This window comes from Pseudomonas sp. G.S.17 (assembly GCF_038096165.1).
Lineage (GTDB): Bacteria > Pseudomonadota > Gammaproteobacteria > Pseudomonadales > Pseudomonadaceae > Aquipseudomonas.
This window is the reverse complement of sequence record NZ_CP151076.1, coordinates 4160699-4215890: the sequence shown is the minus strand read 5'-3', so window position 1 is coordinate 4215890 and position 55192 is coordinate 4160699. Positions and strand designations below refer to the sequence as shown.

Sequence of the window (55192 nt, the reverse complement as noted above, 5' to 3'; positions counted from 1 at the left end):
AACAACAGCTCATCTCGCCGCGCCAGTGGTCAGGGATGACGAACAGGAAGTCCCTATGCTCGCCACCCTCGGTGTCATCACCATTCTCTGTTTACTCGCCGCTGTCATGAGTAAACGCCTTTCGCCCCTTGTCGCACTCATCGCCTTGCCGATCATCGCCGCCTTGCTCGGTGGATTCGGCCTGCAAACCAGCGCCTTTATCATTACCGGCATCAAGAACGTTGCGCCGGTGGTGGGCATGTTCGTCTTTGCGATCCTGTTTTTCGGAGTCATGACCGACGCCGGCATGCTTGACCCGATCATCGACCGCATCCTGCGCACCGTAGGCACGCGGCCGACACGCATCGTGATGGGCACCGCGCTGTTGGCGCTGCTGGTCCACCTCGATGGCTCGGGCGCCGTGACCTTTCTGGTGACCATCCCGGCGATGCTGCCCTTATATACGCGGCTGGGCATGGACAAGCGGATTCTCGCCTGCGTCACGGCGATGGCCGCCGGGGTGAATTTCCTGCCCTGGACCGGCCCGGTGCTGCGCTCTTCGGCGGCCTTGCACGTGCCAGTGGCGGACCTGTTCCAGCCGCTGATCCCGGTGCAGATCGTTGGCCTGATATTTGTCTTCACCTGCGCCTGGTTCCTGGGTCGTCGCGAAGAAAAACGGCTCGGCCTCGGTGCTGGCGCCAACGTGGATGTGGTGCCGCAACGGGTACTCAGCGAGCATGAAGAAATTCTGCGTCGCCCCCGTTTGTTCTGGCTGAACCTGATGCTGACCATCGCCGTGATGGGCGTGATGATTTCCGGGATTGTCGATCCGGTGGTGATGTTCATGCTTGGCACCGTGCTGGCGCTGTGCATCAACTACCCCAATGTCGACGCCCAACGTGCGCGCATCGATGCTCACGCCAAAACCGCACTGACCATGGCCAGTATTCTGCTGGCGGCCGGGGTCTTCACCGGCATCATGCAAGGCACCGGCATGCTCAAGGCCATGGCTGAAGTGGCGGTGGCGCAGATTCCCGCCGGGCACGGCAAGCTGATCCCGATGGTGGTGGGCTTCCTGTCCATGCCGTTGAGCATGCTCTTCGACCCGGATTCGTTTTATTTTGGCGTGATGCCGGTGATTGCCGAAGTCGGCAAGGCCTTGGGTGTCGATCCGCTGCAGGTCGCCCAGGCGTCGCTGCTGGGCGTACACACCACCGGCTTCCCGGTCAGCCCGCTGACCCCGGCGACGTTCCTGCTGGTCGGCCTGTGCAAAATCGAACTGGCCGATCACCAGCGTTTCACCATCCCTTTCCTGTTCGCGGCTTCGGTGTTGATGACCCTGACCGCGCTGCTCTTGGGAGTCTTTTGATATGAAAACCCTGCGTATTGGCTCCGGCGCCGGTTATTCCGGCGACCGCATCGAACCCGCAGTCGAGCTGGCCGAACACGGCGAGCTGGATTATCTGATCTTTGAATGCCTGGCCGAACGCACCATCGCCCTGGCCCAGCAGGCCCGCCTGAGTAATCCGGAATCCGGCTATGACCCGCTGCTCAGCGAGCGCATGCGTCGGGTGTTGCCCTTTGTCGGGCGTGGTGCTGACGGTCAGCGCCGTCGTTTGCGGATTATCACCAACATGGGCGCGGCCAACCCGTTGGCAGCGGCTCGGGAAGTGCGACGTATCGCTGCCGAACTGGGCTTGCCCGGCTTGAAGGTTGCGGCCTTGACCGGCGACGATGTGCTGGCGGCCTTGCAGGTCAATCCCGAGCAATTGCTGGATAACGGCGCAACCCTTGGCTCCCTGGGCGAACGGCTGATTTCCGCCAACGCCTACCTGGGCGCCGAAGGTATCGTCGAGGCGTTGCAGGCCGATGCGGATGTGGTGATTACCGGACGGGTCGCCGATCCTTCATTGTTTCTCGCGCCGCAGCTGTTCGAATTTGGCTGGGCCGAGGACGATTGGACCTTGTTGGGACGCGGCACGGCGGTTGGGCATCTGCTGGAATGCGCGGGGCAGATCAGCGGCGGCTATTTTGCCGATCCTGGCTACAAGGACGTGCCCGATCTGGCGCGCCTGGGCTTTCCGTTGGCAGAAGTGGACACCTCGGGCGCCGCAGTGATCAGCAAAGTGGCAGGCTCGGGCGGGCGCATCGATACGGCGACCTGCACCGAGCAGCTGATTTATGAAGTTCACGATCCGGCGGCGTATTTGACGCCGGACGTCAGCGCGGATTTCTCCGGGGTGTCGTTCTCGGCGTTGGGCGAGAATCAGGTGCGGGTCAGCGGCGCTGATGGCCGCGCTCGACCGCAAACCTTGAAAGTCTCTGTAGGCTATCTCGATGGCTGGATCGGCGAAGGACAGATTTCCTACGGCGGCCCCGGCGCGTTGGCTCGAGCCCGGTTGGCGCGGGACGTAGTGCTTGAGCGCCTGAAACTCATGGGCGTGGTTTACGACGACCTACGCGCCGAACTGATCGGCGTGGATGCCTTGCATGGCGGCGAACTGGGTTCGCGGGTGACCAGCGAGCCCTGGGAAGTCCGCCTGCGGATCGCGGCTCGTTGCGCCGACCAGGCCGAAGCCGTGCGCGTCGGCAATGAAGTGGAAACCCTTTATACCAACGGCCCGTATGGCGGCGGCGGGGCGACCAAGGGCTTGCGGCAGGTGGTGGCGGTGGCGTCGTTGTTCGTGCCGCGCACTGCCGTTACGCCGACTGTGCATCTGGAGCAAACACCATGAGCGAACCGATCAAGCTGCGCGAACTGGCCCATTCCCGAACCGGCGACAAGGGCGATACCTCGAACATTTCAGTGATCGCCTATCGCCCCGAAGACTTTCCCCGGCTACGTGACGCCTTGACCATCGAACGGGTAACCGCTCACTTCGCCGAACTCCTCGATCCGACGGCTGGCCCGGTGCGGCGTTATGAACTGCCCAACGTCCACGCCCTGAATTTCGTCCTGCCCGGCATCCTGCGCGGCGGTGTCACCCGCTCCCTGGCCCTGGACGCCCATGGCAAAGCACTGGGCGCGGCGTTGCTGGATATTGAGGTTTGACCGCGTATTGCGACGATCCAACCATGACCAGCGCAATTGTTCACTCGCTCAGCCGTGTTGCACCCCGGCACGCTTGAGCAATTGCTTGCAACGATCAGACAAGTGCACCACGCGCAGGTGCTTGCCAGCCTTGCTGTAGCGCTCGCGCAAGGTCTTGAGCGCGGCGATGGCCGAGTAATCGACGAAACTCAGATGACGGCAGTCCAGCGTCACCTGTTGCGGATCGTCCCCAGGATTGAACTGGTTCAGAAAAGGCGTGGTGGAAGCGAAGAACAGCGTGCCGTGCAGCTTATAGAGCTTGCTGCCGTCCGGCTCCAGATGCGTATCGGCGTACAGCTCGCGGGCTTGCTGCCAGGCAAAGTTGATCGCAGCGATGACAATGCCGAACAACACTGCGGTGGCGAGGTCGGTGAACACCGTGACGATGGTCACGGCAATGATCGCCAGCACATCGTTGACCGGGACTTTGTGCAGGACGCGCAGCGAGGCCCAGGCGAAGGTTTGCTGGGACACCACGAACATCACGCCGACCAGCGCCGCCAGCGGAATTTCTTCAATCAGCGGCGAGAGAAACAGCACGAACATCAGGATCATCACACCGGCCACGACACCGGACAAACGGCCTCGTCCACCGGAATTGAGGTTGATGACGGTCTGCCCGATCATCGCGCAGCCGCCCATGCCGGCACACGCGCCGGATGCGATATTCGCCACACCCAGCGCAATGCATTCGCGATCCGGTTGGCCGGCGCTCTCGGTGATTTCATCGGTGAGGTTCAGGGTCAGCAGGGTTTCTAGCAGTCCGACCAGCGCCATCAACACCGCGTAAGGCGCGATGATGTGCAGTGTTTCCAGGTTCCACGGCACTTGCGGCAAGGTCAGGCTCGGCAGACCACCGGCGATGTGCGCCATATCGCCCAACGTGCGGGTTGGCAGGTCGAGCAGGTAAACCAGCAAGCCGACCCCAAGAATTGCCACCAGCGCGGGCGGCGCGGCGCGGGTCAGGCGCGGCAGCAAATAAACGATGGCCATGGTCAGCGCAACCAGGCCGACCATCAGGTACAGCGGCGTCCCGCTGAGCCAGGTTTCGCCGGTCTTGAAATGCTCCAGTTGCGCCAGCGCGATGACAATGGCCAGGCCGTTGACGAAACCGAGCATCACCGGATACGGCACCAGACGGATCAGTTTGCCCAGGCGCAGCAGGCCGAAAAGCACCATCAGCAGGCCGCCCAGCAACACCGTGGCCAGCAAATACTGCACGCCGTGCTGGACCACCAGTGCGATGATCACCACTGCCATCGACCCGGCCGCACCGGAAATCATCCCCGGCCGACCACCGAACAGCGCGGTCAGGGTGCAGATGATGAATGCGCCATACAGGCCCATCAACGGGTTGAGATGGGCGACGAGGGCGAAAGCGATGCACTCCGGCACCAAGGCAAAGGAAGAAGTGAGTCCGGCCAGGACATCGGCACGCATACGAGCTGGTTTCATGGTTTACCTGAAGTGCATGGCGGTTCGGGTAACCGCCAACGATGTAAAAGGGGGGGATGTTACGGAATGTGATGCGGGTCGGCCAGCGGGTTGGAGGGTAGTTCATCATGTGGGAGAGCTCGCTCGCGAAAGGTCCGGTACGTCCAGTAGATTTCCTGAGTGCGAAACATCGCCTTCGCGAGCAAGCTCGCTCCCACCAAGCTCGCTCCTGCTTTATGATTGCCGGCTTTACCTTGGCGAGCGGTGTTCGGATGACTGGCGTGTCCCCTTTGCAAGCGTGGCAGCAGGCAGTCGAGCTGCGTGGTTTCCAGCCGGACGAGGCGCAGCTGCAAGCCGCCCGCGAATTGGAGGCTTGTTATCTGGCCTTGGGCAACAATCCGCGAAGTGCCAAAGGGGTTTATCTGTGGGGACCGGTCGGGCGTGGCAAGACCTGGCTGATGGATCGTTTTTTCGAGAGCCTGACGGTTCCAGCCCGGCGCCAGCATTTTCATCACTTCATGCGCTGGGTGCACAAACGCATGTTTGAGTTGATGGGCACTGCCAAACCGCTGCACGTGTTAGCCAGGGAACTGGCGCGGGACGTGCGCGTGCTGTGCTTCGACGAGCTGTTCGTCAATGACATCGGCGACGCGGTGATTCTCGGCGGCCTGTTGCAGGTGATGTTCGAAGAGGGCGTGGTGCTGGTCTGCACCTCCAACCAACCGCCCGAGCAGCTGTACATCAACGGGCATAACCGTGAGCGTTTCCTGCCGGCGATTGCCGCGATCAATCGCTATATGAATGTGCTCACCGTGGATGGCGGCGAAGACCATCGGCTGCATCCGGGACAATTGCATCAGCGGTACTGGATCACCGAGCCGGGTCGGCCGAGCGCGTTGGGCGGGATTTTCGACACGCTCAGCGTCGGTCAGACGGTCTCCACCGATCTCGTGCCCGTGGGCCATCGCACCATCAACTGCGTGCGCAACAGCGAAACAGTGCTGTGGTGTCGCTATGCCGAGCTGTGCGAGCAACCGCTGGCGGCCATGGATTTCATCGAGCTGTGCGATCGCTTTGCAGCAATTCTGGTCAGCGAAGTCCCGGCCCTCAGCGCGCCCCAGCGCGAAGGCCGAATCGCGCGCGGCACTGAGGATGCGGTGGAGCAGGTCGTGGCGGGCGATCGTGAGTTGCCGCAGTTGTCACCCCATGACGATGGCGTGCGGCGCTTCATCGCACTGGTCGACGAATGTTACGACCGCCGCGTGCCGCTGTATGTCGAGGCTCAGGTGTCGATGGCCGAGTTGTACACCGAAGGTTATTTGTCCTTCGCGTTCCGCCGCACCTTGAGTCGCCTGCAGGAAATGCAACTGGAACGCTTCGTCGCAGCCTGATCGTGTTCAGGTGCGCCGCTGGACCAGCACGTGCTTGCTGCCTTCGAACACCAATACCAGTACCGCCAGCCAGATCGGCAGGTAAGTCATCCATTCCTCACGGCTGATGCTTTCCCCGAGCAGCAGCGCGACGCCCACCAGCAAAACCGGTTCGACGTAACTGAGCAGGCCGAACAGGCTGAACGGCAGCAAACGGCTGGCGACGATGTAGCTCACCAGTGCCGAAGCGCTGATCACACCCAGTAACGGAATCAACAGATACAGCATCGGCGCTTGCTGGATCGCGGCCGGATTGCCGCTGACGATGAACCACACGCCAACCGGCAGCATCAAGGTCATGTCAAACCACAAGCCGCCGAGGTTATCGATGGCCAGTTTGCGACGCAGCACGAAATAGATCGGGTAGCCCAGGGCAACCAGCAGGGTTTCCCAGGAAAAGCTGCCCAGACGCAGCAGTTCGTTGCCGACGCCGATCATCGCGCAAAACGCGGCGATCTTTTGCAGGCGTGACAGCCTTTCGCCATACACGATGCGCCCGGTGATGATCATGGTCAGCGGCAGCAGAAAGTAACCCAGGGACACTTCAAGGCTGCGGCCATGCAACGGCGCCCACATGAAAATCAGCAATTGCGCGCCCAGCAATAGCGAGGAAACAGCCATGCCCAGCAGCAGCGTCGGTCGATGCCGCAGACGGCTGGCGATCTTGCGCACCAGCGGCCAGTCGCCACTGGACAACAGGAACAGGGTGACGCAAGGGACGGTCAGCAACATGCGCCAACCGAAAATCTCCTCGCCGCTCAATGGCGTCATCAGCGAGGTATAAAAATACATGACCCCGAACAATACCGAGGCTGATACCGACAGCACTACACCTTTGTACACAGCAACCTCTTTGTTTTTGTTGTATCGCAGCGGCGCAGTCTAACGGAAGGGCGGGGACGGATGTGGGAGCCGAGCTTGCTCGCGAAGAACGATGACGCGGTGAATCTGGCCCACCGAGGCGTCTGATTCGCTGGCAAGCCTTGTTCCAACGAATAGGTCCAGAACGGTAATACCTATCCACGAAACATTTGGATAACCGCCGACCTTTGCTAGGCTGCTGCGATTGCCCGGTCGACCTGACGGGTGTTCACAAGGAGCTTGCATGACTTCCATCAGCACCCCGGCACCGGCTGTAACCGGAAGGCGGGAACAATTTTCCACCCGCGTGGCGTTTTTCATTGCCGGTTTCAGCCTCGCCGCCTGGGCACCGCTGGTGCCTTACGCCAAGGCTCGGGTCGGGCTGGATGACGGTACGCTGGGTTTGCTGCTGCTCTGCCTCGGCGTCGGCTCGATCATCGCCATGCCATTGGCTGGTGCGCTGTCGGCGCGGTTCGGCTGTCGGCGGGTGTTGGTCGGTTCCACCGCGATCATCTGCCTGTGTCTGCCGCTATTGGCAACGCTTTCCAATTTGCCACTGTTGATTGCCACGTTGTTTGTGTTCGGCGCCAGCATGGGCGCGCTGGATTGCACGGTGAACATCCAGGCAATCATCGTCGAGCGGGCCAGCGGCAAGACCATGATGTCCGGCTTTCACGGGCTGTTCAGCCTGGGCGGGATCGCCGGTGCGGCGGGCGTGGCCGGGCTGTTGAGCCTGGGCGCGTCACCGCTGGTGTCGATGCTTGTCGTTGTCGCGTTTGTCGCGCTTTGCCTGTTCAAGGCTGCGCCGCATCTGCTGAATTACGGCAGCGAAACCGATGGCCCGCCGTTTGCCATTCCCCGTGGCGTGGTGCTGTTCATCGGCCTGCTGTGCTTCACGGTTTTTCTCACCGAAGGCGCGATGCTCGACTGGAGCGCCGTGTTCCTCAGTTCCCTGCGCGGCGTTGAAACCTCCTATGCCGGGCTGGGTTATGCGGTGTTCGCGCTGACCATGACCCTCGGGCGCTTTTTTGGCGACGCCATCGTGCGGCGGGTCGGGCCGAATCGGGTGATCATCCTCGGTGGCTTGTGCGCGTCGGCAGGCCTGGCGATCGCCACGCTGGTGCCGTCATGGGAAGCCGCGCTGCTCGGTTACGCACTGGTGGGCGCGGGCTGTTCGAATATCGTCCCGGTCTGCTACAGCGCAGTCGGCCGACAGAAAAGCATGCCGGAAAACGTCGCGGTCCCGGCGATCACCACCCTGGGTTATGCCGGGATTCTGATCGGCCCGGCGGGCATCGGTTTCATCGCTCACGTCAGCAGCCTGGAACTGGCCTTCATGATCGTCGCCGTGATGTTGCTCGGCGTGGCGGTGGGCGGCAGTCGCCTCAGGGCCTGACGCTGTTCTGCGCGGTCTGCACTCGACGCCGGACGATTCGCTCTCGCGTCTGGTCGTACAGCCAGTTGAACGCCAGGGTATACGGCAGAAACAGCAACAGCAGGCCCGCGTCCAGCAGGAACGCTTCCAGCCAGCCGATGGACAGCCACCACGCGGCGAGCGGGACCACCACCAGAATCAGCCCGCCCTCGAAACCCAGCGCATGGGCGATGCGCGCTTTCAGCGACAGGGCGAAACCGAACCTGTGCCGCAGCCGGTCGAACAGGGCGTTGAACAGCATGTTCCAGAGCATCGCCACGGTGGAAATCATCACCGTCATGGCGCCCATCTTGCCCAGCGAGTGGCCGAGCAGCCACGCCAGCAAGGGTGCAAACAGCAGCACGCCGATGATCTCGAAGAGCAGCGCATGCAGCGCGCGTTCCTTGATGGTTTTGGCAGGTTGTTGCATGTGAAGAAGACCTCTTTTGCTTACAGCGGGATGTACCTTGCTTGACGTGCATTCTCATCGGTCATTGCGCTAAAGTGAAAATCGTTTCCATCGGAAAAACCGATACAAGGTGGCCATGAGTTATTCACCCGAAGCCCTTGAGGCGTTTGCCCAGACCGTCGCGTTGGGTTCGTTCAGCGCTGCGGCGCGGCGCCTGGGCAAGAGTCAGTCGACCATCAGCGAAGCGATTTCCCGGCTGGAAATAGACTTGGGCCTGGAATTGTTCGACCGTTCGTCCAAACACCCCGTCCTCACCGAAGCCGGCAAGGCCATGCTCGGGCGCATTGAAGACGTGCTCGCCGCCTCGGACAAGTTGCGCCGGGCTGCGGGGCGTCTGGCTGACGGGATGGAGCCGCGCCTGACGCTGGTATTGTCAGACGCTAATCAATTCGCCGACTTCGAGATGCGGATGGCCGAGCTGGACCAGCGCTTTCCCGAGCTGGAACTGGAATGCGTCTTTGCCGAGCACGGCGATGCGATCAACCTGATCCAGTCCGGCCGCGCGTCTCTCGGTCTGTTATCGGCGCAACCGAGCTATCCGCCGGAAGTCGGTTACGCGACCATTGCCGAACGTGCCGATTTCGGGCTGTTCGTCGGCCACAAGCATCCGTTGGCCGCCGAGCAGCAGGTCGATTACCAGAAACTCGCGGCCCATCGCGCACTGCGCCTTAACACCCTGGTCGATCAGAGTGTGCCCACCGACGACTTGCCCATCAGCGGCCATCGGCCTTGGTCGGCGCCCAATTATTTGTTGCTGATGGACATGGCCGCGTTCGGTTTCGGCTGGTCGGCGCTGCCGCGCTGGCTGGTCAAAGGCTACGCGGGCGGCAAGTTGAAGGAACTGGACGTTCCCGGCTGGCCGCGCAGCTCCGCCGTCGACGTGATCTGGTCACGACAGCGCAGCCTCGGGCCAGCGGGCGCCTGGCTGCTGGAAACGTTTACCCGGCATCGCGGCGAGCATTAAGGCTCAGGTCAGGTCGCGCGTCGCGGGAACTGGCGGTTTGCGGATAGTCGTTGCACAGCGCAAACAACAGAAACACCGCGACCACGACGACGCACGCGTCGAGAAGAATCTTGTGGGCATTATGGGGGCGGGATTGGGGGCGCGGTATACGCAATGCACTGTTTAAAGGCGCGCTCTTGAGGGCATTGGGACCGAAAATGTAGGCGCGGCCCTTCGCGAACAAATTTGCTCCTGCAACGCCCGGAAACAGAGTTTTACAAGGCGTTCTCCATAAAACCCTGCGGCAATTCCGCATCAAACTCCGCCACCACTTCCCGGGTCAGGCTGACGATGTCTTCCACCAGTTCCATGCCGGCACCGGTGCGCCAGCTGGCGACTATATCCATCACCGAGGGCAGCGGAATGCCGTCGAGCAGGGTCAGCACGCCCTGAGCCAGTTCGCCGCGCACCAGTGCGGCGGGCATGGCGCCGATGCCGAAACCGTCACGCACCAGCCGGGTAATGGCCGACGCCGAGTTCACGCAGTTGATGCGCGGCGTGATGATGTTGGCGCTGTGCAGCATGTTGAGAATGTCCTGATGCGGCCGGGAATTGCGGGAAAACGTGACGATGCGTTCCAGGGACAAATCTTCCAGCGACGCATACTCGCGGTCGTAGCTGGAGCCGGTGGGCACCACCCAATGCATCGGATAACGGGTCAGCACGGCGTTGCGCACCGTGTCGAAACGCAGTATGTCAGTCTGGAAAATAATGTCCTGATAGCCCTTTTCCAGCTGTAAACACAGGTTGCTCGCGGTGTCGGCGGTCAATTCGATCTCCAGCGCCGGGTAACACTTCATCAGGCGTGTTACCAAAGGGCTGAGCCAGGTGTGTATCACCGTATCCATTGCGCCGATGCGAATCCGGCCGCGCACCTGTCGCGGATCCTTGATCGCGGCCTTCATGGTTTGCATGGTGTCCATGATGTGCTCGGCATATTCCAGCACCCGCTGGCCTTCGGGTGTCAACGAAACCCCCTTGGAATCACGCACGAACAGACGCACGCCCATTTCGTCTTCCAGGGCCGCGATACGGCTGGAAATAGAGGCCTGGGTGCTGAACAGCTTTTCCGCAGTCAGACGAAAGCTCTTCAACCGGGCGACCCAGACAAAGGTTTCCAGAAACTTGAGGTTCACTGCCGATCCTTGAGTTGCGGCCTTGAACGTGGCCTTGAATTGAGGTGCTGAGCGCGTGCCGGGTCCGAATCCCCAGACCGGGCAGCGTCAGGCATATCCCCGGAAATTGCAGGTTATATGCCAGCACCGATACAGAAATTCTTATGGGGTATAGCGGTTTTTTCCCGTTGGACGCCAGAGGCAAGGCTACCGAAAGATTGCCCTGGAACGAGAAAGGTCCCCTAACGAGGTTCTCATCACAGCGTTGCGTCAAACCTTCAGGTCGCAGGTTTGCTTGCGGCGACCATCCAACAATAACTGCGCTCTGCCAACAGTCGGTCGATACCGCTGCGCGCTCATGGAGAGAGTTTTCAATGAGCTACAACAATCAAAAATACGTCTGCGCAATGCTGTTTGGTGGTGTTTCCCTGGGTTTCGGGATGAGCGCCCATACTGAGTTTTTGGCTGACAGCAAAGGGGAGCAGGAAGCCCGCAACCTCTCCTTTAATCGGGACTTTTGTCAGGACGCTCGCGGGCCGCTGTGGTAACGCCGGGCTTGGCTTGAAACCTGCGGAGGATTCGCCACGGATCGCCGAATCCTTCAAATCGGACCACCGAACGAGATTCCCATCATGCAAACCGCTATCAATCTCTGGCCGCTACTGGGCGTGCTGGTCATCATTATTGGCTTTGTGCTGCGCTTCAATCCGATGCTGGTGGTCGCCCTTGCGGCGGTCGCCACCGGGTTCGCCGCGAGCATGCCGCTGGACACCATTCTGGCCACCATCGGCACCGGCTTCATCAAGACCCGGACCTTGCCGCTGATCATTCTGCTGCCGCTGGCGGTGATTGGTCTGCTGGAGCGTCATGGTCTGCGCCTGCACGCGCAGAACTGGATCGCGCGCTTCACCAGCGCCACCGCCGGGCGTCTGTTGATTGCCTACCTGTTTGTGCGTGAGACCACGGCCGCGTTGGGTTTGACCAGCCTCGGCGGGCATCCACAGATGGTTCGCCCGTTGCTGGCGCCCATGGCCGAAGGTGCCGCTGAAGCGCGGTTTGGCAAGTTGCCGGAAGCCTTGCGCGTCAAGTTGCTGGCCATGTGTGCCGCCACGGATAACGTCGGCCTGTTCTTTGGCGAAGACATTTTCGTTGCCTTCGGCGCGATTGCTTTGATGCACACCTTCCTGCTCGGATCGGGGATCGACGTCGACCCGATGCACATCGCCCTGTGGGGTATCCCGACGGCAATCTGCGCCTTCGTGATCCATGCGATTCGCCTGCATCGTTTTGATCGCCTGCTCAATCGGCAGTTGCAGCCCTTGGCGCAATCCACCCCGCCAGCGGCCGCGCAGGAGAGCGTGTAATGATCATTTCAATTCAATACCTGTATTGGCTGGCTGGCATCATTCTGGCGATCACGGCAGTGATGACCGTCACCGACGCCACTAACCCCAAGCGCTGGAGTACCGGCCTGTTCTGGGCATTGTTCGCCGTCGCGTTTCTGGTGGGTGAGCGTTTGCCGCCCGCGATTGTTGGCGTGGGTGTATTGGTCATGGCGGCGATTGCCGGTTTCGGCGGCGTCGGCTTCGGCAAGCATGAAGACCTGCCGGACAAGGCGCGCCGCGCCAGCGCCGGTCGGCTGGGCAACAAGCTGTTTATTCCGGCATTGGCGATTCCGCTGGTCACCGTGATTGGCGCGATGTTCCTCAAGAACATCAAGTTTGGCGATGTTGCGTTGCTCGATCCCGCCAACAGCACGTTCGTGTCTTTAGGCCTGGGTTGCCTGCTGGCCTTGGCGCTGGCCTGTTGGTTGACCCGCGATACGCCGGTGCAGGCCATGCGCGAATCCCGTCGCCTCACCGAAGCGCTGGGTTGGGCGCTGGTGTTGCCGCAGATGCTGGCGATGCTCGGTTTGCTGTTCAACGATGCCGGGGTCGGCAAGGCGGTGGCGCATCTGGCGACGGCTTACATCAACCTCGACTTCCGTCTGGTGGCGGTTTCGGTTTACGTGCTGGGCATGGCCCTGTTCACCATCGTCATGGGCAACGGTTTCGCGGCCTTCCCGGTGATGACCGGCGGCATTGGCGTACCGGTGCTGGTCGGCATGTACGGCGGCAATCCGGCAGTGGTCGCGGCCATCGGCATGTTCTCCGGCTATTGCGGCACGCTGATGACGCCCATGGCGGCCAACTACAACATCGTCCCGGCAGCGTTGCTGGAGTTGCCGGACAAATACGCGGTCATCAAGGCGCAGATCCCCACGGCGCTGCCGATGCTGGTCGCCAACATCCTGCTGTTGTATTTCCTCATGTAGCCTTCGAGCGGCCTCCGTTAACCCACAGCGCCCGCGACTTTCGCGGGCGTTGTGTTTGTGCGTAGGATGGCCACCGGTTTACTGAGATGGGTCATCGATGGACATTGTTCCTGCCGCACAGCAAGACGTCGTCGCCGTGCTGGAATTCGTATTGCGCGCCCGCAGGGAAATCTTCCCGATGCTTGATTCCGCTGGCCTGCCGGCGGATCTAGCCAACTTTGCCCGGGTGTATATCGAAGACGGCAGCGGCAAGTTCCTGATTGCCCGGCGCGATGGGGAAATCGTCGCGGCCATCGGCTACCTGCCTTACGACGGCCGATTCGCCCAGCTGGATTACGGCCAGCAGCGCGTAGTGGAAATCGTGCGGCTGTTCGTCATCCCCGAATTTCGCCGCTCAGGGCTGGCGACCCGGATTTTTCTGGAACTCAAGGAACATGCGCGTCAGCAGGGCGTTGAGGTGTTGTATCTGCACACCCATCCATTCCTGCCGGGCGCGGTCGGCTTCTGGCAGCGGCAGGGTTTCCATGTGGTTGATGTCGAGGCCGATCCGGTTTGGCGGACGACGCATATGGAGTGCGGGTTGTTGTGATTGCTGATCTTGTGGGAAAAAGCGTCCCCGACAAGCGCTGAAGATCCCTTGGCAACCCGACGCCTTCCCGGACAAGTCCGGTCCTGCCGAGTCACACAACCCGGTAGGAGGGGACTTGTCCCCGAAGACGCCGGTGCAAGCGCTGAGGATCTTCCTTGGCAGTCCCGACGTCTTCGCGGACAAGTCCGCTCCCACGGGATTTATGTGTTTTTTCGGGCCGTGCGGTTATGAACGAAACCGCAAAATCCGCGCACCATCGTGTGGATCAATCAGGTAGTGGGCTTCAACGCCAAACGTGCTGCGCAGCAGTTCGCAAGTCAGCACCTGGGCTGGCTCGCCAATAGCGATCAGCTCGCCTTTGTCCATTACCGCCAGTCGATCACAGGCCAAGGCCTGATTGAGGTCGTGCAGGGCAATCATTGTGGTCACCGGCAGCGATCTCACCAGACCGAGAATGCTCAGCTGATGCTGGATATCCAGGTGATTGGTGGGTTCGTCCAGCAGCAGGATTTGCGGGCGTTGCGCCAAAGCGCGGGCGATGTGCACGCGCTGGCGTTCGCCGCCGGAAAGGCTGTGCCAGGCGCGCTTGCGCTTATCGGCCATGTCCACATCGACCAGTGCCTGCTGAACGATTTCATCGTCGACAGCGGACCATGGCGTCAGCGCCGAAAGCCAGGGCGTGCGCCCCAGTTCCACGGCGTCCAGCACACTGATGGCGTCCGAGGTTTCGGCCTGTTGCTCGACCACCGCAATCATCTGTGCGATATCACGGCGCGTCATGTCGGTTAGCGCCTCGCCGTCGAGCTGAATACGGCCGCTGTCGGGTGGTCTGATGCCCGACAGCAATTTGAGCAGGCTGGATTTGCCGGAACCGTTCGGGCCGATCAAGCCCAGGGTTTCCCCGCGTTGCAGATCCAGACTGACACCTTTGAGGATAAGGTTGCCTTTGACTGACCAGCTCAGGTCAGAACACGCCATCACACGGGTCTCAAGCGCAGGCATTTGCAGGCTATTCATCGGCCACCCTTGGCTTTGATCAGGATTACGGCAAATACCGGTGCGCCAATCAGCGCGGTGATCACGCCGACCGGCAGCACCTGGCCCTTGATGACGGTGCGCGACAGCACGTCGGCGGCGATCAGGAACAGCGCGCCACTTAACGCGCTGAGCGGGATCAGCCGTCCATGACGCACGCCCACCAACAGACGCGCGGCATGCGGCACCACCAGACCGACGAAACCGATGGAACCCACCAGCGACACCATCACCGCCGTGACCAGCGCAACCGTGGCGATCAGGACCACTTGAACACGTCGCACCGGGATGCCAAGCGCGGCGGCCGAATCGCTGCCGAACATGAACGCATCCAGCGCGCGGCGATGCCACAGGCAAATCGCCAGCCCGATCAACACCACCGGCACCGCCAATGTCACCGATTGCCAGCGCACCCCGCTGAGGTTGCCCAACAACCAGAACATGATGCCCCGCGCCTGTTCGGAGCTGGCCGACTTGGTAATCAGAAACGAAGTCAGCGCATTGAACAGCTGTGAACCGGCGATGCCTGCGAGGATGATTTGCCCGCTGCCGCTGACCGCTCCGGTGCTGCGCGCCAGCAAGGCGACCAGCGCAAAGGCAGCCACCGCGCCAGCAAAGGCGCCCATTGACAAGGAAATGGCTCCGGCGCCGAGGCCGATGATCGACACCAGCACCGCGCCGGTCGAAGCTCCGGCGGAAATCCCCAGTAGATATGGATCGGCCAGCGGATTACGCAGCAGTGACTGCAACACCACCCCGGAAATCGCCAGCCCGGCGCCACATGCGGCGGCAACCAGCGCGCGGGTCAGGCGGTAGTTCCAGACGATGCCTTCATCAATAGGGTCCAGCACAAAACCGGCGCCCCACAGCTTGTTGGCCAGCACCTGAAACACCAGCGACAGGCTGATCGGCGTCTCGCCAATGGCGATGCCGGCCAGAATCGCGGCCAGCAATACCGGGATCACCCACGCTGCGTGCAGACAGACCCTGCGCAGAACCTGACCGCCGGTCACTGCTCTCATTTGCCCGGATCAACCTGATCAATGGCGCTGGCCAGTTCGTTGATGCCGTCAAACATACGCACCGAGGCCTGCATGGCGTCGGCATCAAGGATCACGATGCGGTTGTGTTTCACGGCATCCATGTTTTTGGTCACCGGATCGGACTTGAGAAATTCCAGTTTTTTCTGGAAGTCGTCAGCAGGGAAGCGACGGCGATCCATGCGCGCGATGACCAGCACCGTAGGGTTGGCCTTGGCGATGGTTTCCCAGCCGACGGTTGGCCATTCTTCATCGGACTCGATCACGTTACGCAGGCCGAGGGTGTTCATCATGAAATCCGGCACGCCTTTGCGCCCGGCCACGTACGGGTCGATGTGCAGGTCGGCGCTGGAAAACCAGAACAGCGCCGATGCATCGGTCAAGTGCTTGGCCTTGACGCTGACCTGAGCCTTGGTCAAACCGGCACGCAGCTGCGCGCTCAACTCATCGCCACGGTCCTGCACGTCGAAGATCTGCGCTAGCTGCGCGACGGTCTTGAATACAGTTTCCACGGAAAATGGCTTGAGCCGCGTGCCATCGGCGCCAACCAGATTGTCTTTGCCTTCGCAGTCCGACGGCATGATGTAGGTCGGGATATTCAGTTCGCTGAACTGCTCGCGGGTGCCGACCGCGCCTTGCGGGCCGACCATCCATTCAAACTGCACCGGCACCAGGTCAGGGCGTTTGCCGATCACTGATTCGAAGCTCGGCTCGTTATCGGCCAGGCGCGGAATACGCTCGTTCTGCGCCTTGAACTGTGGCAGGACCTCGTTGAACCACAGCGAAGTGCCGGCCACTTTGTCGGCCAGCCCAAGGGAGTAGAGGATTTCAGTACCGGCCTGGCCGATGGTGACTGTTTTGCCGGGGGCCTGTTTGAAGGTCAACGGCACGCCGCAGTTCTCGACCGTCAGCGGGTAGTGCGTCGGACCGGCGGCCATGGCCAGTGCAGAACATCCAAGGCTGGCAAACAGTACGGCAAGGCGAGGCAACGTCATGAAAGGCTATCTCCATTCGAACGGATGTCCGGACGGCGGTGTAAGGGCAGGAAACACATCAGCCACCGCTGCTGACTGCGGCGGGGCCGGTCGAGCAGGGTCTGGCAGCAACGGCGATGAACCGATTCTGACGGATGTCCTCCCCGGACACCCCGCCGGTGGGTCAATTGCCAGGGCGCGTTTTCGTGCAACCCTGATGTCGGCAGGTCTCCTGACTGACGCGTCATCGCCATGCTCCGGCCTTCCCGGGTTTACCCAGTGGCATCGATGGAGCGGCTCAGCGTCTACAGTTGCGGGGGCAGTTCCGTTTGATGACCCTGAGGCCATCACGGATTCCCTATTAATCCCGTTTGGGAACCGACGGGCGGCATGGTAATGGATATCAACCGCGACGGGGAAGTTTTCCCGGCGGGCGAGTCCCTGGCCTGGAGATTGCTCGCAGTTCACCGGTTGGTGAACCTTATCGGCCGATGGTCGGTCGATACATGCACGCTGGCTGAGTGCTCCGGTGACAAATCGGCGATGATGATGCCCGGCCCGTATTATTTCTGGAGATTTCCCCCTGTGATATCGACTCAACGCACGGCCTGGCTCAAAGCCTGGGGTGCACATGCTTTTACCGCCACCGGCGTGGTCATTGCCTTCATGGCAACCATCGCGCTGTTCGAAGACCAGCCCAAGGCATGCCTGCTTTGGCTGGGCCTTGCGCTGGTGGTAGATGGAGTCGATGGCTCCCTGGCGCGCAAATTCAATGTTCAGTCGGTGCTGCCGGGCTTTGATGGTTCAGTGCTCGATCTGGTCATTGATTACCTGACCTACGTGTTTATTCCGGCGCTGTTCATTTATCGCTACATCGATTTGCCGGATCACACCATGTTGCTCAGCACTGCGGTGATTCTGGTGTCCTCGCTGTTCTGCTTCTGCAATCTGGAAATGAAAAGCAAGGACAACTATTTCCAGGGCTTTCCCGCCGCCTGGAACGTGGTCGCGCTGTGCGTCTACATCATCTCGCCAGCTTCGTGGGTGACGTTGCTGACCGTTTTCGGCCTGGCCCTGCTGACCCTGACGCGGATGAAGTTCCTCCACCCGTTCCGCGTCCGCCGCCTGATGCCACTGAACATCACCGTCACCACGATCTGGCTGGTGTGCAGCGCCTTGCTGGTCATCGACCACCCGGCGCAAAGCCCGACCGTGATGATCGTCTGGTCCGCGATGTCCGCCTATTTCCTGGGGATTTGCCTGTGGCGCACTTCGCTTGAGTGGTTGGGCAAGTTGCGTAGTTGAAGCGAACGACAGCCTGTAGGACCGGCTTGAGTCGGGAGGGCGTTCTCCGGGCGAAGCCGGTCCTACGGATCCGGTATTTGCGGATTTCACACCAGTCATCCAATAAACCGAACTCCCGTCACGCGGCCGCTTCCAAATCAGGTCACCCCCCAATTGATCTGATTCTGCGAGGGCAACATGAGCATACGACCTGTCGACACCCAGGCTGCGCAATCCCCGGGGCCGAACCCCAATCCGATGGAATCCGATGACGAGGCCCGTCCGGACGATGACGTGCGCAACGCCGAGGAAAATGAAGTGGAGCCGGATGATCCGGACATTGCGGGTGATGATGGCTCGGGCGTACCGAGCTAAACCAGCGTGGTAGTCAGCCACGACCATCAGGCGTTGGCCATTTGCAGCGTTACGCCTCGCGCCTGAGCGCGTATGAACAATCCCGGCTGCAAATACTGGCCAGCGACCTGCTTGCATCCCGGCAAAAAAATAGCTCCAGTTGGTGCATTTTCGATAACACCGCCAGCGGTTTTGCTGTGGGCAATGCGCTGGAGTTGCAGACGCTCTTGTCCCGCTGATCCAGGCCGAACATTGTTTCGGGGCGCTGCACGTTCTAGTCTCTGCTCCACTTCTCAACACCGCACGGGAGCCGCCATGCCTTGGTCAGCCAAGCAGTATTCAATTTTCGAGCAACAACGCACGCGCCCCGTGGTTGATCTGGTCGCGGCGATCCCGACGCAGAACGTACAGACGGCGGTGGATCTGGGCTGCGGTCCCGGCAACTCGACAGAAGTGCTGGCTGAACGCTACCCGCAAGCGCAAGTGACCGGCCTGGACAGTTCGGAAAACATGCTGATCGACGCGCGCCAGCGGTTGCCGGCCTTGAGTTTCGAGTTGGCTGACATCGCGGCGTGGAATCCGGCGCAACCACTGGATGTGATTCTCGCCAACGCTTCGTTGCAATGGGTGGCGGATCATGCCGCGCTGTATCCGCGTCTGGTCAGCAAACTCACGCCCGGTGGCAGCCTAGCGGTGCAGACGCCGGACAATTTGCAAGAGCCGGCCCACCGTCTGGCCCGTGAAGTGGCAGCGGACGGCCCTTGGGCGAGCAAGATCGCTGCGGTGAAACATCCTGGTCGCCATGACGCGAGCTTTTATTACTCGCTGCTCAAGGGCCATTGCAGTTCGGTAGACGTATGGCGCACCACCTATTTTCATCCGCTGGAAGGTGGTCATGCGGCGGTGGTCGAGTGGTTCAAGGGTTCGGCATTGCGGCCTTATCTTGAACCGCTGGATGAAACGGAGAAGCACGCGTTCCTGGAACGCTATCTCGCCGCAATCAGCGAAGCTTATCCGGCGCTGGAAGACGGGACGGTATTGTTGCCGTTTCCACGGTTGTTTGTGGTGGCGACGCGCTAAGCCTGGGGCGCCGTCGGGTCCTGGTCGTCATAACGGTCATGCAAGCGCATCCAGTCCATGATTTGCACCTCATTCCTGCCTTTGGGCGTGAGGTCCAGATAGTTGTAGGCGCCGACGAGAATGTCCAGACCTCGGGCGTAGGTTGAGTACGTGTGGAAAATCTCCCCCGCCGGGTTTTTGTAGAAGACGCTCAGGCCGGGCAGTTCCTCGAAGGGGTCGGTGGAGGGCTCGTAATTGTAGGTGACGCTGCCGTCGGCGATCTGTTCGGCCGTGGCGGACACCCCGAAGTCATAGTTGAAATCACTGCCCGCCGATGACACCCAGTTCAACTTCCAGCCCATGCGTTGCTTGAACGCTTGAAACTGCTGCCATGGCGCGTGGGAAACGGCGACGAGGCTGATGTCGTGGTGCGCCAGATGCAGGTTGGCGCCGTCCATGTGATCGGTCAGGAATGAGCAGCCCGTGCAGCCTTCCTCCCAATCCTTGCCAAACATGAAGTGATAGATGATCAACTGGCTGTTATTGCCGAACAGCTCGCTCAGGCTTTGTCTGCCGTTGGGACCTTCAAAGCTGTACGCCTTGTCGATCCTGACCCAGGGCAGGGCGCGGCGTTCGGCGCTGAGTTGATCGCGTTGGCGGGTAAAGGCTTTCTCGTAAATCAGATGCTGTTTGCGCGCCGTCAGCCACTCTTGCCGAGAGACGACCGGGTGGCTGTCGAGTTCGTGTGGGGCGACTGGATAAGTGCTCATGGGCGTGTTCCTCGTCGTTGTTCATTCATTCGGGTGCAGCTTTGGATAGTCGAATGACCTGTCTGCAAATCGACAACCTCGTACCGTGAACAAGCTTTTTGGGATTCGCTCGGCTTGTGCGATGATTCCCAGCTTTGTGTGGGATGGCAGATAGTCTTGCGTAGGAAAATTCCACTCATGCCGTGGAATCGCCACCAGCCCACCAATCATCTGTGGAACCAGACCATGAATTTCTTCAAGCGAGCGCTGTTGGACAGAAAGCTGAAAAAGGCGCTTTCGAAGAACAAATGTCGTCTGGACAGCGGGATCAAAGGCCTGCGCCGTGAAACCGAGCTGACGCTGGAGCATGGCGTAAAGCTGCATCAGATCAAGATTCTGTCCCGCAAGCTGACCATCGGTGCCTACACCGATATCGTCAGCGGCGCCGAGCTGCACGACGTCTCCAGCATCGGGCGCTATTGCTCGATTGCCAAGAACGTGACCATCGGCCAGGACCGTAAATCCCATCCACTGAGCTGGCTGACATCCCACAGCGGGCTGGTCGGCCTGCGCCAGCAACTGGGCGGCATTGCGCCGCATCACGATGGCGTCAAGCAAACTTCCATTGGTCACGACGTGTGGATCGGCATGGATGTGCTGATTCTGGAAGGCGTGACCATCGGCACCGGCGCGGTGATTGGCGCGCAATCGCTGGTCAACAAGGACATTCCGCCTTACGCCATCGCCGTTGGTTCACCGGCTCAGGTGGTGCGCTATCGCTTCGATCAGGACATCATCGACGGCTTGCTGGCCAGCCAGTGGTGGAACCTGCCAGCGCAGCAGTTGGCCGGTTTGCCGATTGAAGACCCGCAGGCATTGCTCAAGCAACTGAACGGCAGCGTTGCGCCGGCCAGTCATCCGGGGCAGGTTGTGGTGCGCAGCAAGCCGTTCACGGTGAGCCATATCGATCCGCAGTGATCAGCCCGCGGCATGGTTGTCAGCCTCGGCACCCGCCGGGGCTTTCGCTGCATGGGCTGGCGCCTCGCTGGCTCTGAACAACGCCTGAATCGCCTGCCCATACGCCTGCCTTCCCAGGCTCATGCTGTTGTTATGCGAACCGCCCGGCACCAGCAGGAGTTTCTTCGGCTCCTGGGCCGCCGCAAACAGCTCTTCACTGAATCGCGATGGCACGTAGCGGTCCTCGGTGCCGTGGACGATCAGCAACGGCATATGGATAGCGGCGATCTTGTCGATGGAGTCGAATTTCTGCGACAGCAACCAGCGCACCGGCAACGACGTATTGGCCACTGCGGTGGCGACATCGGCCAGTGTGGTGAAGGTGGATTCGATAATCAGGCCACGGGCTTGTACGGGCTCTTTGCCATTCTCGGTGTCTCGTCCCAGTTCAGCGGCCAGATCCACCGCCACGGCGCCGCCCAATGAGTGGCCGTAAATAAGCCGCTGTCGCGGGTCCGGTTGCAGCAGTTTCAGGCGTTCCCAAGCGACGCGTGCGTCTTCGTAAACCGTGGCCTCGGAGGGCAATCGCCCTTGGCTCTGGCCGAAACCGCGATAGTCGATGGCCAGCACCGAGAAGCCCAGGGCGCGCAGTTGCTCAATGCGAAACAGCTGGCCCGTGAGGTTCCAGCGCGAGCCGTGCAGATACAGCACCGCTGGCGCGTCTTTGCGATTGGCGGGCCACCACCAGGCGTGAATGTTTTGCGCCACGCCGAAGTCCGGCGCCTTGAGCTCGAACTCCTGCACACCGGCGGGCAGTCCGCTGTACCAGCTGGCAGTGCCCGGTTCGATACGAAACACCAGTTCCCGCTCGGTATGTTGCAACACCGCACAACCCACCGGCAGACCGACGATCAGCAGGGCCATGCAAGACCAGGCGAACCAGCGCGCCTTGAAGCGCGCCAGGGAAAAATAAGGCATGGATACAGTTCCCTAACGAAATGGCCAAATGCCGACTGTAACGACGTTGTCATGATACCGATTAACCGGTTGGTTACAGAATATTGCAGCGGTGGCTGGTCGGGACTCCACGAGGTCGTAGGACCGGCTTCAGCCGGGAGAACAATCGTACAGACGATAGAAATGTACTGTTTGTACCGACCCTCTCCCGGCTAAAGCCGGTCCTACGGAATGAATTCCAATTCAAACGCCTCACTCATTGGGTGCTCACAACCGAAAATGATCCCCAATCAACCGGATCAACACTTCACAGGCCGCGCTGGGTGAGCCGGGGGCCTTGACCAGTTGCAGTTCGTGCAGCGGCAAGGTCGGCAGGCCGTCTTCTTCGCTCAGGATGCGCATCTGCGGGCTGACCCGGTCCCGGTCGATGATGCCGATCACCAGACCGGCGCAAATAGTGGTTTCCAGCGCGCTGGTGCCGGCGCTCATGACCATGGTGCGCCACGGCCGACCCACTCGGGTCAGCGCATCCAGCGCCACGCTGCGATAGGGACAACCATTGCCGTGCAGCGCCAGGGGCAGCGGCTTGTCGGGATCGGCCCGGTAGCTGTGGGCCGCGACCCAGACCGGTTCGGTGGTGCCAAAGCGGAATAACGGCGGCTCGCGCGTGTTTTGCGCATCCATCAGCTCAACCACCAACGCCAGGTCCATGTGCCCGCGTTGCAATTGGCTATGCAGGCGGCCGCTGGAAGCGGTTTCGACTTCCAGTTCGATGTGGGGAAAACCTTCGGACAGCGGCGGCAGGGTGCATTGCAACAACGCCCCGGCATACTCCTCGGAAATCCCCAGTCGGACTTTGCCGCTGACCGACGGCGCGTTGTATCCGGCCAGCATTCGGTCGTGCATCTGCAGCAATTCCGCGCTCTGCAAGGCAAAGCGGCGTCCCAGCGGCGTCAGCGTGACGGTCTGGTTGTCCCGCTCCAGCAAGCGCCCGCCGGTGATGTCTTCCAGGCGCCGAATGTGCAGGCTCACGGCCGACGGGCTGCGATTGAGGAAGGTCGCGGCGGCGAGGAACTGTTCGAAACGCACCACCGCCTGGAAAGTGCGCAGCAGGTCGATATCCAGCGTGCTCTGCATGGTTCAGAAATCCTGCATCAGTGATGCTTATCATCTCGTTTGATTGAATCACCCTGTCATTCATACCATCAGCTTCATGTGATGGAAAGGGGCGGGGATGATGGACATGCATAGAGGCGGGCAGCAGGCTGACTTTTGCAGTTTCAATGAGGCGAAACCGGCGGTGCGGCCTTCGCAAGCAAGCTTGCTCCCACACAGATCATCTTCAGTTACGTGGATCAGCACGCTGCTGCTCAGCGCCATGGTGCTCAGTTGGAGCTCCGGGTTTATCGGCTATCGCTATGTGTCGGAGCACAGCGGGGTGATGCTCGCGACGTTCTGGCGATTCGTGCTCGCGGCCGTGCTGTTGCTGCCGCTGGTGTGGCGGCAGCTGCGCGAACTGAGTTGGCGCAATTGGGCCGATCAAGGCGTGGTGGGTCTGCTGGGCATCGCCGGTTACATTGGGCCCATCGCCGCATCCATCGCCCTGGGCGTGGCGCCGGGCACCAGTTCGTTGATCGCCAATCTGCTGCCGCTGAGCATCGTCCTGCTGGCGGGTTTTGTTCCCGGTCAGGCGACGCGTGGCTGGCAGTGGCTGGGCATCGGCTTGTGCCTGATCGGCATGTTGATCGCCAGTGGCAGCAGCCTGGAGTTTTCCCGGGCGTCGATTTGGGCGTACTCGCTGCCGCTGCTTGGCGTGGCGTCACTGGCGCTGGCGACCATCTATCAGAAACAGTCGCGTCACCCGCCACTTCCGGGTCTGGTGGGGCTGTTCATTCAGGTCTGCGCGATATTGCCGGTGTTTGCCCTGCTGGCCTTGCAGGAAGGCAGCCTGCGCCCGGTGCTGGCCAGCGGTTTTGGCTTGGGTGTGCTCTGGCTGGTGGTGTTCGGAACGTTGGGCGGCTACGGATTTTACTGGTTGTGCCTGCGCCGCTTCACCCTGCAAAGCGTCAGCGGCGCGTTGTTCCTGACGCCGCCGGTGACGATGCTTTGGGCGTATCTGCAATTTGGCGATCCGCTGGCCGTCAGCGCGTTGCTTGGCGTGGCGCTGACGTTGGCGGGCCTGCCGTTTCTCAGGCGTCCGCAGCCGTAGCGGAAGGCGGCTCTGCATCCGGCATCAGTGTCGCGATCAATGCGCGAACCGTGCCGGGCAGGGCGTCCAGCTCGCGAACCAGAATGCTCCGTTCGCGAATCGCCCAGGGTTCGTCCAGCTGCACCGTCACCAGGTTCATGGTGCGGCTGTGGCGCACGGCGGCGGACTCGGGAATGATGCCGATGCCCACACCCGCTTCAACCATGCGGCAGATCGCCTCGAAGCTCGACACCTGAATCCGCAACGACAGGTGCTGGCCGATGCGCTCGACGTGATCGCGCAAGAAACTCAGCAACGTGCTGCCTTCATGCAGACCGATATGCTGGAAGGTCAGCGTCTGCTTGAGGGTCACCGGGCTCTGGCTGGCGAGATCGTGGCCCACCGGCACCGCCAGCACCAGGCGATCGGTGCTGAAGTGCATCACCTGCAAACCGGCCGCTTCCACCGGTCCGGCGATGATGCCCATGTCCGAGCTGCCATCCAGCACGCCACGCACGATGTCCCGGGACAGGCGTTCCTGCAGATCGACGGTGACGCCGGGCCGCTGGGCGAGAAAACCGGCCAGCACTTCCGGTAGAAACTCAGTCACGGCCGTGGTGTTGGCGAAGATGCGAATGTGCCCGGCCGAATCGGTGCCGTAGTTGGTGAACTCGCTTTTCAGGTATTCCACCTGACGCATGACCAGCCGCGCGTGCTTGAGCAAGCGTTGCCCGGCCGGGGTCAGTTCCACGCCACGGCTGTCTCGATACAGCAGGCGTGTTTCGAACTGGCTTTCCAGCGCCTTGATCCGCGCACTGGCTGCGGCGGGTGACAGGAAGGCGCGGCGCGCGCCCTGGGTCAGGCTCGGGGATTCGCCGATGTGAATGAAGAGGCGTAGATCGGCCAGGTCGAAATGCATGGGTGGCGTCCGGTGAGAGTTATTGGAATTATCGGTGTCAGCTGTGTTCAGCATATATGAACGCGGCCTTACGCAAATGCAAATTCACAGAATGCTCCGCGCCTTGCATAGTCCCGGCATAACAACAAATGCTAAGGGGTTACCCGCATGAGCGCTGCAGAGTCGCCGAAGGATTTCACTGCCTGGCTTGGACGCACTGAAGAGGCTCACGACCATCTGAGCCGTAATCTGATCAAACGCATCGCGGCCACGTTCGGTGAGGCCACGCCAGCCGATGGCGACGCGCTGCCACCATTGTGGCAGTGGTGTTTCTTCCAGGAACCGGTTGAGGAATCGCTGCTGGGCACCGATGGCCATCCGGCACGCGGCGGCTTTCTGCCACCGGCGGACAACCGCAATCGCATGTGGGCCGGCGGTCGTGTCGAATTCATCGAAGCGCTGAAAGTCGGCGCCGATGCCCACCGTTTGTCGACCATTACCCACATCGAAGAAAAGCACGGCCGCACCGGCGCCTTGTTGTTCGTCACCGTTCGTCATGATTACTCGCAAAGCGGCCAACTGTGCATCCGTGAAGAACAGGACATTGTCTATCGTGAGCCGAATCCGCCGAAGTTGCACAGTGGCGACGCGGCCGAAACCGGCGAGTGGAACGAAGTCGTCACGCCGACGCCGACCCTGCTGTTTCGTTATTCGGCAGTGACCTTCAATGGCCATCGCATCCACTACGACTATCCGTACGTCACCGGCACCGAAGGTTATCCGGGCCTCGTTGTGCATGGGCCGATGATCGCCACTTTGAACCTGCGCGCTTTCTGTCGCGCCCATCCCGAAGCGCGCCTGCGGCATTTCGCCTATCGCGGCGTGCGTCCGTTGAGTGTGCCGACGCCTTTCACGGTCAGCGGCCGCGTCACTGAGCCAGGCAAGGCGCAGTTGTGGGCCGGCAATCAGGACGGCGTCGGGCAAAGCGCCGAAGTGCTGTTCGACTGAACACCTCACTCATTAGCCAGACCGTGCCGGTGCTGTTGGCGCGCGAACTCAAGAGAGCAGATTGATGAACCCCAATGACAATGAAGACTTCAATGCCATCCGCGAAGGCGTGCGTGCCTTGTGTGCTGAATTCGACGCGGCGTACTGGCGCAAGATCGACGAGGAAAAAGGCTTCCCGGAAAGCTTCGTCAAGGCCCTGACCGACGCGGGCTGGCTGTCGGCAATGATTCCCACCGAATACGGCGGCTCGGGCCTGGGTCTGGCTGAGGCTTCGGTGATTCTCGAAGAGGTGAACCGTTGCGGCGGCAACTCCGGCACGGTTCACGGCCAGATGTACAACATGTTTACCCTGCTGCGTCACGGCAGCGAGGCGCAGAAAAGCTATTACCTGCCCAAGCTGGCCAGCGGCGAACTGCGCCTGCAATCTATGGGCGTCACCGAACCGACCACCGGCACCGACACCACCAAGATCAAGACCACCGCCATCAAGCAGGGCGACAAGTATGTGATCAACGGCCAGAAAGTGTGGATCTCCCGGGTCCAGCATTCGGACTTGATGATCCTGCTGGCGCGCACGACACCATTAGCCGAGGTGAAGAAGAAATCCGAAGGCATGTCGATTTTCCTCGTCGACCTGCGCGATGCCATCGGCAACGGCCTGACCGTGCAGCCCATCGCCAACATGGTCAACCACGAAACCAACGAGCTGTTTTTCGACAACCTCGAACTGCCGCTGGACAGCCTGATCGGTGAAGAAGGCAAGGGCTTCCGCTACATCCTCGATGGCCTGAACGCCGAGCGCACCTTGATCGCGGCCGAATGCATCGGCGACGGTCGCTGGTTCGTCGAGAAAGCCAGCGCCTATGCCCGTGACCGGGTGGTGTTCGGGCGGCCCATCGGCCAGAACCAGGGCGTGCAATTCCCGATTGCCGAAGCACACATCGAAATCGAAGCCGCCGACCTGATGCGCTGGCGCGCCTGCGAGGAATACGACAGCGGCAAGAACGCCGGGGCCAGCGCCAACATGGCGAAATACCTGGCGGCCAAGGCGTCCTGGGAAGCGGCCAACGCCTGCCTGCAAACCCACGGCGGCTTCGGCTTTGCCTGCGAATATGATGTGGAACGCAAATTCCGCGAGACCCGTTTGTATCAGGTCGCGCCGATCTCCACCAACCTGATTCTTTCCTACGTCGCCGAGCATTTGCTCGAACTGCCGCGCAGCTTCTGAGGAGCGGAACATGAGCCATACCCAAGCTTTGGCGGCGTTTCTGGCCGACCTCGAATACTCGCAGATCCCCGACTCCGTGCTGGACCGCACCGAGGATTTGTTCCTCGACTGGGTCGGCTCCGCGCTGGCCAGCCAGGGTTCGCGGCCGATCCCGTTGTTCGAGCGTTACGCGGCGAAAATGGGCCCCGCCGAGGGCCCGGCGAAAATCCTCGTCAACGGTAAAGGCAGCTCGGCGTATTTCGCTGCACTGGTCAACGGCGCGTCTTCGCACCTGGTCGAGCAGGATGATTTGCACAACAGCTCAGTGCTGCACCCGGCCACGGTGGTATTCCCGGCCGTGCTGGCCGCTGCTCAGGATCACGGCAAATCCGGCAAGGATCTGCTGCTGGCATCGGTCGCCGGTTATGAAGCCGGGATTCGCATCGGCGAGTTCATGGGCCGCTCCCACTACCGCATCTTCCATACCACAGCGACGGTCGGCACCCTTGCCGCCGCAGTCGGCGTGGGCAAGTTGCTCGGTTTTGACAAGGAGCAGTTCATCAACCTGCTGGGCAATGCCGGTACTCAGGCGGCGGGTTTGTGGGAGTTCCTGCGCGACGCCGCCGACTCCAAACAACTGCACACCGCCAAGGCTGCGGCCGATGGTTTGCTCGCGGCCTATATGACCGAAGACGGTTTGACCGGAGCACGCAACATTCTCGAAGGCGATCAAGGCATGGCGGCGGGGATGTCCAGCGACGCTGACCCGAGCAAATTGTCGGATCGCCTCGGCAGCCGCTGGGCCTTGGTCGAGACCTCGTTCAAGTTTCACGCGTCCTGTCGTCACACCCATCCAGCTGCCGACGCCTTGCTGGACTTGATGCAGCGCGAAGGCCTGAACCATGAGCAGATCGCCAAGGTGGTGACGCGGGTGCATCAGGGTGCTATCGACGTATTGGGCCGGGTTGTCGTGCCGACCACAGTGCATCAGGCCAAGTTTTCCATGGGCGCGGTGCTGGGTTTGATCGCCGTGCATGGCAAGGCGCAACTGATCGAGTTCCAGCAGCACGCCTTGAGCGATGCGGCCGTGGCGGCGTTCCGCGAGAAAGTCAGCATGGAGCTGGATGACGAGGTCGATCAGGCCTATCCCGCGCGCTGGCTGGGCCGCGTGATCGTCACCACCACTGACGGCCGCACGCTGATCGGCGCCATTGACGAACCCAAGGGCGATCCGGGCAATACCCTGTCGCGGCCTGAGCTGGAGGACAAGTTCCAGCGCTTGCTGGCGTTCTCCGGCGCACGCACGCCTGAACAGGGTCATGCGTTGATCGACAAGGTCTGGGGTTTGCGGGATGCGCAAACGCTGGGCGAATTGATTTAACGCGCAGATCGCGCCGTACTTGCCCTGTAGGACCGAATTCATTCGGGAGGAGGCCGGTACATGCTGCGAATCATTTGTTGCTGCATCGACGCCTTCGGGGATGAATCCGCTCCCACGGGGTACGAGGCAAGAGGTAGATATCATGACCGAACAAAACCCCCGTCCTCTGGACGGCATCACCGTCGTCAGCCTGGAACACGCCATTGCCGCGCCGTTCTGTACCCGGCAACTGGCCGACATGGGCGCCCGCGTGGTGAAGATCGAACGCCCCGGCAGCGGCGATTTCGCCCGTGGCTATGATCAGCGCGTCGACGGCCTGGCCTCGCACTTCGTCTGGACCAATCGCTCCAAGGAAAGCCTGACCCTGGACCTCAAGCACGACGAAGCCGGGGATATTCTCGAGTCGCTGCTGGGCAAGGCTGATGTGCTGGTGCAGAACCTCGCGCCTGGCGCCGCTGCGCGCATGGGCCTGTCGTTCGAAGCGCTGCATGCGCGTTTCCCGAAACTGATCGTCTGCGATATTTCCGGCTACGGCGAAGGCGGCCCTTATGAAAAGAAGAAAGCCTACGACCTGTTGATTCAGAGCGAGGGCGGTTTCCTGTCGGTGACCGGCGGGCCGGGTGAAGAGCAAATGGCCAAGGCCGGCTGCTCCATCGCTGATATTGCCGCTGGCATGTACGCTTACACCGGGATTTTGTCCGCGCTGTTGCTGCGCGGCAAAACCGGCGTCGGCAGCCGCATTGACGTCAGCATGCTGGAAAGCCTGGTGGAGTGGATGGGCTATCCGATGTATTACGCCTACAACGGCGCGCCGCCACCGCCACGGGCCGGAGCCTCGCACTCGACGATTTATCCCTACGGCCCGTTCCCCACCAAGGGCGGCGGTACGGTGATGCTCGGTTTGCAGAACGAACGTGAATGGGCGCTGTTCTGCGAGAAAGTCCTGCTCGACAGCGCCTTGATCACCGATGAGCGCTTCTCGGCCAACTTCAAGCGATCGGAAAACCGTGAGGTGCTGCGTCAGATCATCGTCGACGGTTTCTCGCAACTGAGCGTTGATGAAGTGGTGGCACGGCTCGAAGACGCGCAAATCGCCAACGCCCGGGTCAATGACATGCAGGGCGTCTGGGACCACCCGCAGTTGAAAGCGCGGGACGGCTGGCGCGAAGTCGACAGCCCGGCCGGCAAACTGCCGTCGCTGCTGCCGCCGGGTCGCAACGCCGCCTTCACCCCGCGCATGGACGCCGTGCCAGCGCTGGGGCAGCACACCGTAAGCATTCTCGATGAGCTGGGATTGTCGGCGGCGGATCACGCGCGGTTGTTGGCGGCCGGGGTGGTTTGAGCCTCCAGCTCCGCCCCCCGATAGGTTGCTGTAGGACCGGCTTTAGCCGGGAGGGCAATTGATGAGCGGCTCGCGACTGAAGTCGCTCCTACAGTCGCTCCTACAGTTGTTCTTACGGCCGATTCGCGGGCAAGTCGGAACGCCGCCCGCTCGCTCGAACGAACTGCGATGAATTTACTGATGAGGAACACCACCATGTCTCAACCCATCGTCCGCTCCGCACTGTTTGTGCCCGGCAGTCGACCCGAGCGGTTTGCCAAGGCGCTGGCTGCCGGTGCCGATGCGGTGATCGTCGATTTTGAAGACGCCGTCGAAGAACCGCTCAAGCGTCAGGCGCGAGATAACCTGGCGGCGTTTCTTGCCGCCAATCCCGAGGCCGCAGTGTGGGTGCGGGTCAATGCGCCTGATCACGCCGAACATGGCGCGGACCTTCGATTCTGCGCCGAGCAACCCGGTGTGGCCGGAGTGCTGTTGCCCAAAGTTGAAACTGCGGCACAGGTTGCAGCGGTGTGGCAGGGCGGCAAGCCGATCTGGCCGATCATCGAGAGCGCCAGAGGTTTGCTGGCTGTTGAGCAGATAGCGCAGTGCCCGGGGGTCGAGCGTTTGTCATTTGGCGGCCTGGACCTGGCGCTGGACCTGAACCTGAATAATGGCTCGGCGGCCGCTGCGTTCGTCCTCGACCAAGCGCGGATGTCAGTGCAACTGCATTCCCGCGCCGCCGGATTGTTAGCGCCGCTGGATGGGGTTTATCCGGCCATTGGTGATCCCGAAGGGTTGCGCCGCTCGGTTCGTCACGCCTACGACATGGGCTTTGGCGGCTCTTTGTGCATTCACCCCAAACAAGTCCCGATCATTCATGATGCCTTGGCGCCCAGCGCTGACGATCTGGCCTGGGCTCGGCGGGTAGTCGACGCCAGTACCCAAGCCAGCGGAGCAGGGGCCTTTCAACTGGACGGGCAGATGATCGACGCGCCGGTGTTGATCCGCGCAAAGCGCCTACTGCTGGTCAGCAGCCCGTCTAGTACGGCATGATGGGGTATGTCGGCGTAAGAATCGAAGATTGCGTGCAAAATGCTCGCATTCAGCTAAACCAAACGCGGGGTTACGTAAAAGCTGATTCTACAGACGCGGACAGTTGGGCATCTTGCTACTACTGCATCGAAAAAAGAAGGCCCGTAGAGGCTGACTCTTACACAACAATAAGAAGGTGAAATCAATGTTGAAGTTGACCAGGGCGCTGTTCTGCGCCGCCGCTGTGACCGTGGCATCTCTCGCACAGGCCGCAGATCCCGTCATTATCAAATTTGCTCACGTCGTGGCCGAAAACACGCCCAAAGGCCAGGGCGCACTGCTGTTCAAAAAACTTGCCGAAGAGCGTCTGGCGGGGAAAGTGAAGGTCGAGGTGTACCCGAACTCCTCACTGTTCGGTGATGGCAAGGAAATGGAAGCGCTGCTGCTGGGCGACGTGCAGTTATTGGCACCCTCCCTGGCCAAGTTCGAGCAGTACACCAAGAAAGTGCAAATCTTCGATCTGCCGTTCCTGTTCGACGACCTGGCCGCTGTCGACCGCTTCCAGCACGGACCGCAGGGCAAAGCCTTGCTTACGTCCATGGACGACAAGGGCATTCATGGTCTTGCGTATTGGCACAACGGTCTCAAGCAGCTGTCGGCTAACAAGAAAATGGTCGAGCCCAAGGACGCCCGTGGCCTGAAATTCCGCGTGCAAGCCTCCAGCGTACTTGAAGCTCAATTCAAAGCGCTCAAAGCAAACCCGCGCAAGATGAGTTTCGCCGAGGTTTATCAGGGGCTGCAGACCGGCACCGTGAATGGCACCGAGAACACCTGGTCCAACTACGAAAGCCAGAAGGTCAACGAGGTGCAGCCATTTTTCACCGAGTCCAATCATGGCCTGATCGACTATATGGTGATCACCAATTCCAAGTTCTGGAATGGTCTGCAACCTGACGTGCGCACCGAGCTGGAAAAGATCCTCGCCGAAGTCTCGATTGAGGTGAACAAACAGGCCGAAGCACTCAACCAGTCGGCCAAGCAGAAAATCATCGACTCCAAGACCAGTGAAGTCGTGACCTTGACCCCTGAACAGCGGAAAGAATGGCGCGACGCCATGAAGCCAGTCTGGGCAGAGTTCTCCAAGGATATCGGTCCCGAGCTGATCAAAGCTGCGGAAGATTCGAACCAAGCCCTGTAACACCCTCGTCACGACGTAATCAAGGCAGCTGGCCATTCTGTTCTGAATGGCCACTCTCTCTCTATATACGGAGAATTCCTATGCATTCGCTGACGCGACTCTGGGAGCATTTTGAGGAGGGCATGATTGCCTTCCTGCTGGCCGCTATGACGCTGGTGACATTCGTCTATGTGGCGCTCAACAACATCTACACGGTGTTTTATACCCTGAGCGATCGATGGGCGGTAACGAGCGGTTTCTTCGGTTACATCGGTGACCACATGATGGGCTATGCCCAAGACATGACCTGGAGTGTGGCCCTCACCAAAGCGCTGTTCGGCTGGTTAATCTTCTTTGGCATCTCCTATGGCGTACGCACTGCCGGCCACCTGGGCGTCGATGCGCTGGTCAAACTGACCAGTAAACCGATTCAACGTCTGCTGGCGATGCTCGCCTGCCTGTGTTGCCTGGCCTATGCCGGGTTGTTCGTGATTGCTAGCTACAAATGGGTGTCAGCACTGTTTACAGCCCACATTGGTGCCGAGGATCTGGACCGTTTCGGTATACAGGTTTCATATATCGCGGTCATCGTGCCCATCGGCTTCACCCTGGTGCTGGTGCGTTATCTGGAAATCCTCTGGCGCATCTATACCCATCGTCAAACCGGACTCGGCCTGGCTGATGAAGCCGCCGAAGCCACTAAACTGGCGCAGTCAAACGAGGAGCAACACTGATGACAGTCATATGTCTGTTTCTGCTGCTGTTCGTGTTCATGTTCCTTGGGGTGCCCATCGCGATATCCCTGGGTTTGTCGGGCGCGGTGTCGATTCTGATGTTCAGCCAGGATTCTCTGAGTTCATTGGCGATCAAGTTATTCGAAACTTCTGACAGCTACACCTTCCTGGCCATTCCATTCTTCCTGCTGTCCGGTGCTTTCATGACCACCGGCGGCGTGGCGCAACGCCTGATCGATTTCGCCAACGCGTGCGTCGGGCATATTCGCGGCGGGCTGGCTATCGCGGCCGTACTGGCGTGCATGCTGTTCGCGGCATTGTCCGGCTCCTCGCCAGCAACCGTGGCAGCGGTAGGTTCCATTGCCGTCGCTGGCATGGTGCGCTCCGGCTATCCCAAGGAGTTCGGCGCAGGGATTATCTGCAACGCGGGGACATTGGGCATTCTGATTCCGCCGTCCATCGTGATGGTGGTCTACGCCGCCGCCACTGAAACGTCGGTGGGCAAACTGTTCATTGCCGGCGTTATTCCGGGGATTCTCCTGGGTGTGGCCCTGATGGTGGTGATCTACATCGTCGCCCGGGTCAAGAAATTACCTGCCCAGCCAAGAGTGACCTTTCGCCAATGGCTGCACACCGCACAACGGGCGTTCTGGGGCCTGTTATTGCTGGTGATCATTCTGGGCGGGATCTACAGCGGGATGTTCACGCCAACCGAGGCGGCCGCAGTGGCGGCGGTGTATTCCGCTTTCGTCGCGTTGTTTGTTTATAAGGACATGAAATTCAGCGACTGCCCGAAGGTACTCATGGAGTCGGGACGGCTGACTATCATGCTGATGTTCATCATTGCCAACGCGATGCTGTTCGCGCACGTACTGACCACGGAACAGATTCCGCAGCAGATCACCTCGTGGGTGATTTCGGAAGGGCTGACGCCAATCGGCTTCCTGATCATGGTCAACATCGTGCTGCTGGTGGCGGGTAGCTTCATGGAGCCGTCGGCGATCATTCTGATTCTGGCGCCGATCTTCTTCCCGATTGCCATGAAGCTGGGTATTGACCCGATTCACCTGGGGATCATCATGGTGGTGAATATGGAGATCGGACTGGTGCATCCGCCCGTCGGGCTGAACCTGTTCGTGACGTCGGCCGTGACGGGACTTACGCTGGGTCAGACCATTCGCGCGGCGATGCCTTGGCTGATGATCCTGCTGGCGTTCCTGCTTCTGGTGACGTACGTACCGTTTATCTCGCTGGCATTGCCTAACTGGTTGGGCATGCCTTGACGCCGGCCTTGTAGCGCAATAGCCGTTAGCACGTTTGCAACGGCAACATAGAAGCCGTCTTCTCTCACGAGAAGACGGCTTCTTTATTTAGCCGGTCAGCACATCAGTGCATGAACAGCGCGATCAGGATGATGATCGGGATCGGCACGCCGAGGAACAGCAGTAGTAATGAGCGCATTGTCTTTCTCCTGGCTTATCGAGCCGTTGTTGTAGTGGTGTAGGCGCGGGCTTCGGTGTAAGTCACAGCGTCACGACGACGACCACCGAAGATAGCTGCGTAGCTGGCAAAGAACGCACCACACAGCAGTGAGATGAACATCCACAGCGCAGTCCAGGCAGCAACTTTGGCGGCGGTGTCAGCAGCGTTTTTGGCGGCCAGCTTGGCGTCTTCCACAGCCTGGCGAGCCTGGCCATAGACCTGATCCACGCGACGCTCTGCATCGGCCTGGCTGAGGTTGGTACGTTGGGCAACCATCTGCGCCAGATACGTACGGTCTTCAGCAGCCATGTCGCCACCATTGTTCAGGGTCTTGGCGAAGATGCGGAACACCACGCCATGGGCAGCGTCATCGCTGACAGCAGCCGGACGATCGTCACGGAACAGGCTGTCGATGAAGTAGCCATAATCCTGACTGCTGGTGTTGCTGGCAGCGCTGCCGGCAACCTGAGTCACCGCCCCGGCTGCGCCGGAAGCCATGCTTGCGCCAGCTTGTACGCCACCGCTGACCACGCTGCCGATTGATCCAACGATCAAGGTTGCGGCAACCAGCGTCGCAACAGCCCATGACAGGAAGCCATGTGCCGTGTCACGGAAGTAGACCTCATCACCATGCAGATTTGCCCAGCGAACACGCAGGCGTCCGGCAATGTAGCCGCCCATGCCTGAAGCAATGATCTGCGTCAGGGCCAGCCAGATAATTGTGGAAATGCCCAACCCTTTAGCGCTTATGCCGCTGTCCGCCCACGGCGAAACAGCAGAGAAGCCCAGGCCGAAGCCCAGCAGGACGAGGATGAGAGACAACGCAGCGGCGCCAGCGGCACCGGCAAAGATCGCACCCCAGGATACACCTGAGTGATTTTGCGAATCCTGCGGGGCAGTTACGTAAGTATCGGGGGATGAAATCATTGTTGTTCTACTCCATGACTAATATTGTTACATCTTTCCAAATGGAGTATTGCAGCCTCTATGCCAGTTTTATTAAAACAAAAATCCAATGAATTCAATGGGTTGAAAATAATTCCTGCGGTCGGCTTCATGCATTTTGCAAGGTCGGGACGTTTTCAGCAGGCGTAATGCATGAGCGGTAATCACAGGCGCTTCAAAGGGTTACGAAGCGAAGCTGAACGGCCTTGTCGAGTGCAATTGAAGCGGAATCGGGCCGATCATCTGAACTTGATTCGGCTTGTTACGTCTTACCTCCAGACGGTACGGCGCTTGATGCGCAAGGGTTTTTCCCGGATTCGCATCTCACGGGTGCGCAACCTGCCATATCGCATATAGTGTCTAGGTGCTTACCCTGATTCTTCGAGAGGTTACTAATAAATGTTTCTACATCGTCCCCTGGAAGAAAAAGACATAGCCGTTGTGTGCGGACTGCCACAGAGTGTCGATGAGCTGTTCTATATGTTCCCGCGTGCCATCTATCCGCTGACGCCACCCCAGCTCAGGGATGCTCTGGACAATCATTCAGACTCCACGGTCATTGAAATGAATGGCGAAGTCGTTGGGTATGCCAACTTTTCTCGTAGCGATTTCCGCGGGCGCTGCTCGCTGGGCAACGTGATCATCGCCCCGAAAGCCAGATCCCGAGGGGTTGGCCGCTATCTGATTGGCTGCATGAAAGACCTGGCGTTCGATAAACACGAGGCCACCGAAATGACGGCTTCCTGCTATAACCACAACGTGCCGGGTCTGCTTTTTTACCCGAAACTGGGGTTTCGGCCCTATGCCGTGGATGAGCGTCGCGACAAGCAGGGCGGTCGGGTCGCGCTGATTCATTTCCGTCTGCCTCGCAGCCCGGATTGAGCATCGCCCGGGTCAGTCCATCCAATTGGCGGTTTTTCTGCCAAATGAAGACGCGCCTGGCTTGATTCAAGTCAGGTGAATATTAAATATTCCCTTCGAGTGAATCGTTTCTGCTATTGGATTACCTGAAAGTTCAATAACTTAACAACTTGTTACACCTGAAAACAAACTTGCGAAGGCAAGGACGTGCAGCGTATAAAGATTCATGCCCGCAAATAAATGGCGACATTTATTTGTCAGGCCAAGGATATTCAACCCTCTGGATCAACAAAATGCTGTGGTCTGCGATTTGTTCGCCGCTCAGCAGCTATAAGGAGATACGCATGTTTGCTTACCGACTTTCCACCCTCGAATTACGGAGCATTATCGAGGGGGCTTTCCTGCCTTTACGTTGCACTTGCAGCGTTGCGCCGCGCTCGACCATGACGGTGCAAATCGCCGACCCCAAGACCGGTCAGGTAGAACTTCTTGTTACCGGTATATCGCTGGATCGACTTAACACCAGCCGGGATATCGCGGAGCTTGTTGCTGAGCTGCGCTACGATCTGGAGCATGCAGGACACTTGCAGATGCCGGTTCGTTCAGTCGGTTAGATGAACAGTATCTGACACGTTTTAAACGCCGCGATGTTTAAGAGCAACTTGCTGAACTAGCGGCTTTTTTTTGCCTGGCAGGAAGTCATTTTTGCAGTCAGTGGTGTTGCTTGAAATTTGTGGTTGTACGATATGTAGTTCTGGAATTAACCCGAACCTCGAGTTAGTCATCTAAGCGCACCGCGTTTGCGGGTCAACTCGATATATCAGACATCTGATCTCCGAGATCTGCGGCGTATTGCCAGGCAGACGAAGCTCGCAGCGGGCACTGTCGGCGACTCCATTTTCATGCCGCTGACAGGCCCATGGCGATCCGCGAGCAGGGCATGACCGGTCAGTGCGCTGCACGCCGGTGTTCATTTTCGAACAGCAATTTAAACTGCGCTTCGTCGGCGTCACGCACCGCAAACTGGTCACGGATCGGTCCTGCCTCGATACGGCCGCCCAGGGCGACCCGGATTACGGTCGAATTGGACAGATAATCGGGGACATCACCCAGAATCGTCAGCTCCCGCAAGCGGTGTCCGCCGTGCTGCACCGTAGCCAGGCGAACCCGGCAGGTGGCTTGCATCGGAATCGGCCCGAACAGCGTATCGCGTGAGTAGTCGATTTCGGCGATGCCTGCTCGATGGTCTTTGTCAGTGCTCATAGTGGTACCCCTTGAATACACCCGTTCTCCTTCGTTAAATGATTGATACTGGCAAGTGTGAATAGTTCTATCTTCGCTACCGACGGCAGTGCCGTTGATCGAAAGGCCTTAGTGACTCGTCTCTACAGAACTGGAGGTACCTTAGATGCTGTGTTCGTGCGCCGGAAGTAACGGGTAGTGCACGTGTTTGTCATTGCGCGTCAAACTTCTGAAGTAAAAAGGTTTCAGGCGTCGCCCGCAGGGCATGCAAAGGGAGTTTGTTTTCTACTCGTCAACTTACCGGCGCTGGCGTTTGGTTCATTAATTTCTGGCCAACTAAAAATATAATGATGCGCGACCGTGCTCTTCTCAGGGTTTTTCGGTTGACACTGTATCGCCAAAAAATAAACATCATAATAATCAATACGTTGCAATTCTCTATGTCAAATGGCGCGAAATTAACGAAAAGTTGACACTTGCAGTAATATTTGGAATTATCTCCCCATCCCGGACATTGTCTGCCGGGCTCTGGTTACAGGCAGTCTGCCTAAGCTATTGATTTTTGGTGATCTTGCCAAACGGTAGCGTCTCCGCCATTCCTGTGCGGGCCTGTTGAGCAAAAAAACGCGAGCGGCGAGTTCAGCCGTCATTCGTTTGTTTTGTGTACCTGGTTCTAACTCCAAACAGCCTCCAGATTGCACCAGGCGGTAGCTTTGTCTGCGCGTTGTAACGGGCAGTAACAAGATGCTTTGCACTGGTGAGTAATTGCCGCATCCCTTGCGTATATGTATTCAAAGTCGGCCAGCCGACGCTAGATCGATGCGACACGCTTTCTTGTGGCCGTTAAACGGCAGGGCGTTGTTCAGCCCCAGGAAAGTGCAGTAGCCCTCGCAACAACGGACTGCTCAGGAACTGTTGGATTGTATTAACTCGTCGATCAAATTATGGAGCGACATTATGTTTGGAGATTATCTGGAAAGTTCTTGCGGTTGCGTGATTGGCGGCGCCGGTCCTGCGGGTATGGGCTTGCTGTTCAACGCATTGAAAAGCGGAACGTTGCCCGATCTGGCCAAGGACGGTCTGATTATTGTCGACGCCAGTGCCGCTCCAGGGACGGGGCGTCTGGGCGAGTACCGCATTACGGCGAACTCGGTAGGCGACGTGATCCTCGAATGTCTGCGCGATCCCGCCTTGCGGGACGTCTTTGCTCCGCTTGAGCATTCGCCCGCCTATTGGCGCATCCGTCGCCAGGCCCAATATGCCCCACAGTTGTCGGACATTGGCGAGTTATTGGCTGAGGCTTCCCGGCTGGTGCTGGACTTTATTGTCGAGCATTACGGAGCCAGGCTCTGGCGCAATACGACCATCACTGAAGTGGTGCGCGATAACGACGAATTCTTCGTTTGGGTCCAGGCTCAAGGCCGCACTCGGCGTATTCGCTGCCGTACGCTGGTGCTCAACCTCGGCGGTCGTCAGGATCCGCAGCATCTGGTGACTGGGCTCGCGCAGCAAGGCTTGGTGGTGTCACGGTCAGCCACGATTAAAAGCGCCGACGAACTGCTGCGCATGAACGCCGTCAAGCTGCGGGAAACCTTTGCGCCAGCGCTGGCCTGTTCCGGGCGGATCACTGTGGTTGGAGGTTCACACAGTGCCTTTTCCATGCTCGAAAATCTGGCCGATGCCCTTGAGTTTGCCGGCTTGCAGGAGATCACCCTGATTCATCGCTCGGCGATTCGCCTGTTCTACGAAAGTGCTGAACTGGCTGCAGCTGCCGGTTATACATTCGATCCAGTCAAAGATGTCTGCCCGGTCTCCGGCCGGATCAATCGTTCCGGTGGCCTGCGCTACCGCGCTCTGGACGTGGGACGTGCGGTCATTGAGCACGCGCGAGTTGGCAAGACCGGCGTGCGCGTCCGGGCATTCCAGACCGAAGGTGGTGCGTCGGGAGATTACCAAGCGGCTGCCCAGGCGTTGCTTGAATCGCATACCGTGGTGCAATGCACCGGTTATCAGCCGCATCTGCCACCCATGAGCTATTCGGACGGGACGTCGATAACCCTGCGCGAAGTCAAAGGTGGCGTGGATTCTGACTCTGCGGGCTGCCCCATGGATTCCACCGGCATGCGCCTGCACGGTTTGCATCTGTTCGGGCTCGGATCAGGACTGGGTATCGATCCCCGGTTGGGCAGCGAGCCATCCTTTGATGGGCGCATCTATGGCGTGTGGCAGTTCCACAACGACGCGAGCCGGCCGGTCATCGAATCGGTCATCGCCAGGCTGCAACAGACTGCGCCGGAGCTTGCGGTACCCAGCCGCAGCCTGGCGGAGCGTCTGGAAGAAGGGCTGCCGTTTCTGTTCCCGGGCCTGAGCAGCGCCAATAGCTGACACGCAGGACAGTCACGGTGAGAAGAAATCCCGAGCGCTTCAAGGCGGCCCGGGATTTTTTTTGTCCTGCGTTACCTCCTCGCTATTGATCATTCGTTGAGCAGCGGTTGTACATCCACTACTCTCGATACTTGGGTGGGCGCGAGCAGACTGACAGGAGAACGACATCATGCGGATTCTGATCGTTGGGGCAGGAGCGATAGGCGGTTATTTTGGTGGCAGGTTGCTTGAGGCCGGACGCGATGTGACCTTTCTGGTGCGTCCCGGCCGCGCCGAGGAGCTGAATCGCGACGGTCTGGTGGTGCGCAGCCCGCTGGGCAACATCCAGTACCCATCGCCGCCCCACGTATTGACGCAGATGCTTGGCGATCCGTATGACCTTATCATTCTCAGTTGCAAGGCTTACGATCTCGATGCGGCCATGGACTCGTTCGCTGCAGCCGTCGGTCCCGACACGGCAATCCTGCCGTTGCTCAACGGCATGGCGCATCTGGACCGGCTTTGCGCGCGGTTCGACGGCGCGAACGTGCTGGGCGGCCAGTGCCTGATTTCCCTGGATCGGGACGCTACGGGTGCGATCCTGCATTTGAATGACACCAATCAGCTGTCGTTTGGCGAGCTGAGCGGCGCCTTGACCACGCGCATCCTGCGCGTGGCGGAGGCCCTGGCCGATGCCGGCTTCGAGGCCAGTCTGAGCCAGTTCATCGTCCAGGAAATGTGGGAGAAGTGGTGCTTCATCGCCACCGGCGCCGGTATTACCTGCGCCATGCGGGCCAGTCTCGGCGATGTATTGGTCGCCGATGGCAAACCGTTGATCGTCAGGTTGTTCGCAGAATGTGCCAGCGTCGCGGCGGCTGGCGGCTTTCCACTGCGTGAACCGGTTCGTCAGCGACTGTTGAAAATGCTCACTGCGCCGGGCTCGAAAATGATGGCGTCGATGCTGCGCGACATCGAGCGCGGGGCGCCCACTGAGGCCGAACATGTCCTCGGTGACCTGCTGGCCCGGCGTGATGCACAGGGCTTGGCATCGGGTGAGCTGTCAGTACTCGAGTTTGCCTACACTCATTTGAAGGCCTATGAAGCGCGGCGTCTGCGTGAGCAATGACGATTGCATCGAACCTAAGACAGTGCCCAGCCTCATACCTTTAAGATCATCGCAGCAAGAAGAGAGGTGTCGCTATGCCGGTCAAACACGATTTGTACAAGGATTTGGGGCTTACCAGGGCGCAGGTTGCCGAGCGCACGGAAGGCGACGGGAAACTCAATAAGCTGCTCATTGATTACAGCCAGATAGATACTGGCGTGCTCGATGCCGAATCCGGTTCAGCGGGCAATATCAGCGATGATCAACTGAAAAAACTCAAGGAAAAACGCCTGGAGATCAAGGACAAGATCGTCCAGCAACTCACCAGACCTAAATGACGGGATAGGTAAAAAGAATCGGGCCATTACGGCCCGATTCCTGTTTTACGCACCTGTGCTGGTGGCTTTTTGTTTAGCCCAGACCGGTCCCCGCATTGGGCGCGGTTTTACTCGGGCTGCTGAACTCCATGGTGCCCGTGTTGCCCGAGCTTGCTGATGAGGCGATCGATTTGGCCTGGCCCGCAAGATCAGCGCCCACTTCCTTGACCTTGTCGTAACCTTCGGTCGCGACTTGCCTGGCCTTGTCGGTCAGGTGATCGCTGGCTTGACCCATCAACTGGTTTTCCCGTTGGGTCGCAGGCAACGCCGCGCCTATTGCTGCGCCCAGCGCGATGCCGATGGCCGCCAGGGCCAATGGCTGTTCACGCAGCATGTAATTGACGCTCGATTGCGCCTTCCGGGCTTGTTCCTGCAAGGCGTCGCTGGCGTCGTGACTGCCCATGTTCAGCCGTTGTCCGGCGGACGAGAGCTTGTCGCTGACGCTGCCGGTCAGGTTGCTGGCCTTGTCGGTCACATCGCTGGCCTTGTCTTTCATGCGATGAGCGGTCTCTTCGATACGACTGCGCGCACTGCCCAGTGAGTCAGTCACGTTATGGGCCATGTCACTGATCTGCTCACCGAGATGGCCGAGGCTGGAAGTCCCGGAACCGGTAGCTGCGGAAGAGGGCGCAGGGCTGCGATTCTGACCCAGCATCAGCCACAGCAGGCCTACCGAGGTGAGCACGGTCGGCACGGGATTGGCCTTGATCGTGCTGCCCAGATTGCCGAAGAACTCGCCGCCATTGTCTTTGGCATACGCCAAGGCTTGGTCGACCAGTTGGCCGGGGGAGAATTTGCTTTCCAGAGCGTCGACGATATTGCCGATGCTCGAACGTTGGGCGTCGATCTCACGCTCCAGGGTTTCCGGACTTTTTTCGGATTCCACGGCAAAGGATTCCTTCGTTTCAAGGCTGCTTTCAAAGCTGCTATCAATGCTCATGAGACTTTCCTCTGGATGGCTTCCTTGTCTTTCTGTAATGAGTTAACCGTGCGTTCAGGCTTAAGGTTCGAGGCTTCGAACTGTTTTTTGCCGGACTGGACCATCATGAAGCCGACGACCATGGCCACTACGCCGACGATCAGCGCGGCGAGCCAAGGCTGCATGACCATCGCCAGCGCATACACCGCGGCAAGCAAAACGATGATCAAACCCGCTAGCATCACGACGGCACCGCCGCTGACTGCGGCCACACCGGCCTTGGTGGTCTCGACGGTTTCCCTGAGTTCGGCCTTGGCCAGGGCCAGTTCCTTGGTGACCAGTGCCGGCACTTCGTGGGCCAGCTGACGGATCAGGCCCAGCACCGAAGTCTCGTTCTCAGAACCGGTGGGAGGCATATTGGGTGTCGTGGCCATTACAGGTCTCCTCTGGAAGAACCGCCTTTAGGCACCTCGTCCGGTTGGCGGGCCGATGCGTCGGTGTCGGGACAGGTCGCAGAGCTGCCCAATGGATCGACAGGTACGTACGCAGCCGATGAACTGCCAGGACCTGCTGCGTCGGGCGATGCCGAGCGGTCTGGAATGCCAGGCCGGGCGCTGTGATAAACGTCATCGGTATGCGGTGGCGTGACGGGCAGCTCTTCGTCAGCGGCGATGGCCGGATTGATTCCGGTCTGGTAACGCTCACCCGCCGCATCACTTGGCTCAGAAGACTTTATCGGGGAGGTTGACGAAGACGTGGGCGAAGGGCTCGATGCCCGCAGGAAACGCGAGAGGCCAAAGCCCAGCGCAACGCTGCCGGTCAGAAACAGCGCCGGATTGTCCCGCGCCAGTTTGCCCGCCTGCTGCAACAGTTCGTCAGCGCTTTTGCCCCGCAGGTTGTCAGCCAGGGTCGCCATGTCCTGCGCGATGTCAGTGACGTAGTGCGAGAGCCCCAGGGTATCGCTGCCTTCCATTTGTTGCGCAGCCGACTGCGCACCTTGCGCCAGTGCAGTGATCTGTTCGGCAGCGGTGTCCCGATACTGCTCGAACTGTGCCGTTCCGTGCTCCTTGGCACTCTCCAAAGCAGCCTTTGCATCATCCTGCAAGTGCTGCAGATGTTCCTCGGGCGGCGCGCTTTTGTGTTGGGTATTGCCGGGCGAGTTCTCAGAAGTTGTGTTCATTTCTTATTCACCGTCCATTCGGGTTCACCAAAAGAAGACGAGCTCAGCTCACAACGACAGCGGCGACAACGGGCTCAGCGTCGGTCTCAATGCTTACTTGAGATGGAGGGGTGATTTTTTCGCAGAGTTCTGGAAGTCAGACAAATGGTAGCGGATGCCTTGGGGGAGCAAGCTCGCTCCACAAATACCTGAATCCCAGGCATAAAAAACGGCGTCATAGTGGACGCCGTGCGGCCGATCTGCCCGCAACGATGAGGCAGGTCGGCTTGAATTTGGGTGACGCTACGAATTCATTGTGGGTCTTGGTTGGGCGCGAGCTCCGCCTGGATGCGTTTGTAGATTTCTTCACGATGCACAGAAACATTTTTTGGAGCATTGATGCCTAGCCGGACCTGAAGACCCTGAACGCCAAGAATCGTGACGGTGATCTCGTCACCAATGTTTATGCTTTCGCCTACTTTGCGGGTGAGTATCAACATAATCTTTTCCTTGATGGCCTCTTGAAACGCCTCTACCAAGAAGCTGGCGTTTGCCTTTGCGTGGTGAATATTGCCGAGTACATCCAAATGCGTCCATCAGTATGACGGTGCCGGGGTGAATTTAATTCCCTTGGCTCGTTCTTCTGTCACGGGTATTTGAATCACTGACGTGGTGAGTACGCTAATTCTGCCTGTTTTTGCTTGCAAATGCCCGAGTTTACTGGGGAGCTAACAAAGCTTTCATTCCCCGGCGCTGAACTATCACCGACCGCTTTGCTCTTTATTGCAATGCGCAGAGGTGAACCATGAACAGATCCCTGGATGAGTATCAGCTTAGGCGTGACTTTGAAGCTACGCCGGAGCCTTCTGGCAATAAAAGCGAAAAAGGCGTCAAGTCTCGTAGGAAATCGGATGCCGAGCATGCCTTACAATTCTGTATCCAGAAGCACGATGCTACTCGCCTGCATTATGACTTTCGCCTGGAAATAAACGGAACACTCAAAAGCTGGGCGGTGCCCAAAGGCCCTAGTCTGGACCCGACAGTCCGGCGCCTGGCCGTGCATGTGGAAGATCACCCACTGGATTACGCCGCCTTCGAAGGCCATATTCCGCAAGGTCATTACGGCGCGGGCCATGTGATTGTCTGGGATCGCGGCGTCTGGATTCCCCAGGGCGATCCTGTTGCCGCATATGAAAAAGGCCGGCTCAAATTCCAGCTCGAAGGGGAAAAGCTCGGCGGCCTGTGGAACCTGGTACGCACTCATTTGGAGGGTAAGCAGGAACAGTGGTTTCTGATCAAATCCAAGGACTCCTTCGCCCGCGCCAAGGCTGAATACGACATTGTCGAAGACCAGCCGGATAGCGTCCTGAGCGAGCGCAGCCTGATCGCAAAGAAGCGCGCCACAGAAAAAGCCCCGGCAAAACCCCCGAAACAAATTGCAAAAAAGAATGCCACAGCCCCGCCAGCCATCGCCCTGACCGGCGCTCAGGTCGCCCGGTTGCCGGAAACCATCAAGCCCGAATTGGCGACGCTGGTGGAAAGCGCGCCCGGCGGTGACTGGCGCTATGAGCTCAAGTTCGATGGTTACCGCATCATGGCCCGCATTGATCATGGCAAGGTCCAGCTGTTTACCCGCAACGGCCATGACTGGAGCGCAAAAATGCCGCGCCAGACCAAGGCCTTGAAGAACCTTGGCCTGGAGTCCGCCTGGCTGGACGGCGAAGTGGTGGTTGCCGACGAAGACGGTATGCCGGATTTTCAGGCGCTGCAGAATGCATTTGAAAGCGGAAGCCACGACAGCATCGTGTTTTACCTGTTCGACATGCCGTATCTCAATGGCATGGATTTGCGCGAGGTGGTGCTCGAACAACGCCGCGCCGCGCTGGCGGCAGTTCTGCAACGCGGCACCGATGACGCACTGCGTTTTTCCGAGGACTTCAGCGAGTCGGCGGACAACATGCTCAACAGCGTCTGTCAGATGAAGATGGAAGGTTTGATCGGCAAGCGCGTTGGCAGCCTCTATCAGTCGCGACGCAGCTCGGACTGGATCAAGCTCAAGTGCAAGCATCGTCAGGAATTCGTGGTGGTCGGCTTCAGCGAACCCAAGGGCAGCCGCAACGCTTTCGGCGCCTTGCTGCTGGGCCTGCATGATGCTGACAGTGGCGAATTGCGTTACGCGGGCAAAGTCGGCACCGGTTTCAACGAGGCCACGCTGCGCAGTATTCACGCGCGTCTCAAGCCTCTTGAAGTCAAGACCGCCCCGGTGGTCAATCCACCCACCGGCTTCGAAGCCAAAGGCGTGCATTGGCTCAAACCCGAGTTATTGGCGGAAGTGGCATTTGCCGAAATGACTCGGGAAGGTTCGGTGCGTCATGCAGTGTTCCATGGCTTGCGCGACGACAAGCCCGCCACGCAGATCAGCGAAGAACAGGCCAAGCCTGCGGTTGCGGTCGAGAAGCCGAAACCCCGTAGCGCGAAACAACACTCGAGCCCATCCGCGAAAACCGCTCCCTCTAAATCCAAAGCTGCCGAAAAAGCGTCCGGCGACGGCAAGATCCGCATCACCCATCCCGAGCGGGTCATCGATGCCAGCAGCGGCGCGACGAAAATGCAGCTCGCTCAGTACTACGCTCAGGTTTTCCCATGGATCGCGCCGCATTTGCAGGACCGGCCCGTTGCGCTGGTTCGGGCGCCGGAAGGTATCGCCGGTGAGCTGTTCTTCCAGAAAAACGCCGACAAGCTGGCAATTCCAGGCCTGATCAGTCTCGGCAAGGAACACGCTGGCCAGCCCATCATGATCATCGACAACCCCGAGGCGCTGATTGGTGCGGTGCAGATGAGCACCATCGAACTGCACACCTGGAATGCGACTTCGGCGGATCTCGACCATCCTGACCGCTTTATCCTCGACCTTGACCCCGATCCGGCCTTGCCCTGGAAACATATGGTAGAAGCCACGCAATTGACCCTGACCATTCTTGATGAGCTGGGCCTCAAGTCGTTCCTGAAGACCAGTGGCGGCAAAGGCATTCACATTGTCGTGCCGCTCAAACCCAAGGCTGGCTGGGACGAGGTCAAGGCGTTCAGCCAGGCCATCGTCACGCATATGGCGAAGTTACTGCCGGAACGATTTTCCGCAGTGTCCGGGCCGAAGAATCGGGTCGGCAAGATCTTCATCGATTACCTGCGCAACAGTCAGGGCGCCACCACGATCTGCGCATTCTCGGCGCGTACGCGGGATGGACTACCGATTTCAGTGCCGGTGTTGCGCGAAGAAGTCGCCCAGCTCAAAGGCGCCAATGGCTGGAATATTCAGAATTTCATGGAGCGGCTGGCAGATCAGGACGATCCGTGGGCGGGGTATGCGAAGGTGAAGCAGACGATTACCGCAGATATGCGCAAGCGGATCGGGATGAAGCGGTAGGTTATTTGTTGCTGTGTTGCGCCCTGAATTTCGGGTTGCAATATCGCTCTAACGGAATCGGCGTTCAGCCCTTGCCCCGTGCTTTGATCTTCGCTTTCCGTGCCGCGATCTGGCAGACACCGCCAAACGCGCGTCGGAAGGCTGAGCGCAGGTGTCGTGGGGTGGGGCGACCGGCATGGATGCCGGTCGAGCGCCGTTGCGCCAGGGGTGGCGCGTCGGCGCGTACCCACACCACGGCACCGGAGTCGAAGGAACCGCTGCGAAGCAGGGGCCGGACGTCAGCGCAGATGGTTTCGTCCTTTTGCCGAAACAAAAGGACTCGACCGTCAGGGCGAAACCTCAATAAGCCGCACCGCAAATGCTGTTGGTGCCACTCGGTTCAAGGCGTCGTCACACATCACTCAATTCAAACCAGCATCGACAACAACATGATAAAGATGATGCCCACCACCGACAGGATGGTTTCCATCACGGTCCAGGTCTTGAACGTCTCGGTCACGGTCATGTTGAAGTACTGTTTCACCAGCCAGAAACCCGCGTCGTTGACGTGAGACAGGATCAGCGATCCCGCACCCGTCGCCAACACCAGCAGCTCGCGGTTAACGCCCGGAATCAGGCCGACCACCGGGGCAACGATGCCCGCACCGGTAATGGTCGCCACGGTTGCCGAACCGGTTGCGATGCGAATCACCGCTGCCACCAGCCAGGCCAGCATAATCGGGTTGATCTGCGCCTGCACTGCCATGTGGCCGATCAGGTCGCCCACGCCGCTGGCCACCAGCATCTGCTTGAAGCCACCGCCAGCACCGACGATCAGCACGATGGCTGCAACCGGTGTCAGGCTCTGATCCAGCAGTTTCATGATCTTGGTGCGATCAAAGCCACGGGCCGCGCCAAAGGTGTAGAACGCCAGCAGCAGGGCGGCGAGCAGGGCGGTGATCGGGTGGCCGATGAAGTCCATCCAGATGCGGAAGGTATTGCCGTCCGGGACCACGATATCGGCGAACGTCTTGAGCAGCATCAGGAACACCGGCAGCAGGATCGTCACCAGGGTGATACCGAAGCCCGGCAGGTTGTCACTGCTGGATTCCTTGCCAATCTGTTCCATCAGTTCGGGGGATGGCGTACCGGGTACATATTTGGAAATCCACTTGCCGTAGATCGGACCGGCGATCATCGCAGTCGGCAGGGCAACCAGCAGACCGTAGAAAATCGTTTTGCCGATGTCAGCACCGAAGATCCCGATGGCCAGCAGCGGACCCGGATGCGGCGGAACCAGACCGTGTACGGCTGACAGGCCAGCCAGCAACGGGATGCCGATCTTGACGATGGACACGCCAGTGCGACGCGCCACGATGTAGACCAGCGGGATCAGCAGGACGAAACCGATCTCGAAGAACAACGGGATGCCCACCAGAAACGCGGCGAACATCATCGCCCAGTGCACGCGCTGTTTGCCGAACACCCGAATCAGGGTCTGGGCAATCTGGTCCGCACCACCGGAGTCGGCCATTAGCTTGCCGAGCATGGTGCCTAGGCCGAGGATGATACCGACGAAGCCCAGTACGCCACCGAAGCCGTCCTGGAAGGATTTCATCACTTTGTCCACCGGCATGCCGGAGGTCAGGCCGAGAAAGCCTGCGGCAATCGTCAGCGCGATGAAAGGGTGGACCTTGAACTTGGTGATCAACAAAATCAGGCCGATGATGGTTACCACCGCATCGACCAACAGGTACGTGTCATGGCTCATGCCGAACATTGGATGTCTCTCCGGTTGTCATTGTTTTTTATGGAGCTACTGTTGGCGCTGCCACGTCGACCTGTTGCGGCGATGAGACAGCGCTGTCTTTTGCGCTCACGCCTTTAGTCGGCTTTAGACGCTTTCCACCAGTCGGCGGCTTGCTTGCCGATTGAGCTGATCGGTTGGGTTGCATCGACCACCAGAGTGCGATCTTCGCCATAAGGAGGTTCGAGCGTGGCGAACTGGCTATCGACCAGGCTGGCGGGCATGAAATGGCCTGGGCGATGGGAGCAGCGCTCCGTGGCGACTTCCTTGGTCAGCTCCAGGAACACAAAGCCAAGACCCGGCACGGCCTGGCGCAGGCGTTCACGATAAATAAGCTTGAGTGCGGAACAGGTCAGCACCGGATGTTCGCCGTTGCTCAGGGCAGTGGCCATCTCTTCGCCCAGACGGGTCAGCCAACCGGCACGGTCTTCATCGTTGAGGGGATGTCCAGCGCTCATCTTTTCGATATTGGCTGGCGGATGAAAGGCATCGCCTTCGATCAGGCGACCCCCGCTGTTCAAGGCGATTTCAGCGCCAACGACACTTTTGCCGCAGCCGGAAACACCCATCACCACGAGGGCGGTAATTGCAGAATTCGCAGTTGTCACAATTTTCCACCTCTTCCGGAGACAGCGCTGTCTTTGCCGTGTTGGACAAAAATACAGTCAGACCTGCTTCCAGTTCTTGTCATTGTTTTAGTTGCATCGGTCGTCATCGGAGCTACTCGCGTCAGTTGTGTGACCTGCGAATAAGCATTGTAGGGGCCGTGAGACAGCGCTACCTTAGAGCCCATTCGCCACTTTTGGCAACCCCCTTGCTTATTCCTATGTTAGTTGGCAACGCATGACACGCATTGGTTCCCGTTCCACCGGTCGTCCGACCCTCAATGAAGTCGCACGTCTGGCGGCTGTTTCCCCCATCACGGCATCCCGCGCTTTGCGCGGCGTTACTACCGTTGCGCCCGAGCTGGTGGCGAAAGTTCGCGCTGCCGCGCAGAGCCTTGGCTATGTCGCCAACCCGGCGGCACGGGCGTTGGCCTCTTCTCAAAGCCAGACGGTGGTGGTGCTGGTGCCATCGCTGTCCAACCAGCTGTTCATCGAAACCCTGGAAGCGATTCAAAACGTGCTGCGCACTCGCGGCCTGGAGGTGGTGATCGGCAACTATCACTACTCGCCCGTGGAGGAGGAAAACCTGCTGCGCAATTATCTGGCGAATCGCCCGCGCGGTATGTTGCTGACGGGATTTGACCACACGCCAGCGTTGCGTGAGTTGCTGGCCGCCAGCGGCGTGCCCTGTGTGCACATGATGGAACTGGATACGGTGCGCGGGGCGTACTGCGTCGGTTTTTCTCAGGAAGAAGCGGGAGCCGAAGCCGCGAGGCATCTGTTGGGACGGGGACGCAAGCGTCTGGCTTACATTTCCGCGCAGCTTGATCCTCGCGTGCTGCAGCGCGGCCAGGGTTTTCGGCGGGTGCTGGAGGAAGAGGGCGTTTACGATCCTGCACTGCAAGGCAGCTCACCACTGCCTTCTTCGATCGGGCTGGGCGCGGAGTTGTTCATGAAGTTGATGGCTGAGCACCCGGACGTGGACGGAGTGTTTTTCTGTAACGACGACCTGGCCCAGGGCGCTGCGCTGGAGGCATTGCGCCATGGCATCGCGATTCCGCAGCGGGTGTCGCTGATTGGTTTCAATGATTTGCCGGGATCGGCGCACATGGTCCCGCGCCTGACCTCGATCCGCACCCCCCGCGAGGAGGTCGGACAACGCGCCGCGCAGTTGCTGTTGGGTTTGATCGATGGCATTGCGCAACAACCCCAGGTGGACCTGGGGTTTGAGTTGATGGTGCGGGAGAGTTCTTAGGATAACAATCGGTGGGAGCGAGGCTTGCTGTAGGACCGGCTTTAGCCGGGAGAGCAATTGATGAGAGGCTCGCGACTGAAGTCGCTCCTACAGTCGCTCCTACGGCCGATTCGCGAGCAAGCTCCCACGAATCCTTCGGTTACTGCGCCTTCTTGAACTCCAACCGAAACTCATGCAGCAACGGCTCGGTATAGCCGCTCGGCTGTTCCAGACCCTTGAACACCAGCGCGCACGCCGCCTGGAATGCCACTGACTTCTTGAAGTCAGCCGCCATCGGCGTGTACTGCGAGTCGCCCGCGTTTTGCTTGTCCACCACCTTGGCCATCTGTTCCAGGACGCCGCGGGTAAACCCTTCGTCGATGACTTTGTGATGCAGCCAGTTGGCAATGTGCTGGCTGGAAATCCGCAGTGTCGCGCGGTCTTCCATGAGGCCGACGTTATGGATGTCCGGCACCTTGGAACAGCCGACGCCTTGCTCGACCCAGCGCACCACGTAGCCCAGCAAACCCTGCGCGTTGTTTTCCACTTCTTCGCGAATCTGCTCGGTGCTCCACTTGGCTTCTGCCGCCACCGGAATGGTCAACAGATCGTTGAGGATTTCTTCGCTGACGCTGTTCAGGCTGACCTGTTCGAGGTCTTCCTGAATCGCCCGGACATCGACCTTGTGATAGTGCAGCGCGTGCAAGGTTGCGGCGGTTGGGGAAGGCACCCAGGCAGTGGTCGCGCCGGATTTCGGGTGAGCGATTTTCTGTTCGAGCATGTCCGCCATGCGATCCGGCATGGCCCACATCCCTTTGCCGATTTGCGCCCGACCACGCAGGCCGCAGGCCAGGCCGACCAGCACGTTGCTGCGCTCGTAAGCCTTGATCCACGGGGTGTTTTTCATGTCGCCCTTGCGCAACATCGGACCTGCCTGCATGGCGCTGTGAATCTCGTCGCCGGTGCGATCCAGGAAGCCGGTGTTGATGAACGCCACCCGCGCCGAAGCCGCATTGATGCACGCCTTGAGGTTGACGCTGGTGCGCCGCTCTTCGTCCATGATCCCCATTTTCAACGTGTTGCGCGGCAGCTTGAGGATGTCCTCGATGGCGCTGAACAGCTGCTCGGCGAACGCCACTTCCAACGGGCCGTGCATCTTCGGTTTGACGATGTACACGCTGCCGGTGCGCGAGTTGCCGCGCCTTTGCAGGTCGTGCAGGGCAATGAGGCTGGTGATCACGCCGTCGAGAATGCCTTCGGGAATCTCGTGGCCTTCGCCGTCGACAATTGCCGGGTTGGTCATCAAGTGGCCGACGTTGCGAATGAACAGCAAGGAGCGGCCGTGCAGTTTGATCTCGCCGCCGCTGGCGCGAGTGTATTGGCGGTCAGCATTGAGGCGACGGGTAATGGTCTTGCCACCCTTGACCAGATCTTCGGTCAGGTCGCCTTTCATCAGGCCCAGCCAGTTGCGGTAAACCGACACTTTGTCGTCGGCATCCACGGCGGCCACTGAGTCTTCGCAATCGATGATGGTCGAGACGGCCGCTTCCAGGAGCAGGTCTTTCACGCCAGCCGGATCGCTGCTGCCGATCGGGCTCTGCGGATCGATCTGGATTTCAATGTGCAGGCCATGATTCTTCAGCAGAATCGCCTTGGGCTGGTTCAGGTCGCCCTGGTAACCGAGGTATTTTTCCGGTTGTTGCAAGGATGTCTGGCTGCCGTCGGCCAGGGTTACGCTGAGCTCACCGGTTGCGACGCTGTAGCCGGTCGCATCGACGTGGGAGCCTTTGAGCAGCGGTGCTGCCTCATCGAGCAAGGCGCGGGCGGCGGCGATGACTTTCGCACCGCGCAGCGGGTTGTAACCGGCGCTGATGTCGGCACCGTTGGCGCTGGAAATTGCATCGGTGCCATACAGCGCGTCATACAGCGAACCCCAGCGCGCATTGGCGGCGTTCAGTGCATAACGAGCGTTGACTGCCGGCACCACGAGTTGCGGGCCGGATTGCTCGCTGATTTCGATGTCGACGTTGGCGGTGGTCGCCGCAACCTGCTGCGGAACCGGCAGCAGATAGCCAATGGATTCGAGAAAGGCGCGATAGGCTGGCATGTCCTTGATCGGTCCGGGATTCGCCTTGTGCCATTTGTCCAGTTCGATCTGCAGGCGGTCGCGTTCGGCGAGCAGCTTGCGATTGATCGGCGCCAGTTCGTGAACCAGCGCGTCGAATCCGGCCCAGAAAGCGTCTTGATCCAGGCCCGTGCCGGGCAGTACGTCGTCGTTGACGAAGCGTTGCAGATTAACCGCCACCTTCAGGCGTTGGCATTGGACGAAATCGGTCATCTGGGGTTCTCCGGTTGTGGGGGGCAAGCTGCGCTTGGCCATCTGTTTGGAATGCGATCCGTAGGAGCGTGGCTTGCCCGCGAAGGCTTTATTTCAGGCGATATCCAGATCGACTGGAATACCGATTCGCGGGCAAGCCTCGCTCCAACAAAGGCGAGGCAGAATCAGCCAATCGCTGCAACGCCAGCCTTGGCCACTTGTGCATCCTGGTCAGCCTTGACGCCGGACACGCCCACTGCGCCGATCACTTGACCATCGACGATCAACGGCACGCCGCCTTCCAGGGAAGTCAGCAATGGTGCGGACAGGAAGGCGGTGCGGCCGCCGTTGACCATTTCTTCGTAGCCTTTGGATTCGCGACGGCCCAGCGCCGAGGTGCGGGCTTTTTCGATCGAGATGTAGCCACCAATCGGCGCGCAACCATCCAGGCGTTCGAAGCCCAGCAAGTGACCGCCATCGTCCACCACGGCGATGGACACCGCCCAGCTGTTGCTGTTGGCTTCGGCACGTGCGGCGGCCAGGATCTGGGTGACTTCGGTCTGGGTCAGGACAGCTTTGGTTTTCATCGGTGTCTCCACAAGGTTGTTGTTGAGGGATACGTAATTAGTGCAAGGCTTCTTCGATCAGTTCGATCCAGTGCCGTACAGGCGTGCGGCCTGCGCCGGCCAGATGTGTCTGGCAACCGATATTGGCGGTGGCGATGACCTCCGGCCGACCGCTTTCCAGTGCGTTCAATTTGTTGTCGCGCAGCCGCTTGGAAAGCTCCGGTTGCGTGATCGAATAGGTACCGGCCGAACCGCAGCACAGATGCGCGTCCGGCACGGCGGTCAGGTTGAAGCCGAGTCGCGATAGTACGCTTTCCACGGCACCGCCGAGTTTCTGCGCATGCTGCAACGTGCAGGGGCAATGGAACGCCAGGCGCAGGTCGCTGGCAACCCCGAGATTTTCCAGGGGTTCGTCGCGCAGCACTTCAACCAGATCCTTGGTCAGCGCGCTGATGCGTTGCGCTTTGCTGGCATAGGCCGGGTCGCCGCTGAGCAGGTGTCCATAGTCCTTGACGAAAGCTCCGCAGCCGCTGGCGGTCTGGACGATGGCTTCGGCGCCAGCCTCGACGCTCGGCCACCATGCGTCGATGTTACGCCGCGCCCGGTTCAGGCCTGCCTCTTGCGCATTGAGGTGATAATCCACCGCGCCACAGCAACCGGCCTGGGCGATGGGCGTGACACTGATGCCCAGGCGATCCAGCACCCGCGCGGTGGCGGCATTGGTATTGGGTGACAGGCCAGGTTGCACGCAGCCTTCGAGCATCAACACCTTGCGCGCATGACGAACCGCAGGCCGCGCCTTGGCTGGGGTAATGTTCGACGGCAATTTGATTTTCAGGCTGCCAGGCAGCAACGGGCGAAAGGTGTTGCCCAGTTGCGTCAGGGATTTGAACAGGGCCGCGTTGGGCACCACGGCGCGCAGGCTTTCCCGTAGCAGGCGCTGGCCCAGTGGGCGCGGCACGGCGGCATCGACCACGGCGCGACCGATGTCCAGCAGGTTGTGATAATCCACGCCGGACGGGCAGGTGGTTTCGCAGTTGCGGCACGACAGGCAGCGGTCCAGATGCAGCTGGGTTTTTTCCGTGACTTCGTTGCCTTCCAGCACCTGCTTGATGAGATAGATCCGGCCGCGTGGGCCGTCCAGTTCATCGCCGAGCAACTGATAAGTTGGGCACGTGGCGTTGCAAAAACCGCAATGCACGCAACTGCGCAGAATGCTTTCGGCTTCCTCGGCGCGGGACAGCTGGCGGGCTTTGTCGCTCAGGGTGGTCTGCATGGTTCAGATCTCCGCGTACATCCGGCCCGGATTGAAGATTCCGTGCGGATCGAGTTGCGCCTTCAACTGGCGGTGATAGCGCAGCAGTGGCGAAGGCAGCGGGTGAAACGGGCTGTCCTCCAGGCCATGGCTGTAGCAGATAGCGTGGCCACCGGCGGCGCTGGCAATGGCGCGGATCGTCGCGCCGTCGGCATCGGATTTCAGCCAGCGCTGGGCGCCCGCCCAATCGAGCAGTTGCTCGCCCGGCACATCCAGCACCCCGGTATTGTTGGGCACTGACAAGCGCCACAAGGGTTGGCCGCTGGTGAAAAATTCCAGACGTTGTGCGTTCAGTTCCTGCCAATACGCTGGATCGAATTGTTCGCCGCCCAGACGCTCATGAGCCGCCGCCACCGAACCTTCGCCACCTTCCAGACGCAGGCGCAGCACTCGGCCGTCATGGCTTGCGCCGCTGATCGGGATCGGTTGCTGGCCCC

55 protein-coding genes and 1 riboswitch (1 of these 56 only partly in view) are annotated in these 55192 nt (G+C 59.9%); of the genes, 31 read left to right on the top strand and 24 right to left on the bottom strand.

Translation table 11 applies throughout. From position 1 onward, the window contains the following. Positions 1 to 55 precede the first annotated feature (55 nt). From AABC73_RS19800 to AABC73_RS19790, 3 genes are read left to right on the top strand one after another with little or no spacing between them, the layout of a single operon-like run. Positions 56 to 1348, top strand: coding sequence for a citrate:proton symporter (locus AABC73_RS19800; RefSeq protein ID WP_341520608.1), 1293 nt, complete (start codon positions 56 to 58; stop codon positions 1346 to 1348). 1 nt (position 1349) lies between these two features. Continuing rightward, entirely contained in the window at positions 1350 to 2714 is a 1365-nt protein-coding gene (locus tag AABC73_RS19795; RefSeq protein WP_341520607.1) for an acyclic terpene utilization AtuA family protein, read from the top strand. After that, positions 2711 to 3031: a hypothetical protein gene (locus AABC73_RS19790; RefSeq protein ID WP_341520606.1), complete on the top strand. Its 321-nt coding sequence runs from the start codon at positions 2711 to 2713 to the stop codon at positions 3029 to 3031. Before AABC73_RS19795 ends, AABC73_RS19790 begins: the two co-directional genes overlap by 4 nt. Positions 3032 to 3079: 48 nt before the next feature. On the opposite strand, the gene AABC73_RS19785 is transcribed toward AABC73_RS19790, so the two are convergent. After that, positions 3080 to 4525 (bottom strand): SulP family inorganic anion transporter, encoded by a 1446-nt coding sequence (locus AABC73_RS19785; protein ID WP_341520605.1) that lies wholly within the window; start codon positions 4523 to 4525, stop codon positions 3080 to 3082. 251 nt (positions 4526 to 4776) lie between these two features. Between AABC73_RS19785 and zapE the strand changes: the two genes are divergently transcribed. Further along, positions 4777 to 5895 carry a cell division protein ZapE gene (zapE, locus tag AABC73_RS19780; protein WP_341520604.1) on the top strand — a complete coding sequence of 373 codons (1119 nt, stop codon included), beginning with the start codon at positions 4777 to 4779 and terminating at the stop codon, positions 5893 to 5895. Between the two features lie 6 nt (positions 5896 to 5901). Here zapE and rarD read toward each other — a convergent pair whose 3' ends face one another. Then, positions 5902 to 6777 carry an EamA family transporter RarD gene (gene rarD, locus AABC73_RS19775; RefSeq protein ID WP_341520603.1) on the bottom strand — a complete coding sequence of 292 codons (876 nt, stop codon included), beginning with the start codon at positions 6775 to 6777 and terminating at the stop codon, positions 5902 to 5904. 262 nt (positions 6778 to 7039) lie between these two features. Here rarD and AABC73_RS19770 point away from each other — a divergent pair, with 262 nt between their 5' ends. Further along, the gene (locus AABC73_RS19770; RefSeq protein ID WP_341520602.1) at positions 7040 to 8191 is read left to right on the top strand and encodes an MFS transporter; all 1152 of its coding nucleotides are present in this window, start codon (positions 7040 to 7042) and stop codon (positions 8189 to 8191) included. On the opposite strand, the gene AABC73_RS19765 is transcribed toward AABC73_RS19770, so the two are convergent. Further along, positions 8181 to 8639, bottom strand: a complete 459-nt coding sequence (locus AABC73_RS19765) for a multidrug/biocide efflux PACE transporter (RefSeq protein WP_341520601.1) — start codon at positions 8637 to 8639, stop codon at positions 8181 to 8183. The genes AABC73_RS19770 and AABC73_RS19765 overlap by 11 nt on opposite strands. Positions 8640 to 8754: 115 nt before the next feature. Between AABC73_RS19765 and AABC73_RS19760 the strand changes: the two genes are divergently transcribed. Continuing rightward, the gene (locus AABC73_RS19760) at positions 8755 to 9642 is read left to right on the top strand and encodes a LysR family transcriptional regulator (protein ID WP_341520600.1); all 888 of its coding nucleotides are present in this window, start codon (positions 8755 to 8757) and stop codon (positions 9640 to 9642) included. On the opposite strand, the gene AABC73_RS19755 is transcribed toward AABC73_RS19760, so the two are convergent. Together AABC73_RS19755 and AABC73_RS19750 are read right to left on the bottom strand one after the other, a co-directional pair. Continuing rightward, positions 9617 to 9865: a hypothetical protein gene (locus AABC73_RS19755; protein ID WP_341520599.1), complete on the bottom strand. Its 249-nt coding sequence runs from the start codon at positions 9863 to 9865 to the stop codon at positions 9617 to 9619. The two genes, AABC73_RS19760 and AABC73_RS19755, sit on opposite strands and share 26 nt — an antisense overlap. Positions 9866 to 9896: 31 nt before the next feature. Then, positions 9897 to 10817 (bottom strand): LysR family transcriptional regulator, encoded by a 921-nt coding sequence (locus AABC73_RS19750; protein ID WP_341520598.1) that lies wholly within the window; start codon positions 10815 to 10817, stop codon positions 9897 to 9899. Between the two features lie 353 nt (positions 10818 to 11170). Between AABC73_RS19750 and AABC73_RS19745 the strand changes: the two genes are divergently transcribed. The 4 genes from AABC73_RS19745 (at position 11171) to AABC73_RS19730 (ending at position 13699) form a co-directional block, all read left to right on the top strand. Further along, positions 11171 to 11344 (top strand): hypothetical protein, encoded by a 174-nt coding sequence (locus tag AABC73_RS19745; protein ID WP_341520597.1) that lies wholly within the window; start codon positions 11171 to 11173, stop codon positions 11342 to 11344. A gap of 84 nt (positions 11345 to 11428) precedes the next feature. After that, positions 11429 to 12160: a DUF969 domain-containing protein gene (locus AABC73_RS19740; protein ID WP_341520596.1), complete on the top strand. Its 732-nt coding sequence runs from the start codon at positions 11429 to 11431 to the stop codon at positions 12158 to 12160. Further along, positions 12160 to 13110 (top strand): DUF979 domain-containing protein, encoded by a 951-nt coding sequence (locus AABC73_RS19735; RefSeq protein ID WP_341520595.1) that lies wholly within the window; start codon positions 12160 to 12162, stop codon positions 13108 to 13110. Before AABC73_RS19740 ends, AABC73_RS19735 begins: the two co-directional genes overlap by 1 nt. Positions 13111 to 13207: 97 nt before the next feature. After that, complete coding sequence (locus AABC73_RS19730; protein ID WP_341520594.1) at positions 13208 to 13699, top strand: GNAT family N-acetyltransferase; 492 nt, start codon at positions 13208 to 13210, stop codon at positions 13697 to 13699. A 225-nt stretch (positions 13700 to 13924) separates the two neighbouring features. On the opposite strand, the gene AABC73_RS19725 is transcribed toward AABC73_RS19730, so the two are convergent. The 3 genes from AABC73_RS19725 to AABC73_RS19715 are packed head-to-tail and all read right to left on the bottom strand — an operon-like array spanning position 13925 to position 16769. Then, positions 13925 to 14716: an ABC transporter ATP-binding protein gene (locus tag AABC73_RS19725; RefSeq protein WP_341520593.1), complete on the bottom strand. Its 792-nt coding sequence runs from the start codon at positions 14714 to 14716 to the stop codon at positions 13925 to 13927. After that, a complete protein-coding gene (locus AABC73_RS19720; protein WP_341520592.1) occupies positions 14713 to 15756 on the bottom strand; it encodes an iron chelate uptake ABC transporter family permease subunit in 1044 nt (347 codons plus the stop codon). The genes AABC73_RS19725 and AABC73_RS19720 overlap by 4 nt, the downstream gene beginning before the upstream one ends. Then, on the bottom strand, positions 15753 to 16769 hold the full coding sequence (locus AABC73_RS19715; RefSeq protein WP_341520591.1) for an ABC transporter substrate-binding protein: 1017 nt from the start codon (positions 16767 to 16769) through the stop codon (positions 15753 to 15755). The genes AABC73_RS19720 and AABC73_RS19715 overlap by 4 nt, the downstream gene beginning before the upstream one ends. A gap of 183 nt (positions 16770 to 16952) precedes the next feature. Next, positions 16953 to 17146: riboswitch (cobalamin riboswitch) on the bottom strand. Between the two features lie 187 nt (positions 17147 to 17333). Between AABC73_RS19715 and AABC73_RS19710 the strand changes: the two genes are divergently transcribed. The 4 genes from AABC73_RS19710 to tam all read left to right on the top strand — a co-directional run bounded on the left by AABC73_RS19710 (position 17334) and on the right by tam (position 19466). After that, positions 17334 to 18053 (top strand): CDP-alcohol phosphatidyltransferase family protein, encoded by a 720-nt coding sequence (locus tag AABC73_RS19710; protein WP_341524288.1) that lies wholly within the window; start codon positions 17334 to 17336, stop codon positions 18051 to 18053. Positions 18054 to 18230: 177 nt separating this feature from the next. Further along, positions 18231 to 18407: a hypothetical protein gene (locus tag AABC73_RS19705; protein WP_341520590.1), complete on the top strand. Its 177-nt coding sequence runs from the start codon at positions 18231 to 18233 to the stop codon at positions 18405 to 18407. Positions 18408 to 18448: 41 nt separating this feature from the next. Beyond that, positions 18449 to 18625 carry a hypothetical protein gene (locus tag AABC73_RS19700; protein WP_341520589.1) on the top strand — a complete coding sequence of 59 codons (177 nt, stop codon included), beginning with the start codon at positions 18449 to 18451 and terminating at the stop codon, positions 18623 to 18625. 76 nt (positions 18626 to 18701) lie between these two features. Beyond that, entirely contained in the window at positions 18702 to 19466 is a 765-nt protein-coding gene (gene tam / locus AABC73_RS19695; RefSeq protein ID WP_341520588.1) for a trans-aconitate 2-methyltransferase, read from the top strand. Here the strand turns inward: tam and AABC73_RS19690 are convergent. Then, entirely contained in the window at positions 19463 to 20215 is a 753-nt protein-coding gene (locus AABC73_RS19690; RefSeq protein ID WP_341520587.1) for a thioredoxin family protein, read from the bottom strand. The two genes, tam and AABC73_RS19690, sit on opposite strands and share 4 nt — an antisense overlap. Positions 20216 to 20440: 225 nt before the next feature. Here AABC73_RS19690 and AABC73_RS19685 point away from each other — a divergent pair, with 225 nt between their 5' ends. Beyond that, positions 20441 to 21172: a CatB-related O-acetyltransferase gene (locus AABC73_RS19685; RefSeq protein WP_341524287.1), complete on the top strand. Its 732-nt coding sequence runs from the start codon at positions 20441 to 20443 to the stop codon at positions 21170 to 21172. Here AABC73_RS19685 and AABC73_RS19680 read toward each other — a convergent pair whose 3' ends face one another. Together AABC73_RS19680 and AABC73_RS19675 are read right to left on the bottom strand one after the other, a co-directional pair. Further along, a complete protein-coding gene (locus tag AABC73_RS19680; protein ID WP_341520586.1) occupies positions 21173 to 22129 on the bottom strand; it encodes an alpha/beta fold hydrolase in 957 nt (318 codons plus the stop codon). It lies immediately after the preceding gene. Between the two features lie 246 nt (positions 22130 to 22375). Further along, positions 22376 to 23245 carry a LysR substrate-binding domain-containing protein gene (locus AABC73_RS19675; RefSeq protein ID WP_341520585.1) on the bottom strand — a complete coding sequence of 290 codons (870 nt, stop codon included), beginning with the start codon at positions 23243 to 23245 and terminating at the stop codon, positions 22376 to 22378. Between the two features lie 100 nt (positions 23246 to 23345). Between AABC73_RS19675 and AABC73_RS19670 the strand changes: the two genes are divergently transcribed. After that, positions 23346 to 24317 carry a DMT family transporter gene (locus AABC73_RS19670; protein ID WP_341520584.1) on the top strand — a complete coding sequence of 324 codons (972 nt, stop codon included), beginning with the start codon at positions 23346 to 23348 and terminating at the stop codon, positions 24315 to 24317. On the opposite strand, the gene AABC73_RS19665 is transcribed toward AABC73_RS19670, so the two are convergent. After that, complete coding sequence (locus AABC73_RS19665) at positions 24298 to 25215, bottom strand: LysR family transcriptional regulator (protein ID WP_341520583.1); 918 nt, start codon at positions 25213 to 25215, stop codon at positions 24298 to 24300. The genes AABC73_RS19670 and AABC73_RS19665 overlap by 20 nt on opposite strands. A gap of 147 nt (positions 25216 to 25362) precedes the next feature. Here AABC73_RS19665 and AABC73_RS19660 point away from each other — a divergent pair, with 147 nt between their 5' ends. The 8 genes from AABC73_RS19660 (at position 25363) to dctM (ending at position 34337) form a co-directional block, all read left to right on the top strand. Then, positions 25363 to 26202 (top strand): MaoC family dehydratase N-terminal domain-containing protein, encoded by an 840-nt coding sequence (locus AABC73_RS19660; RefSeq protein ID WP_341520582.1) that lies wholly within the window; start codon positions 25363 to 25365, stop codon positions 26200 to 26202. Positions 26203 to 26266: 64 nt separating this feature from the next. Further along, a complete protein-coding gene (locus tag AABC73_RS19655) occupies positions 26267 to 27430 on the top strand; it encodes an acyl-CoA dehydrogenase family protein (protein WP_065831937.1) in 1164 nt (387 codons plus the stop codon). A 10-nt stretch (positions 27431 to 27440) separates the two neighbouring features. Continuing rightward, complete coding sequence (locus tag AABC73_RS19650) at positions 27441 to 28790, top strand: MmgE/PrpD family protein (protein ID WP_341520581.1); 1350 nt, start codon at positions 27441 to 27443, stop codon at positions 28788 to 28790. 142 nt (positions 28791 to 28932) lie between these two features. Next, entirely contained in the window at positions 28933 to 30132 is a 1200-nt protein-coding gene (locus tag AABC73_RS19645; protein WP_341520580.1) for a CaiB/BaiF CoA-transferase family protein, read from the top strand. 195 nt (positions 30133 to 30327) lie between these two features. Then, positions 30328 to 31164, top strand: coding sequence for a CoA ester lyase (locus AABC73_RS19640; RefSeq protein ID WP_341520579.1), 837 nt, complete (start codon positions 30328 to 30330; stop codon positions 31162 to 31164). A 184-nt stretch (positions 31165 to 31348) separates the two neighbouring features. Continuing rightward, positions 31349 to 32341, top strand: coding sequence for a TRAP transporter substrate-binding protein (locus AABC73_RS19635; RefSeq protein WP_341520578.1), 993 nt, complete (start codon positions 31349 to 31351; stop codon positions 32339 to 32341). An 80-nt stretch (positions 32342 to 32421) separates the two neighbouring features. Continuing rightward, entirely contained in the window at positions 32422 to 33054 is a 633-nt protein-coding gene (locus tag AABC73_RS19630) for a TRAP transporter small permease (RefSeq protein WP_341520577.1), read from the top strand. Continuing rightward, on the top strand, positions 33054 to 34337 hold the full coding sequence (dctM, locus tag AABC73_RS19625) for a C4-dicarboxylate TRAP transporter large permease protein DctM (RefSeq protein ID WP_341520576.1): 1284 nt from the start codon (positions 33054 to 33056) through the stop codon (positions 34335 to 34337). Before AABC73_RS19630 ends, dctM begins: the two co-directional genes overlap by 1 nt. Positions 34338 to 34530: 193 nt before the next feature. Here dctM and AABC73_RS19620 read toward each other — a convergent pair whose 3' ends face one another. Further along, positions 34531 to 35463 (bottom strand): hypothetical protein, encoded by a 933-nt coding sequence (locus AABC73_RS19620; RefSeq protein ID WP_341520575.1) that lies wholly within the window; start codon positions 35461 to 35463, stop codon positions 34531 to 34533. A gap of 417 nt (positions 35464 to 35880) precedes the next feature. Here AABC73_RS19620 and AABC73_RS19615 point away from each other — a divergent pair, with 417 nt between their 5' ends. Beyond that, the gene (locus AABC73_RS19615) at positions 35881 to 36363 is read left to right on the top strand and encodes a GNAT family N-acetyltransferase (protein WP_341520574.1); all 483 of its coding nucleotides are present in this window, start codon (positions 35881 to 35883) and stop codon (positions 36361 to 36363) included. A gap of 323 nt (positions 36364 to 36686) precedes the next feature. After that, positions 36687 to 36956 (top strand): DUF1652 domain-containing protein, encoded by a 270-nt coding sequence (locus AABC73_RS19610; RefSeq protein ID WP_341520573.1) that lies wholly within the window; start codon positions 36687 to 36689, stop codon positions 36954 to 36956. Positions 36957 to 37290: 334 nt separating this feature from the next. Here AABC73_RS19610 and AABC73_RS19605 read toward each other — a convergent pair whose 3' ends face one another. Next, positions 37291 to 37605, bottom strand: a complete 315-nt coding sequence (locus tag AABC73_RS19605; RefSeq protein WP_341520572.1) for a hypothetical protein — start codon at positions 37603 to 37605, stop codon at positions 37291 to 37293. A gap of 936 nt (positions 37606 to 38541) precedes the next feature. Between AABC73_RS19605 and AABC73_RS19600 the strand changes: the two genes are divergently transcribed. The 3 genes from AABC73_RS19600 (at position 38542) to AABC73_RS19590 (ending at position 41391) form a co-directional block, all read left to right on the top strand. Beyond that, complete coding sequence (locus AABC73_RS19600; RefSeq protein WP_341520571.1) at positions 38542 to 39969, top strand: pyridine nucleotide-disulfide oxidoreductase; 1428 nt, start codon at positions 38542 to 38544, stop codon at positions 39967 to 39969. A 169-nt stretch (positions 39970 to 40138) separates the two neighbouring features. Beyond that, positions 40139 to 41074 (top strand): ketopantoate reductase family protein, encoded by a 936-nt coding sequence (locus AABC73_RS19595; protein ID WP_341520570.1) that lies wholly within the window; start codon positions 40139 to 40141, stop codon positions 41072 to 41074. A gap of 74 nt (positions 41075 to 41148) precedes the next feature. After that, complete coding sequence (locus AABC73_RS19590; RefSeq protein WP_341520569.1) at positions 41149 to 41391, top strand: DUF465 domain-containing protein; 243 nt, start codon at positions 41149 to 41151, stop codon at positions 41389 to 41391. Between the two features lie 73 nt (positions 41392 to 41464). On the opposite strand, the gene AABC73_RS19585 is transcribed toward AABC73_RS19590, so the two are convergent. From AABC73_RS19585 to csrA, 4 genes are all read right to left on the bottom strand, one after another. Continuing rightward, positions 41465 to 42370, bottom strand: coding sequence for a DUF3618 domain-containing protein (locus AABC73_RS19585; RefSeq protein WP_341520568.1), 906 nt, complete (start codon positions 42368 to 42370; stop codon positions 41465 to 41467). After that, on the bottom strand, positions 42367 to 42783 hold the full coding sequence (locus tag AABC73_RS19580) for a phage holin family protein (protein WP_341520567.1): 417 nt from the start codon (positions 42781 to 42783) through the stop codon (positions 42367 to 42369). The genes AABC73_RS19585 and AABC73_RS19580 overlap by 4 nt, the downstream gene beginning before the upstream one ends. Then, positions 42783 to 43529, bottom strand: a complete 747-nt coding sequence (locus AABC73_RS19575; RefSeq protein WP_341520566.1) for a hypothetical protein — start codon at positions 43527 to 43529, stop codon at positions 42783 to 42785. Before AABC73_RS19575 ends, AABC73_RS19580 begins: the two co-directional genes overlap by 1 nt. 290 nt (positions 43530 to 43819) lie before the next feature. Further along, positions 43820 to 44008, bottom strand: coding sequence for a carbon storage regulator CsrA (csrA, locus tag AABC73_RS19570; RefSeq protein ID WP_002554157.1), 189 nt, complete (start codon positions 44006 to 44008; stop codon positions 43820 to 43822). Positions 44009 to 44313: 305 nt separating this feature from the next. Between csrA and ligD the strand changes: the two genes are divergently transcribed. Next, positions 44314 to 46932: a DNA ligase D gene (gene ligD, locus AABC73_RS19565; RefSeq protein ID WP_341520565.1), complete on the top strand. Its 2619-nt coding sequence runs from the start codon at positions 44314 to 44316 to the stop codon at positions 46930 to 46932. A 406-nt stretch (positions 46933 to 47338) separates the two neighbouring features. Here the strand turns inward: ligD and AABC73_RS19560 are convergent, their stop codons facing one another. Then, positions 47339 to 48691, bottom strand: a complete 1353-nt coding sequence (locus tag AABC73_RS19560; protein ID WP_341520564.1) for a GntP family permease — start codon at positions 48689 to 48691, stop codon at positions 47339 to 47341. Positions 48692 to 48795: 104 nt separating this feature from the next. Continuing rightward, entirely contained in the window at positions 48796 to 49287 is a 492-nt protein-coding gene (locus tag AABC73_RS19555; protein WP_341524286.1) for a gluconokinase, read from the bottom strand. A 274-nt stretch (positions 49288 to 49561) separates the two neighbouring features. Here AABC73_RS19555 and AABC73_RS19550 point away from each other — a divergent pair, with 274 nt between their 5' ends. After that, the gene (locus AABC73_RS19550) at positions 49562 to 50578 is read left to right on the top strand and encodes a LacI family DNA-binding transcriptional regulator (protein ID WP_341520563.1); all 1017 of its coding nucleotides are present in this window, start codon (positions 49562 to 49564) and stop codon (positions 50576 to 50578) included. A gap of 139 nt (positions 50579 to 50717) precedes the next feature. On the opposite strand, the gene AABC73_RS19545 is transcribed toward AABC73_RS19550, so the two are convergent. The 4 genes from AABC73_RS19545 to glcE all read right to left on the bottom strand — a co-directional run. Beyond that, on the bottom strand, positions 50718 to 52895 hold the full coding sequence (locus AABC73_RS19545) for a malate synthase G (RefSeq protein WP_341520562.1): 2178 nt from the start codon (positions 52893 to 52895) through the stop codon (positions 50718 to 50720). A gap of 164 nt (positions 52896 to 53059) precedes the next feature. Continuing rightward, positions 53060 to 53461: a heme-binding protein gene (locus tag AABC73_RS19540; RefSeq protein WP_331150050.1), complete on the bottom strand. Its 402-nt coding sequence runs from the start codon at positions 53459 to 53461 to the stop codon at positions 53060 to 53062. A gap of 37 nt (positions 53462 to 53498) precedes the next feature. Further along, on the bottom strand, positions 53499 to 54716 hold the full coding sequence (gene glcF / locus AABC73_RS19535) for a glycolate oxidase subunit GlcF (RefSeq protein ID WP_341520561.1): 1218 nt from the start codon (positions 54714 to 54716) through the stop codon (positions 53499 to 53501). Between the two features lie 3 nt (positions 54717 to 54719). Next, on the bottom strand, positions 54720 to 55192 hold the 3' end of the coding sequence (gene glcE / locus AABC73_RS19530; protein ID WP_341520560.1) for a glycolate oxidase subunit GlcE. 598 nt of this gene lie beyond the right edge of the window; 473 of the gene's 1071 nt are visible here — the last part of the coding sequence; its start codon lies off the right edge, out of view — the gene reads right to left on this strand; the stop codon is at positions 54720 to 54722.

What these genes read in the sequence shown, in the direction of transcription:
- AABC73_RS19545 (WP_341520562.1), bottom strand. Translation starts at nt 52,895, where the DNA reads ATGACCGATTTCGTCCAATGCCAACGCCTGAAGGTGGCGGTTAATCTG.
- AABC73_RS19580 (WP_341520567.1), bottom strand. Translation starts at nt 42,783, where the DNA reads ATGGCCACGACACCCAATATGCCTCCCACCGGTTCTGAGAACGAGACT.
- AABC73_RS19640 (WP_341520579.1), top strand. Translation starts at nt 30,328, where the DNA reads ATGTCTCAACCCATCGTCCGCTCCGCACTGTTTGTGCCCGGCAGTCGA.
- AABC73_RS19730 (WP_341520594.1), top strand. Translation starts at nt 13,208, where the DNA reads ATGGACATTGTTCCTGCCGCACAGCAAGACGTCGTCGCCGTGCTGGAA.
- AABC73_RS19605 (WP_341520572.1), bottom strand. Translation starts at nt 37,605, where the DNA reads ATGAGCACTGACAAAGACCATCGAGCAGGCATCGCCGAAATCGACTAC.
- AABC73_RS19680 (WP_341520586.1), bottom strand. Translation starts at nt 22,129, where the DNA reads ATGCCTTATTTTTCCCTGGCGCGCTTCAAGGCGCGCTGGTTCGCCTGG.
- AABC73_RS19795 (WP_341520607.1), top strand. Translation starts at nt 1,350, where the DNA reads ATGAAAACCCTGCGTATTGGCTCCGGCGCCGGTTATTCCGGCGACCGC.
- AABC73_RS19760 (WP_341520600.1), top strand. Translation starts at nt 8,755, where the DNA reads ATGAGTTATTCACCCGAAGCCCTTGAGGCGTTTGCCCAGACCGTCGCG.
- AABC73_RS19715 (WP_341520591.1), bottom strand. Translation starts at nt 16,769, where the DNA reads ATGACGTTGCCTCGCCTTGCCGTACTGTTTGCCAGCCTTGGATGTTCT.
- AABC73_RS19590 (WP_341520569.1), top strand. Translation starts at nt 41,149, where the DNA reads ATGCCGGTCAAACACGATTTGTACAAGGATTTGGGGCTTACCAGGGCG.
- AABC73_RS19550 (WP_341520563.1), top strand. Translation starts at nt 49,562, where the DNA reads ATGACACGCATTGGTTCCCGTTCCACCGGTCGTCCGACCCTCAATGAA.
- AABC73_RS19655 (WP_065831937.1), top strand. Translation starts at nt 26,267, where the DNA reads ATGAACCCCAATGACAATGAAGACTTCAATGCCATCCGCGAAGGCGTG.
- AABC73_RS19540 (WP_331150050.1), bottom strand. Translation starts at nt 53,461, where the DNA reads ATGAAAACCAAAGCTGTCCTGACCCAGACCGAAGTCACCCAGATCCTG.
- AABC73_RS19575 (WP_341520566.1), bottom strand. Translation starts at nt 43,529, where the DNA reads ATGAACACAACTTCTGAGAACTCGCCCGGCAATACCCAACACAAAAGC.
- AABC73_RS19585 (WP_341520568.1), bottom strand. Translation starts at nt 42,370, where the DNA reads ATGAGCATTGATAGCAGCTTTGAAAGCAGCCTTGAAACGAAGGAATCC.
- AABC73_RS19595 (WP_341520570.1), top strand. Translation starts at nt 40,139, where the DNA reads ATGCGGATTCTGATCGTTGGGGCAGGAGCGATAGGCGGTTATTTTGGT.
- AABC73_RS19800 (WP_341520608.1), top strand. Translation starts at nt 56, where the DNA reads ATGCTCGCCACCCTCGGTGTCATCACCATTCTCTGTTTACTCGCCGCT.
- AABC73_RS19685 (WP_341524287.1), top strand. Translation starts at nt 20,441, where the DNA reads ATGAATTTCTTCAAGCGAGCGCTGTTGGACAGAAAGCTGAAAAAGGCG.
- dctM (WP_341520576.1), top strand. Translation starts at nt 33,054, where the DNA reads ATGACAGTCATATGTCTGTTTCTGCTGCTGTTCGTGTTCATGTTCCTT.
- AABC73_RS19675 (WP_341520585.1), bottom strand. Translation starts at nt 23,245, where the DNA reads ATGCAGAGCACGCTGGATATCGACCTGCTGCGCACTTTCCAGGCGGTG.
- AABC73_RS19690 (WP_341520587.1), bottom strand. Translation starts at nt 20,215, where the DNA reads ATGAGCACTTATCCAGTCGCCCCACACGAACTCGACAGCCACCCGGTC.
- AABC73_RS19705 (WP_341520590.1), top strand. Translation starts at nt 18,231, where the DNA reads ATGAGCATACGACCTGTCGACACCCAGGCTGCGCAATCCCCGGGGCCG.
- ligD (WP_341520565.1), top strand. Translation starts at nt 44,314, where the DNA reads ATGAACAGATCCCTGGATGAGTATCAGCTTAGGCGTGACTTTGAAGCT.
- AABC73_RS19555 (WP_341524286.1), bottom strand. Translation starts at nt 49,287, where the DNA reads ATGGGTGTTTCCGGCTGCGGCAAAAGTGTCGTTGGCGCTGAAATCGCC.
- AABC73_RS19765 (WP_341520601.1), bottom strand. Translation starts at nt 8,639, where the DNA reads ATGCAACAACCTGCCAAAACCATCAAGGAACGCGCGCTGCATGCGCTG.
- AABC73_RS19660 (WP_341520582.1), top strand. Translation starts at nt 25,363, where the DNA reads ATGAGCGCTGCAGAGTCGCCGAAGGATTTCACTGCCTGGCTTGGACGC.
- AABC73_RS19645 (WP_341520580.1), top strand. Translation starts at nt 28,933, where the DNA reads ATGACCGAACAAAACCCCCGTCCTCTGGACGGCATCACCGTCGTCAGC.
- AABC73_RS19615 (WP_341520574.1), top strand. Translation starts at nt 35,881, where the DNA reads ATGTTTCTACATCGTCCCCTGGAAGAAAAAGACATAGCCGTTGTGTGC.
- AABC73_RS19770 (WP_341520602.1), top strand. Translation starts at nt 7,040, where the DNA reads ATGACTTCCATCAGCACCCCGGCACCGGCTGTAACCGGAAGGCGGGAA.
- AABC73_RS19635 (WP_341520578.1), top strand. Translation starts at nt 31,349, where the DNA reads ATGTTGAAGTTGACCAGGGCGCTGTTCTGCGCCGCCGCTGTGACCGTG.
- AABC73_RS19720 (WP_341520592.1), bottom strand. Translation starts at nt 15,756, where the DNA reads ATGAGAGCAGTGACCGGCGGTCAGGTTCTGCGCAGGGTCTGTCTGCAC.
- AABC73_RS19630 (WP_341520577.1), top strand. Translation starts at nt 32,422, where the DNA reads ATGCATTCGCTGACGCGACTCTGGGAGCATTTTGAGGAGGGCATGATT.
- AABC73_RS19650 (WP_341520581.1), top strand. Translation starts at nt 27,441, where the DNA reads ATGAGCCATACCCAAGCTTTGGCGGCGTTTCTGGCCGACCTCGAATAC.
- AABC73_RS19600 (WP_341520571.1), top strand. Translation starts at nt 38,542, where the DNA reads ATGTTTGGAGATTATCTGGAAAGTTCTTGCGGTTGCGTGATTGGCGGC.
- glcF (WP_341520561.1), bottom strand. Translation starts at nt 54,716, where the DNA reads ATGCAGACCACCCTGAGCGACAAAGCCCGCCAGCTGTCCCGCGCCGAG.
- AABC73_RS19735 (WP_341520595.1), top strand. Translation starts at nt 12,160, where the DNA reads ATGATCATTTCAATTCAATACCTGTATTGGCTGGCTGGCATCATTCTG.
- AABC73_RS19790 (WP_341520606.1), top strand. Translation starts at nt 2,711, where the DNA reads ATGAGCGAACCGATCAAGCTGCGCGAACTGGCCCATTCCCGAACCGGC.
- AABC73_RS19745 (WP_341520597.1), top strand. Translation starts at nt 11,171, where the DNA reads ATGAGCTACAACAATCAAAAATACGTCTGCGCAATGCTGTTTGGTGGT.
- AABC73_RS19670 (WP_341520584.1), top strand. Translation starts at nt 23,346, where the DNA reads ATGGACATGCATAGAGGCGGGCAGCAGGCTGACTTTTGCAGTTTCAAT.
- tam (WP_341520588.1), top strand. Translation starts at nt 18,702, where the DNA reads ATGCCTTGGTCAGCCAAGCAGTATTCAATTTTCGAGCAACAACGCACG.
- csrA (WP_002554157.1), bottom strand. Translation starts at nt 44,008, where the DNA reads ATGTTGATACTCACCCGCAAAGTAGGCGAAAGCATAAACATTGGTGAC.
- AABC73_RS19610 (WP_341520573.1), top strand. Translation starts at nt 36,687, where the DNA reads ATGTTTGCTTACCGACTTTCCACCCTCGAATTACGGAGCATTATCGAG.
- AABC73_RS19560 (WP_341520564.1), bottom strand. Translation starts at nt 48,691, where the DNA reads ATGTTCGGCATGAGCCATGACACGTACCTGTTGGTCGATGCGGTGGTA.
- AABC73_RS19620 (WP_341520575.1), bottom strand. Translation starts at nt 35,463, where the DNA reads ATGATTTCATCCCCCGATACTTACGTAACTGCCCCGCAGGATTCGCAA.
- AABC73_RS19785 (WP_341520605.1), bottom strand. Translation starts at nt 4,525, where the DNA reads ATGAAACCAGCTCGTATGCGTGCCGATGTCCTGGCCGGACTCACTTCT.
- AABC73_RS19740 (WP_341520596.1), top strand. Translation starts at nt 11,429, where the DNA reads ATGCAAACCGCTATCAATCTCTGGCCGCTACTGGGCGTGCTGGTCATC.
- AABC73_RS19665 (WP_341520583.1), bottom strand. Translation starts at nt 25,215, where the DNA reads ATGCATTTCGACCTGGCCGATCTACGCCTCTTCATTCACATCGGCGAA.
- AABC73_RS19725 (WP_341520593.1), bottom strand. Translation starts at nt 14,716, where the DNA reads ATGAATAGCCTGCAAATGCCTGCGCTTGAGACCCGTGTGATGGCGTGT.
- zapE (WP_341520604.1), top strand. Translation starts at nt 4,777, where the DNA reads ATGACTGGCGTGTCCCCTTTGCAAGCGTGGCAGCAGGCAGTCGAGCTG.